Genomic DNA, 57,671 nt, shown 5'->3' with positions numbered 1-57,671 from the left:
AAGTATTCTTAATCATTTGGAACAGTGACTTTGGCTGTACTGCACCATCCACTGTCCACTCAGCATTAAAAATCTTATGACGGCAATGCTCTGAGTTTGCCTGTGCAAACATCATCAGCTCAACGTCAGTTGGGTTGCGTTTCAACTCATTGACATACGCATTCATCAAATAATCAATGTCTTCACTAGATAACGCAAAACCAAACTGGGTATTGGCAGACTCTAGCGCTGATTGACCTTGTCCGATAACATCAATATGATTCAATGATGCTGGCTGCTCATCATCAAACAATTTGTTCAAATCATTCAAATCATAAACCAAGCTCTGCGTCATACGGTCAAACAATAATTGCTCAGCGTCTACTGGTAGTTTTTCGCCTGCTTCACCATCAATTGTTAAGGTATAAACAACCACACGCTCAACACGATTGATTTCAATTTCACAGTTATTAAAGATATCAGTCGCTTTACTTGCCCATGGCGAAATCGTGCCAAAACGTGGACCAACGATGACTTGTAATTGATTGTCCTGCGGGTCAGCGAGCACTGTCGCACTGTCAACAGCGAGTAGGTCTAACGCCTTTTTATGTTCATCACCTTCGAGCTTGCGTGATAGCACATACACTTGCTGGGTACTTATTTGACTGACATTGAGCTCGGTTTTTTGCTGAAACTGACTGATGAGTTGCTGCGTCTGAAAATCGGTAAGAAACGGTTGTCCGGCGATGGTCATCATAAAGGCATAATCCGTAAGATCAAGGCATCTCTGCCATGCTAAGTAAATGGTCTGCGTATTATAACAAGAAGCCCTGTAATAAGCAGGTCTAAACCGAGATAAATTGCCGATAAGTTGCGCGCTGCTACTATCAGATATTTGCAGAATAACGAGCTTGCGCTAAAGTCTAATCGCTACCCTTTCAACTTTGCACTGGATAATCAGACAGCAAAAATACACAGCGTCACACTTTTTACCTAACCCTCATACTCCTTACAAACTCTCACATCGCCTTACTGGGCACCTATATAAATCTATGGGTACAACTCGGTATTCTAGTCTCAGTTGTTAAGGCGACAATCGTTTTTGATATTTCAAATACGCTTTGTCCGAATAAGAATTACTACTATAAGAACTCAACTACCTAAGCATTATCATATCAATACCTAAATATTTTAAAGAAAAGGAAATCAATTATGAGCAGACAAGACCATATCGATAAAGTACAAGCATTGGTAAAAGAAGTGAAATTTGCCATGATGACCACTCGCACTCATGAAGGCCATTTACATGCCTGCCCAATGACAACGAGCGAGACGAGCATTGGTGCAAAAGAGATTTGGTTCATCGGTGATAAGACCACTGAAACCGTCAGCGATATCCAAAAAGACCCACAAGTGAACTTGGCCTATGTAAGCCAAGATGCAAAAGACTATGTCTCAATCAACGGTAAAGCCGAGCTAGTTGAAGACCAAGAGAAGCTCGATGAGCTATGGTCGCCAATTTACAATGCATTCTATGAGCAAGGTAAAGAAGATCCAAACGTCCAGCTAATCAAAGTCGTACCACATGGTGCCGAATATTGGCTAAGCGGCAGCTCAGTGGTCAATATGTTTAAGATGACGACTGCTGCAGTAATGGATGGTAAAAAAGCAACTAATCTAGGCGAAAATAATTCAGTGACGTTATAAGTTATCTAAACTGTAAATAGCGAAAACAAAAACGCCAGTGGCTAATGCGACTGGCGTTTTTTTATGCGTTATCTATTATCTATTTATAGGCATTACTGTGGTGGTTTGGCGTAGCCATTATCTGCTGGATACGCTTGCGGTTGCTTTTGCTTAGCAGGATCATATAGTTTATAGATAGCCGTACCAATCACACCTGTATTGTTGATAGAACCCGAGCTGGTATTGGCAGCATAAGCACTTTCTGGTTTGCTAAATATAAAGGATGCCACTGCGCTTTGGCTCTTGCGAAAACCCTCAATCACCAAATCATCATTTGGACGTAGCACATATCCGCTGTCCTGACGACTAGCAGCACTACCATCGATGACATTTATACCATCCACACTAGCGACAATCTCATACGTGTTGGGACTGTTATTGTTGTACACCAAACGATAGGCCTGCCCTGCTTGACCTTGCACATAATAATTGCCTGAGTCTCGATATAGTGACAACTCACCCGTATCCGTCTCTATCGAAAAATCAACCTTACCTGCCAGCAGCGACATGCTATTAACCGCACGTCCCTTGTAAGACTTATCTGCATAACGCACCTGCATTTGCTCGATAGGCTGACTACTCATGCGACGCAAATCAACCGTTGTCACTTGAGAATCAACGTCATCGCCCCATTTGGTACCCAAACGTTCTGACTCTGTCGCGTCTTGAGTGGCCGACATTTTAGACGACTCTGCTTGGATAGACTTGTCTTGCTGAATCGTTGGGGTAGACGACTCCTGCATACTTGGCCCTGATGAGCAGCCCGTTAGCAATGCCAGTAATAAAATGGCAGCACCTGACTGTTTCTGATGTAACGTCATACCGATCTCCCTATTTAAATGACATATGGCCATACTTTAATCAACTTCCCTGTGTCTGCTCTTTTGTATTTATCTACTATTTCTGAGTATATAGAAACGATGCAAACAATCAATGGCTAAAATAAATCGGCCAAAAACTACTGTTTACAGTCAGGCATAAAAAATACCAGTGGCTCATGCGACTGGTATTTTTTATGCCTGTTAAGGTAGGTTGCACTAGCACGCTATCCGCTTTGCTTTAAATATGGCCAAGCCGCTCTGAGATAAATAATCATCGACCATAATGTCAAAATAACAGCGGCAACCATCAGCACATAGCCAATCATTTCGAGCGATTGCCAATTGAGCAATAGCACCGTGATGGCAACCATCTGAAACGTGGTTTTTAGCTTACCCACATAGGAGACTGCCACGCTGGTACTTTTGCCCAGCTCTGCCATCCACTCACGCAGTGCAGATACTGCGATCTCACGCGAAATGATGACGATAGCGGCTATCGCCATAATAATGTTGGGATGCCACTGTACTAGGATTATCAGCGCTGCCGCCACCATTAGCTTGTCCGCGACTGGGTCCAAAAAACGCCCAAAGGCTGACATGACATTGAGCTTACGAGCAAAATACCCATCGAGCCAGTCGGTAATCGCGGCAATGATAAAGACGCCGGTCAATAGCAAATGGCGTAATAAGCTGTCGCTGAACTCGCTCATCCCTACTCGAGCGATCACATTGTCTGAGATGGCTGGCATGCCAATACCCATAGATGGTGGCCAATAGGCAATCGCGACAAACAATGGGATCATCAAGATACGTGCAATAGTCAGATTATTAGGCAAGTTAAAAATACTCTTGGTATTTTGTGAACTTGGCGGCTCCTGCGTATGCAAATGCGTGCTGTCAGTCATGGCAAACCCAGTTTAATATAGACGTAATAATGGCAGATAGCTTAGCATTTTTCGGGCAAGGCGTCATGCCATCTCTGTAGCAGCTCAGTTATTAATAATATCAACATGGAGCGTCTGTACAAAGTAAAAGATAGTCTTATCTAAGCTATTGAAAATATTCCGCTCTTCATATCCGTAGTGATACTGCCAAACACTGACAGCTCTCTAGAGACATTATCATCGATAATACCAGCAAAAGGTTGGCCTGCGCTTACGTCATTTATAACGTAATGTACTGTAACAACAGCCCCTTATCGGGCAGCAGTTGCGCTATGATAGTGACTAGAAAAAACACTTGTACACTTAAATATGTAAGCAAACATGTACGCCCATTGTACTTATCAAAACCGCCCTAATAGATATTAGTTGTAGAACCTATAATTATAACAAGTTACGCCCACGGCCTCTGTAGTCACCTACACTATCCGTTTTCCTCAGCCCACAGTACCTCCTCTGTGGGCCTTTTTTTGCGTGCTTTTTATGAAGGTGTCTTTTACTTACTCAAAAACTGGTTGCCTAAACTCTGAAGCACCCACATATGTTTTGGACAACCAATATCATAGGGCAGTACTGTAGTTATAAACAATACTGAGGCTATAGACAGCACTGGGGTTATTTCGTTTTCCAAATAGCATCAACTGTCTCTTGCGCCATTTGATAGCAGCTTTCAATATTGCCTTTTGCGCACCAGTCGCCACTGACGATCCATTGCTTGGTTTCATCGACCAAGATGCCTAGCTCTTCCCTGTCCTTATGTACGATAGTAGCTGCATAACGCCAACGATGACAATCTGTCTGGCTAGGTGCGCTGTCCTCGTCCCAGTTTAATGACTGCTTTGCAGCCTGCAATAGTTGTTGTTTGACTAATTCTATATCGTCGTCAACGTGCGCTTGCGACCAGTCATTACGGGCATGAATGGTGACACTGGGTAGCAGGTCATCATGGGCGGGTTTTTGATGTTCAATAAATATTCTATCGATGATAGCACTATCCACATAAGCCACATCCCACTGTGGTATTGCCTGATGATTGAATGTCTCAGGCAATGGTTGTGATTTATCCCAACCAAGCATCAGCGTATAGCAAGCCTGCATTTGCGGCTGCGTAATTTTGTTTTGTTCACTAAATCCACTGTCTGCCATTAGCTCCACTGCCTGACCGTTTGGCGCTGTACAGATCACCCAATCAAACCATCCAAGACTGGTTCCTGCCTCATCGAATAACTCTGTTTTTTGACTGTCCGAATGAAGAGTGTTTTGATGCTGGATGTTTTGATAATGAGAGTATTGAGCGAGCGGTGCCACACGAGTCTTAAACGCGATGGTTGTGTGCTTAAGCGCAGCGGTAAGCTCACGCCCCCAACTGGTCATTTTGGGTGTACTGATATAACGGGCATGGACAGTATCCCACTGCTCCTTGTTTTGGATATCGGGCGCTTGGATATCAAGCAATGGAATATTCGCATCCACTGGCGTGAGCTCAACCACCTTGGCGCACCACGGCTGTAGCAAACCTGTCTGCAACCATGGCGCAATAAACTGTCGAAAGCTGTCCGTCTTGGCTGTAAAGAACTGTGCGCCGAACGACCATTGCCAGTTTTTATTAGTCTCACTGTCGCTGCGATAGCGCGTCGCCAGACGACCGACACTGCGCGACTTTTCAAAGATAGTGACTTGCGGATTATTAAAGGGTATTTGGGTTTGATTCGATGCGCGCTCTAGTAAAGTGGCGGTGAGCAGTCCTGTTAGACCGCCACCGATGATGGCAATCTTGGGAGAAAGTTGGTCAGCTGGGTATAAAGCGTGGTCCGTCATAATCACAATAAGCCTTATTAGGTATGTGGCAAGAAATTTATGAATCGCGAGTGTAGTGTGTTGAATGTTGTTTTATGATGGATATTGAACCGTCAAAACAACTTAATATCAATATCGTCTGCGTAAAAAAAGCCATGCTATTCTCGATAGCATGGCTTTTTGGACTTCTATGAACATAGATTAATAGTTGCCCTTAATCTGAATAGACAACCCATTGATCAGGCAATCAATCAGGTTATCAATCAAACTAATATTAGTCTCCGCGACCTGCTTTGACGGCATCGACCAAATCATTAATCACTGAGCTATCTGCCAATGTGGACAAATCACCCAATCCGACATATTGCCCAGCAGCAAGATTACGTAGGATGCGACGCATGATTTTTCCTGAACGCGTCTTTGGTAGTGCATCCACCAAATAAATGGCATCCAAAGTAGCGATCGGGCCAATCTCAGCACGCACATGGCGTTTTAGCTCGGCCTTTAGATCGTCTGTTTTTTCTTCGCCAGACTTTAGAATAATAAAGGCACAGATGCCTGTACCGCGAATCTCATGCGGCATTCCAACGATTGCAGCCTCAGCGGTGGCGGGATGAGCCACGACAGCGCTCTCAATCTCTGCCGTACCCAAGCGATGTCCTGCGACATTGAGCACGTCATCGACACGACCTGTGATCCAGTAATGTCCATCTTCATCACGTTGGGCACCATCACCTGTGAAGTAACGACCTGGATAATCACTAAAATAGGTTTTCAAGAAACGCTGATGATCATTATAAACGGTACGCATTTGCCCAGGCCAGCTACTGCTTATCACCAGATTACCTTCTGCTGCACCCTCTAGTGTTGCGCCTTCACTGTCCACGATTTCTGGTTTGATACCATATAGTGGCAACATCGCAGCACCCGGCTTGAGATCCACTGTACCTGGAATCGGTGCCATCAAAATACCACCCGTTTCAGTCTGCCACCACGTATCAACGATTGGGCACTTACTGTCACCGACAACATTATGATACCAATCCCATGCTTCTGGATTGATTGGCTCTCCGACCGAACCAAGTAAGCGTAGGCTAGAGCGATCTGATTCTCGCACAAAAGCATCGCCCTCTTTCATCATGGCGCGAATGGCTGTCGGTGCAGTGTATAGAATAGTCACGTCATGCTTATCAATAATATGACCGATACGTGCCCATGTTGGATGCTCAGGTACCCCTTCGAACATTACCGTCGTCGTACCGTTGGCAAGCGGTGCATAGGTCGAGTATGTGTGCCCTGTAATCCAGCCTACATCGGCTGTACACCAGTAGACATCGTCTTCTTTGATATCAAACACATCGCGAAAGGTAGACAAGGCATAAGTAATATAGCCACCCGTGGTATGTACAACGCCTTTTGGCTTACCCGTTGAGCCAGAGGTATATAATAAGAAGAGCGGGTCTTCGGCATTCATCACCTCAGGCTCACAATGCTCCGACTGACCATCGACTAGATTATGATACCAAACATCACGGCGACCACTCATCGGTATCGAGTTACCCGTACGATGGACGACGATGACTTTTTCGACACTGTCAGTACCATCCATGTCCAGCGCTTGATCGACGTTGGCTTTGAGCGGTGTGTGTTTACCGCCGCGCAGGCCTTCATCCGCAGTAATGACCACTTTTGAGCGACTGTCTATCAATCGATTGCCCAAGCTCTCGGCAGAGAATCCGCCAAACACCACTGAATGTACCGCGCCAATACGAGCACATGCCAGCATCGATACCATGGCTTCCGGTATCATCGGCATATATAGCGTTACGCGGTCGCCTTTCCCGACCCCAAGCTTACGCAGCGAATTACCTAGACGGCAGACGGCTTCATGCAGTTCTTTAAACGAGATAATTTTGTGCAATGAGGGATGATCGCCTTCCCAAATAATGGCGGGTTTGTACGGGGTTTTTTCGAGGTGACGATCGAGGCAGTTAACTGAGATATTCAGTTGGCCATCTTCAAACCATTTGATGCGAAAATCGTCTAAGTCATAATTGACGTCGCTGACTTTAGTGGGTTTTTTTATCCAATCGATAAGCTCAGCACGTTTCGCCCAAAAGTTATCGCGGGTTTCGTTAGAGTTGATAGAGTGATGGTAATCTTTAAGATATTGGTCAGCGTTAGTATTGGCAGCAGCCATAAATTCGGCTGTGATTGGAAATGATTTTTGCGTCATAGTATTCGTCCTTTTTAATTATTACAACCTAAGTAGATAGTTGTCTAACACGATCATCTATATAGGTAATAAGAGTCATCTTCCATAATGTGTGACACTCGTTTATAGTTTGACAAATAAGCGTGACGGTTGCAAGGCATCAAACGCCAAACATAACAATTTTACTGCACGTCTGTATACTTAGGCACAGATAGTCCCATCCTGACAAAGCGACTAGTTTGTTCATCCCAGTTAATTTCGATTCTCTACAGCTTATTGCTTATCTTTATATTAGATACGGATTTTAGAATTATAAAAAACGATAGACTATAATCAGTTCAATATAATTTCGATACAAGGAAACCGAGTGCCAGTTATACATTAGTATGCTTAGCGAAGATGACGATGTAGCGGATTTATATAGACTTGACTATATAAGATACAAAGTTCATAAGCGAGACAAGCCATACAACTGTATGGCTTGCTGCTATAAAAATTTCACTAAATAAATAATGCGTACTTATTTGAGCTGTGTGACGGTTTTCCATGCGCCGCTTTGTACTTGCGATAAGTAAACATCGTTAAAGGCAACATGGCTCTCAGGCGTGATGGCGACGGTAGATCCTGTGATTCCATCTACAAAACTAACGGTTTCCATACCCTTATTGAAGGTATCGGCATTTAAATCTTTGCCTGCCGCTTTAAGTCCTTCAACCGTGATTCTTGCTGAAGTATAACCAAGAATAGCACCTGCAGATACGTCCTCCCCTGTGGCTTTTTTATACTTTTCAATAAAGGCTTTGGTCTCAGGCTCATTTGCTCTCAAAGCCAAATCGTTATAGTAAGAAACTGCATATAGGCCTTCACTTGCACCGCCCGGTGCCTCAGCCACTGCGGGATGAAAACCTGTTGCAGGAGCGATGAATTTTACGTCAGTCCAGCCCATAGCGTTCGCTGTCCCTACCGCAGTGATAGCGCCGCGTATCGTAAGAGATAGGCCGATTAACTCACAATTGGCTTCTTTTAATTTGGCGATTGCACCAGCAAAGTCTGTTTCATCAGGACGATGCGAGCTGGCCTGAACCAGCGTGACGTTAGGGTTGCTATCGCTGATATCTTTAGCCGCCTCATTGGTCTCTTCACCATAGTCTGATGGGATATACATGACACATAAATTTTTAATATCATTTTCGGCAATCAGGTATTCCATACCCATTTTCATGGAGTCGTAATAGGTACTACCCATCGTATAACGGCGATTGAAAGCCCCTTCTTCTTGCATTGGTTTTGCAAAAGTGATCGGCATAATATTAGGGACATTGGCGCGATCCATGATAGGGAAACTTGCTAAGTTATGCGGCGTACCAAGCGACATCAGCATACCAAATACTTTATCGCGGCTGACGAGCTTATTAGCAGCCTGTACTGCCTTTGGTACTTGATAAGAATGATCCTCGACGATGTAACGAATCTTTCGTCCATTGACACCGCCTGCCGCATTAACCTCATCAAAATACATATTGGCACCCGCGACCGCAGGATTACCGAATCCTGCAAACGGGCCTGATAGATCATTGGCACCGCCCAGTAGAATCTCCGTATCCGTAACACCTTGTACCGGCATATCACTAGTAGCAGCAGCGGCCTCAGTATCTGTACCAGCTTCGACGGGCGCTTCGGAATTACTACAGCCTGCTAAACCTATCGTACCAACAGATAGTGCCAGTAGCGTCGTCTTGAATGTCCATTTCATTGCCTTTCTCCTTGCGACTCAGTCGCTGTTAGTTTGATGCTTTTGAGATTGATACTTTTGAGATTGATGCTTTCAAGGTTGAGGTAACGTCAAAAATCTGAACGGTGCTAATTGATGACACGCCCTAGATTAAATCAATACATAGAATCGATAAGAGCGTGATGCTTTTTCTCAACCAAACTTCTTTTCAATTTCATGGTGGCGGTCAATTCATCGTCTTCAGGACTGAGCAGCACATCAATGAGCCTGAAGTGCTTGATGGTTTCCACCTGAGCTAACGTCTGATTGGTAGACTGGATAACCTCGTCTATTAAGGCGATGACTTCTGGCGCATGACATAGCGAGCGAAAATCTGAGAACATTACCTGATTGTCTTGTGCAAACTTTTCGACATTTTCCTGATCTATCATAATCAGGCAGGTCAGATATTTGCGTCTATCGCCGATGATGACGGCGTCTGAGATATAAGGCGAGAATTTAAGCTTGCTCTCAATCGCAGCGGGTGTGACGTTTTTGCCGCCTGCGGTGATAATGATGTCCTTGATGCGGCCCGTAATGAAGATATAGCCCTCTTTTATCTCGCCGACATCACCAGTATGTAGCCAGCCATCCCGTAAGTCCTCAGCGGTTTTTTCGGGCTTGTTCCAGTAACCTGCAAACACATTCGCCCCTTTTACGAGTATCTCCCCGTTGTCGGCAATACGGACTTCAGAATCGGGCAATGCCTTACCTACGCTACCGGCCATCTGTGCTTCAGGCGTATTGACCGATATCACGCCTGCGCTTTCAGTCATGCCATAGCCTTCATAGATAGGCACCCCTATCGCATGAAACCAGCGGATAATGTCTAGCGATATGGGCGCAGCCCCAGTGGTGGCACGGCGAATATTACTCATGCCTATCAGGTCACGAATTTTATGTAGCACCAGCTTGTTCCAAAACTCGTAACGCAGTCGTTGACCTGTTGTGGGCGTATTGCCTGCCATCACGATATCAGCGTGGTCATGACCTGCTTTTATGGCCTGATCAAATGCCCAGCCATTGAGTGCACTCGCGTCACTACGCATATTACTGATGGAGGCGTACATTTTTTCCCACAATCTAGGCACAGCGGTAAAGGTATCAGGCGAGACTTCCTTCATATTTTCAAATACCGTCTCTGTGCTCTCAGCAAAGTTGACGATACAGCCTCGATGGATAGGCAGGTCCACTGACGTTAGACGCTCAAGCACATGGCATAAAGGCAAAAAACACAGCTGCTCATCAGTGGGCAGTATAGGGAGGATATCAATGCTTGTTTTTAACTCAAAGAGGACATTGGCATGCGTTAAAATCGCGCCTTTTGGATTGCCTGTCGTGCCAGAAGTATAGATTAAGGTGCGTATATCGTTCGCGGTACCTTGATCGATATAAGCGCCAAAACGCTCTCTGGCGTTTTCAACACTTCGACCGATCGTATATAGATCATCAAGGAAAACAACCTGATCATCCTCTAGGCTACGCAAACCTTTACGCTCAAAGACAATAACTTTTTTAACGTTAGGCGTCTGTTCACGAATCTCTAAAAACTTATGCAATTGCTCATCGTTTTCTACGATCAAAAACTTAGAATGGCTATCATTTAGTATATAGGCAAGCTGCTCGGGACTGTCTGTCGTATAAACACCATTGGGTATCCCGCCGACGGCGCAAATACCCATATCACAATAGAGCCATTCTTTATTGTCTTCGCTTAAGATAGAGACGGTATCGCCTTTGCTCAGACCAAGCTCGATGAGTGCCATGCCGATATCGCAGCCATGATGATAATAGTCAAGCCAACTATAACTCTGCCAAATACCAAAGCTTTTTTCGCGATGCGCAATCCTATCGCCTCGGCTCAAGCAAACCTGTCGCCAGAGTTTGCTCAGCGTATCGCACCCTTCTAGGATTTGGGGCGGATGATCGAAAGGTGCATTGCGTATCTGTTGACCAGTCTCATCATCATGATTGTTGGAGTAATCGTGAGACGATACTGGCGCAGCAGATGTGACTTTCGTGACCGTCGCATCAGTAGTAGAAAGTGAAGTGTGTTTTTCAGTAGGAACATCAATAGAGGTCGTCATGATTATTATCGCCAAGTCTTTTTGCGTTTCCACCGAGTGGCTTCCGCAGTGTTGTCTTTGGTTTGTCCCAAATAGAACTCTTTAATATCATCAGAGTGCATCAGTTTGTCCGCTGAGCCTGCCATGACAATACGCCCTGTCTCTAAAACATAACCGTAATCCGCTGCTGCCAAGGCAACTCTGGCGTTTTGTTCAACCAGTAGAATCGTAACGCCTTGCTCTTTATTAAGCCTGCGAATAATCGCAAATATCTCCTGTACCAATAAGGGAGACAATCCAAGAGACGGCTCATCAAGTAACATGAGAGAGGGTCGTGACATTAGCCCGCGACCGATAGCGAGCATCTGCTGCTGACCACCGGACATCGTGCCCGCTGCTTGTGTACGACGATCTTTTAGAATGGGAAAATACTCATATATCATCTCAACATCACGCTGTATCTCAGACTTGTCACGCCGAGTATAAGCGCCCATCGCCAAATTTTCGGCGACATTCAAAAAGGGAAACACCTCGCGCCCTTCAGGTACATGCGACAGTCCTTTTTTGACCAAGCGATCAGGTTCAGTGCCATCGATACGCTCACCATGGAACCACACTGCGCCCTTGCGAGGATTAATGACACCAGAGATAGTCTTCATTAACGTCGTCTTGCCTGCACCATTAGCGCCCAAAATAGTGACGACTTTACCTTCGGGTACCTCTAGACTTACGCCTCTCAATGCCATAACCGGACCATAAGCAGATTCTAGATTTCGCACCTCAAGCACATTGTTTTTTACTTCAGAGTCGACCAAATTCATTTCAGTAGCCGGCGCGGCAGAGGATAGTGATTTTTTAATAGCTGACATTACACACTCTCCTGTCCAAGATAGGCTTCAATAACCTGTGGATTGGCTTGCACCTCAGCTGCTGTGCCCTGAGCCAAAAATTTCCCTTCAGCGACGGCCAACACTCGATCTGACACCCGATTCACAAGACTCATGTCATGCTCTACCATCAAGATAGTCAAGCCAAGATCCTTTTGCATGTCTTCGATCCACCATGCCATCTCGGACGTCTCCTCCACGCTGAGACCAGAAGCAGGCTCATCGAGCAAAATAAGCTTGGGGTTAGCGGCTAATGCGCGTGCAATCTCAACCACCTTTCTAATACCGTAAGGCAGACCTGCGATCAGCTTATCTCGATAAGGCGCTAACTCTAAAAAATCTATAATTTTTTCAACTTGTAGACGATGCTCGCGCTCACTACGGCGCACTTTTGGTAAAAACAGCAAGTCCTGTATCCACGACGTATTGCGCTGCGAATGTCGACCGATAAGCAGATTCTGTAACACGCTTGAGTGATCAAACAACTCGATGTTTTGAAACGTACGGGCAATACCCAGTTTTGCGATATCGTGAGCGGGTAGCTTGGTAATATCAGTACCATCAAAGGTAATACGACCACTGAGCGGCTCATACAAGCGACTGATTAAGTTAAAAATCGTGGATTTACCAGCACCATTAGGTCCTACGATCGTGAATACCTCGCCCTCGTTTACCTCAAAGCTAATGTTATCAACGGCTTTGACACCACCAAACGCGATAGATAAGGAGTCAACTTTTAATAAGCTCATCGCATACGCTCCGTTTTCAGATAAGTTTTAGAACGGCGAAATAGTCCTTTTCGATATAACGGAAACATCTGAAACCAAGTCCTTATCTTTATCCAAATACCGTATATACCGCGTGGCTCATAGATGATCATGACGACAATGACTAAAGCAAATAGCGCCGTATCAATCCCAGGAACACTGGTGATACTAGAACCCGTACTTTGACCGATGACATCGCCTAAGATAGCAATCACTTGTGGTAATAAAACAACGACGACAGCACCAAAAAACGCACCGTGTATGGAGCCTAAACCACCAATGACAATCTGCAGTAGTATAGTGATAGAGATGATAACGGTGAAGCTTTCATAATTGACCGCTTGCACAAAGTGCCCGTACATCGCGCCGCCAACAGCGGTAATCGCACAAGATATGCTAAAAGCGAGTGTTTTGGCTTGGGGTACATTAACGCCAAGCGCGCGGGCGGAGACTTCACTGTCTCTGATGGCTAAGAACGAGCGTCCAGTGCCGCTTCTGAGCAAATTGATATACCCCAAGGTCACCAGCACCACGAGCGCAAGGCACAAGTAGTAAAATGCCTTTGGCGTGATATAGCGATCGATGGTGTATCCAAAGAGGTTAATAGGAGAAGCAAAGGTACCAGAGATGCCGCCAGTAATAGGCTCAGCCACGATAGCGATGTCTTCGACGATAATACTAAGCGCCAAAGTCGCGATGGCTAAATAGATACCGCTGGTTCTTAAGATCGGTCTGGCAATGATAGCGCCGATGACTCCAGTGATGAGCGCGCAGGCAATCAAGGCAGGGAAAAAATTCCACCCTCGAGCCATCAGTGCCATGTGGCTAAAGGCGCCTATCGCCATAAAGGCAGCATGACCTAAGCTGACCTGTCCGGTGTGCCCTGTCAAGAGCATCAGACCCAGTCCAGAGATAGACCAAATCAATATGGCGCTGAGCTCACTAATGTAATAGTTGCTCAGTAGCCAAGGCGCCATTAATAGTAATAAGAGGAGTACGCCATACTTTATGAGTTGGCGTTTGTCATCGAAGATATTGATATCTTGATCATAACTGTGTTTAAACTGGGCTTTCATGGGCAGTACTCATCCTTGAAAAGGTTTGGAGGCCGCTTTGTCATCCTTGAATCAAAGCTTCTATACTTTTTTCTGTTTTACCTGAGAAAAAATACCGCCTGGACGTACAATTAGTACGATCAACATAACCACATAAGGCGCAATTTGACTTAGGCCTAGCGGTAGATAGCGACCAGCAAAAGGCTCTATTACCCCTACCAGCAACCCGCCTGCCAGCGCACCAGGCAATGAGCCTAATCCGCCAATCACAGCAGCGGCAAAGGCCTTGATACCGAAAAGTAGTCCGACAGAGGGCTCGATCGCGCCTTTGGCCGCAAATAGTATGCCGGCAAGCGCAGCAACCACTCCTGACAATGCCCATACGATACCATTGACGCGCTTAACGGGAATGCCCATATAGTAGGCTGCCATTTGGTTCTGACTACTGGCTTGCATCGCAATACCGAGCCTAGTGTGGGCAAAAAAGAAGTATAAAATGGAGGTTAATGCGATAGTAGATATGATGATAATGATGTCAACATAAGCGATACTCAGCGAGCCTAATGCCAACATTTTGCCTGAGAATGGTGTCTGTAGTGAGACTGGGCTATGTCCCCAGATGAGACCTGCGACAAAGCGCATTAAGAATCCAAGTGAGATGGTCAGGATGACCATCGCAAATTGCGGTTGACCAAAAATACCACGTAGGACAAAGCGATCGAGTAAGTAACCAAATGCGCCCATGATAATAGCAGCAAAGGTGATACCTAATAAGAAGGGAAAGTTTGCCTGATCGGCATTAATGAAAGATATGCCTAAAAAGGCACCGAGCATAAGCATGTCGCCTTGGGCAAAGTTTACCGCCTCTGAGGCTTTGTAGATGAGTACAAAACCTAGCGCTAATAGCCCATATATACAACCATTAGCAATCCCGCTAATGAGCAGTTGTAGGATATCCATAAATTCCCTTTTGTCTTAACATTGTCATCCATGACAATGTTTGAATAAGCGGTTCAGTCGGTTGGCTTTTTAATGCAACTACTTTTGAAGACATTCGTTTTCTTCAAATAAAACGACTAAAATTGTAATCAGTCATCAACGCGGCAATAGTGGCAGCGGGTAATATTCATATTTTTACATTATACTAACTATGAATTATTGTCTACATAAAAAGTAAAGTTATTCAATGATTTATAGCAATTAGGCCAAAGCTATTTATATTACTTACCTAAAAACACTGCCATTATTGCCATGGTATAATTGGGATAGTTTATATCGTTTATCCAAACCTATTCTATAAGTCATCATCATGAGTCAAATGCCAAAACAAGCAAAATCAGTGAAGCCAACCAATCCGTCAGTGGCTGATCCATCGTTAATCAAAAAGTCCAATAATAACCACTTTGATGTCATCATCATCGGTGCTGGCGCTTCAGGATTGTACTGTGCGCTTACAGCTGGTCGCCGCGGTCGCCGCGTACTAGTGCTAGACCACGCCAATAAAGCAGGCAAAAAAATCCTGATGTCAGGTGGTGGCCGCTGTAATTTCACCAATTACTTCGTTGAGCCAGAGCACTTCATCGGTAATAATCTTCATTTTTGCAAATCTGCCCTCAGTCGTTACCCAAGTTGGGAGTTCATCGGTATGGTTGAGGCGCACAAAATTGCTTATCATGAACGTGAACATGGCCAACTGTTCTGTGATGACTCGGCACAAGACATCTTGACTATGCTGCTAGACGAGTGCGCGGCGGTCGGTGTGCAAGTAAAACTGAATGCTCAAATTGAAAGCGTGCAAGCCATTGAAAATGATAAAAATGCGCGTTTTGAATTATTGACCACCAAACAACTCAGTAAAAAAGAAAAGCAAGAAAGAAAAGAAACCGCTAATCAAACCAAGCTTGTGCAAACACGCTATCGCTGTGAGTCGTTGGTAGTTGCAACGGGTGGTTTGTCCATTCCAACCATGGGGGCAAGCGGCTTGGGTTATGAAGTGGCGCAGCAGTTTGGTCATACGCTCGTGTCCACTGATGCCAGCCTCGTGCCATTTACCTTTACGGACAAGACAGGTGAGCTTATCCGTGCATTAGCCGGTATCAGTCTGCCCGTTATTGCCAGTAATGAGCGGATTTCTTTTAAATTGCCTGTGCTATTTACCCATCGCGGACTCTCTGGCCCTGCCATGCTACAGCTGTCAAACTATTGGCAGACGGGAGAAACCATCAGTCTTAATCTGTTGCCTGACATTGATGTCACTGACTTGTTGATTGCTCGCAAAAAATCACATCCACGCCAACTGATACGTACCGTATTGGCAGACAACACCGATAATGCCCTACCCAAAAAACTACTAGCAGCATTACAGACGCACCTGTGGGAAGACATCAAAGATACCGAGCTTGCCAACATCAAAGACGAGCGCCTCACTGAATTGGGCGCGACAATCAATGGCTGGCGACTCAAACCCTCTGGTACTGAAGGCTATCGCACTGCTGAGGTCACACGCGGCGGCGTCACCACTGATGAAGTGTCGTCAAAGACCATGCAAAGCAACTTGCAGGATGGGCTGTATTTCATCGGCGAAGTACTCGATGTCACAGGTTGGCTTGGCGGATATAATTTCCAATGGGCATGGGCCAGTGGTTTTGTGAGTGGCGAGGTTGTCTAATAGCAGCTCGCCAATTGTGAGATAACGCGCAACGTAAGCGTCTTTCACTGTAGACTTACTAAGCAGTATTTGTTTTATTGAAATTTTGGCTACTTAAATTTGTGAGGTATCTCAATGCGTGCCATTCAACATATTCATGGTGATAAAGCACCGCATTGGGTCGGTGATGGTTTTTATGTCAAAACCTTAATCAATCATCTCGAGGATAACCCTGACTTTAACTATAACCATACCGATCCTTTTTTATTGTTTGATTATGGCGAGCCGACGAGGTTTTCGCCCAATGCTGATTATAAATTGCAGCCGCATGGCATCGGACAACATCCGCATAAAGGCTTTGAAACCGTTACGCTGGCTTATGATGGTGAGATCAGTCATGCAGACTCGACAGGCGGTCGCGGTGATATTTTGGAAGGGGATGTACAGTGGATGACCGCAGGACGCGGTATCTTGCATGAAGAGTTTCACTCTGAGGCATTTGGGCAGCGCGGTGGCATTTTCAGTATGGTGCAGCTGTGGGTCAATCTGCCAAGTAAGCACAAGCTGACCGGTCCCAAATATCAATCTATCAAACGAGCTGACATGCCTATCATTGAATTGATAAATGACAGTGGTGTTCAGAAACAAACCATCATCGGTCAAGTCGCTATCATTGCCGGTGATTGGCACGGCATAATAGGTGCAGCAACGACATTTACCCCAATTAATATGTGGGATATCGCGCTACATACCGCAGGCACGACCTCGCTACAAGTTCCAAATACACACAATACGCTGCTACTGGTACAAGAAGGTCAGCTACTGGTCAATGGCACAGCCGTCAGTGCGGGCGACTTGATTCAGTTTACAGCGCCTATCCATATCGATGCAGAATCTGAACCCGCCCCTCATACGACTACTGATAGCATTGAGCTCACCTACTCTAGAGACGCGCAGGGAGTCGTCAAACTGCTACTACTAAGTGGCAAGCCCATTGGAGAACCCGTCGCCGGTTATGGTCCCTTTGTGATGAATACACAGGAAGAGTTACGACAGGCCTTTCGCGACTATCAGATCGGTAATTTTGGTGAGTAAAAACCCAATGTAAATAAACACTCTTAATAAATAAGATGTTCTGATAAACCCTAACGCCCACGCAAAAAGAAGCCACCTAACGTCTATCGTCAGGTGGCTTCTTTTGTACGTCAGTGATTACTCAATCATCAAAGCTGATGACTGAATTACTGTGCCTGCTTTAGAAACGGATAATCGGTATAACCTTCTGAGCTGCCACCATAAAAGCTTTCTGGATGTTGCTCATTCAGTGCAGCATTTTCACGGATACGTTCAGGCAGATCAGGATTGGCGATATAGTCACGACCAAATGCAACGGCATCGATGTAACCCGCTTTTACGTTTTTCTCAGCTTTTTCGGCTGTATAGCCGCCAGCTGCGATAATGGTGTTATCAAACGCAGCACGGACACGCTTACGGAAGTCTTCGCTATAAGGCGTACCACCTGCCCAATCTGGCTCTGACAGATGCAGATACATCAGACCACGTTTGTTGATCTGCTCGATCATCCAAATGTTTTCTTCTTCATTGTAACCGGCTTCTACATTGTTAAATGTACCAAGTGGCGAGATACGGATACCGACATGATCAGCATCCCAAGCATCGACACAGGCATCGATAACGTCTAGCGTCAAACGTGCACGGTTTTCGCGGCTACCGCCGTACTCATCATCACGCTGGTTGGTTTGCTCGACCCAGAATTGATGCAACAGATAACCATGAGCACCGTGAATCTCTACCCCATCAAACCCTACTTCTTTGGCATTTTTGGTTGCTTGGGCAAAGTCAGCGATGACTTGTTTGATTTCATCAAGTGTGGCTGGGCGCGGTGTCGTTGCTTCAACACGGATGGCTTGATTGTTGCTATCGCGCAATGAGGTACGGATACCAACATGAACATCTGACGCAGAAATCGGCGCTTTGCCATCAGGCTGCACGCTCTCATGAGAAACCAGACCGGTATGCCACAGCTGTACAACGATTTTACCGCCTTTGGCATGGACATTATCTACAATGGTTTTCCATGCAGTGCTCTGATCTTGAGTATGGACGCCTGGCGCGCCTGCATAGCCTTTTGCTTGGAACGAGACTTGTGTTGCCTCAGTGATAATAAGACCCGAGCTTGCACGCTGTGAGTAGTATTCACCAGCAAGTGCTGTTGGTACATCACCTGGCTCAACCGAACGCAGACGCGTTAGCGGTGCCATGATGATACGGTTCTTTAGGGTTTGGTTACCCATCTCTACGGTTTCAAATAAATTATCGTGTGCCATAAAAAGCCTTGTTTGTCGTTTTAAACCTGAATGATAGGTTTAATATTTATTGGTCAATAGCGCTTGGTTTTATTGATTTAATTTACTAAGCACATTACTCATAAGCCAGTTCTTTATAGGGGGCAGATATGATTATTCCAAGCAATATTTACAAACAGAAACACCAATATTCACGTAATTAAATCTTTGTGAGGCCTTACTACTAATACTATTTAACAACGCTTAAACACTTTTCGCTCGAGTTCCAGTTTTGGACTGTAGCATCTTTTTGATAGACAGCTCTAACGACAGATATGTCCCGAACAATATCACCACCGAACCGATAATAGCTTGGATATTTAGGGCTTCACCAAGCAGCAGATATCCCAAAATAATGGCAAAAATTGGAATCACCAATGTAATACTGGTGGCACGCGTCGGCCCAATATTTTTGATCAATTGATTCATAAAAATAAGCGCAATTGCGGTCGAAAAGACCCCAATGCAAATCACTGACACCCATGCTTTGATGCTGATTTCTTGACCATAAGGGAACTCATTGTAGGCCACTGGTAGCATGATGATGCTACCAATGATGAGCGATCCTGCTGTGATAGCGACAGGCGAGACATCGTATAAGTAGTTTTTGGTGATATTAGCGCCGACGGCATAGCCAACACAGGCCAATAGCGCATAGCCCATCGGTAACAATCCCTCGACCAAGCCTTTGCCCTGCTCGCCGCCACCGAACAAGCTCTCACTCATCAGTATGATTACTCCAACCACACCGATGACCAACCCAAGCGCTTGTTTTTTCGATAGTCTATCTTTAAAAAACACACGGGCGATAAAACCACTCATCATTGGTACAGAAGCATTTAACACAGCAAGCACACCTGCATTCACTGATTGCGCAGAAAATGAGAACAACACAAAAGGTAGCGCTGCGGAAAACAAACCAACAAGCGCGAGCATTTTCCAGTGCTCCTTGATACCGACTCTGTTTTTCTTATTTAGTAATACAAAGACCAACATGACCAGTCCGGCGAATATCACGCGCAGACTGGCAAAAGCCAATGAGCCAAACTCAGGCACGCCAATGCGATAAAACACAAAAGAGAGTGACCACATAAAAGAGAGCGTCACAAAGATGATGAGGTCACGGTTGGTCATTGGGCAATCCTATTAAGCGTATCGACTAAACCTGCCAACTCGTGTCGGTCATAGGCATCTGGTCAGTCGTAAAATTAGCAATTTATAAAATCTTACGATGATAACTTTTAAATGGTGCGATGGGGAGTATTTTATAAGATTTCTGACCGTTTATTGTTTACCAATACGTATTATACAAAACAATATTTTTACGTTGAGCGCTTCTTATAATAAGGTGCGGTGGCAGTCTAATTCAATAATATCTATGACTAGGCAGGCTCTTATCGGTGATATCTATGTTTTTACTTATAATAATATTTACAACGCCATTAGTTGATTTTTGTTTACTAAATAACTATAGTTTGTGAGTCTGATGGTTTATTGCTGGTGGTGCAAAAGTATACACAGCAAATATCCGCTTATAACGGATTTACTTGTCAACTATTAATTTTGTCATTTATTGAGGGAACATTATGAAAAGGATAGCGTTATTCATCGGTAGTATGTCAGTGGCGACGGCAGGATTTTGCGGGGTTGGGCAATACTCAGATTCGACCGTTTGCTATATTTATAAGCAAGATAAACTGCAGAAAAAGCTAAACTGTCAGTACGATGTGGTTGAGGGGGCGTCAATGAGCTATGCGTTTAGACAGGCTTCTTACACCCTGCCAGGGTTTGGCAAGATGGCAACCTCTAACAGTGCAAACTATAACGATAGTGGTGATGTGACAGGATGGACAACCACAGTCAATGATGAGCCAGCGATTATCAGATACCGCCTGCCAACCAATCGAAGCATCGTCAGTGAGGCCTACGCGCAGTCTGGCAAAGAGATACTAACCTGTTATGTCAGTAAAAAATCAAAATGGGAAATCTGTGCTGAACAGTAGTTTTGAAGGCTAACAATTACTCATGCAAGATATCTGACATTTATAAATGAAATTCAAATCTCTTCTGAACCTAATTTCTTGATAGCCTTATCAATATTTTGTAATTGCTCATTGGTTTTTATTAGAGTTTCTGAGATTTTTCTATCCCAATTCAAGTCAGAAATATCTGTTTGATAAAAGGCTTCAACGGAAAGCTTGGACGAGCTAGACAGTTGGTTAAACCAGAACTTCGCATTAGCTCTTCCATACTGAGCTGTTACTACAATGCTGTTTCCATCAATATATTTTTTTAATCCTCCATATTGCCCCCAAGTAAGAATTATTTTCTGATTAGGAGCTAAAAAAGGTATCCCATTTATAATAGGTCCAGTTGACATCGTGTTTGGCATATTTCGAGGTTCTTCTATACTAAATGCTTTCTCAGGTAAGCTTCTTGATGTTTTAAAACTGATATTCTCTGCTGGGCCTTTACCTATATTCTCAATAATTAGAATTATAATTGAAGGACGTTTGTTATCTGTATCAGCATAAACGATAACTTCTGGATCAGTTGATGAGCGATAGACAGCATAAGTAATAATAGTCGACGCCGTCGCTATCAACGCCATAAACACAGATATCCAATTCACCCATTCTATTTGCATGAATATGACCTCAAAAAAACCAACGTTAATAGAAAAAATTTAACTTCTAACTACTTTATCAGCTTGTTAAGCTTTACACCTTAGTTTTTGAAAATACGCTCAACTTATTCAAAGTATAAAAATTCCCTCCCTATCAGACAGCCATTGAATTCCAGCTCCGTATCGGTAAGAATGTCTATATCTATTTATAACGCTCAATCTATAAAAACTATTCTAAAAAAGGATCAGTAATGAAACTGCGCATCTTAAAATCTGCCGTGACCAATCCTTGGTTTAACCTTGCGACTGAGGACTGGATATTTCAAGCGCTAGGGACAGAACAGAAAGGTACAGAGCAAGCAGCACCAGACACGCATACCCTATTCTTATGGCGTAACTCTGAGACCGTCGTTATTGGGCGCTCACAAAACCCATGGGTAGAATGCAAGACGGATAAGATGGAGGCCGACGATGTGTTTTTGGCGCGGCGACAGAGTGGCGGTGGCGCGGTGTTTCATGATTTGGGCAATACCAATTTTACTTTCCTGTCCCCAAAGCACGCTTATGATCAGACGGCCAACTTTACCATCATCATCAATGCGCTGAAAAAATTGGGCATAGACGCCACCCTATCTGGTCGTAATGACATGCAAGTGGGTGACCGAAAAATATCAGGCAGCGCCTTTAAACATGCTGCCGATCGCAGCTTTCATCACGGCACATTATTGGTCAATGCCAATATGCAAAAACTTGGCGACTACCTAAACCCGCATCCATTAAAACTCAAAGCAAAAGGCATTAAGTCGGTGCGTGCTCGCGTGGCAAATTTGGTAGAGTTCAATGATGCCATCAATCATGAGACGTTATCTGATGCGATTATCGAGGCATTTTGTGAGTACTATGGAGAGACTGCGGCAGTTGAGCAGTTGGATGAAGCTAGCCTTGCCAAGCAGCCGACGCTAAACACCTACTATCAGCAGATGGCGGATTGGGATTGGCGTTTTGGCAAGACACCTGAGTTCACTCATCATATCGAGACGCGCTTTGATTGGGGCATGATGGATGTACATATGGATGTGAAGCAAGCCACAATTGCAGAGGTTGTCATCTTCTCTGATGCGCTAAATGTTGAGCTGATTGACCTGCTCAAAGAGAGACTGACGGGTGTTAAATATAATAAGAGCAAGATTCAAAATAATCTCAATGAATTAGCAAAAGCGCAACCTGAGTTGGCAGCGCAAGTAAATGACTTTGAGAAATGGTTGGTTGGCGAGATGGAAGGTTGATGTCTAAATTAGTCCTTTTGAGTCATTGCTAAGTGAGATATGCATCCAAAAATAAGAGGTATAGTCGGTTCAATATAATTTGGATACAAGGAAGTTGAGTGAAAGTATTACAACTAGTAGGCTAAGCGAGACTGACACCGTATCCAATTTATAGAGGATTGACTATAACTCTATAAGATAGCTATCTTATAGAGTCATCCTATTCATCCCTTTAACAACAAGCTCAATCTGTTTTGGGCAATGTAGTCTGAGCAGGTAAATTATTTAAAATAGTTTTTACTTCAGTGACGTACTGACCCAAATCTGGCTCTAGATGAAAACCCTCTACGGGCGTAGGCAGGCCTTTTTGCTTACCCAATCTAACGATGATCGCGTTCTCTTCTGGTAGCACTAACACTCGCTGTCCCAAGTGACCGAGCATGGCATAAAAAGGAATCGGACTGTCCATATCTGTCCATACCGAATGACCATATACCTGCGCCTGTCCTTCTGTGAACGCGGCTGCATTGGGCGTGACCATCCACTTAATATGCGCTTTACTCAGTAGCTGCTCGCCTTGCCACTCGCCACCATTCAATAGCAATTGTCCAAATTTTGCAAAGTCCAGCGCACTGGCACTTAAGCAGCAATAAACCTTTTCAATATTTTTTGAACCATCAAGCGACCAGTAAGCATCACCCTCCATCCCTAGTGGCTGCCAGAATTTTTCTTCTAAATAGCTAGAGATAGTATAGCCATGTGGCTCTAACGCTCGCGACAGTGCAATACCAAGCATCTGTGTGTCGCCTGATGAGTATTCAAATTGGCCACCGCATGCCTCTTTAAAATCGCGATTGACCATTTGCTTGACCAAGTCATGACCATAGTAGGACTCTGCTGTGGGATTGATAGGAAAGTAATAATCCTCTGTCCAATCGTAGCCTGAGGTCATCGCTGATAAATCTGCAAGCGTGCAGTTCTGTGCATATTGATTGTCGGCATATTCAGGCAGCCAAGTAGTGATTGGCTCATCAATGCTGTCGATATAGCCGTCTTCTACCGCTTTAAGATATAGCATGGTCGTGACGGTTTTTGCCATCGAAAAGCTATTGGTATGCGAGTCGCTGCCATAGTCCTGCCAATAATTTTCGTACAGTAGCTTGCCGTCTTTGATAATGGCAAAAGCAACCGTTTGGTCTGTGTCCAAGGCATTTTGTAAGGTAGGTGTGAGTTCAACTTGCTCTAAGCTGGGGGCTTTGTCCCATTTGATAGGATCTCTGGCACGAATCGTCCGATTATCAAAATCAACATAATCGTCAATATTGGCCGTGGCTTCGCCTTTAAAATAAGTGAGCTGTAGCCCGCGAAAAATGTAGGCATTGCCTGTTACCATTAAGCCGAGGCTGATAACCACTAACAGCCCTATGATAGGCAGTATTATCCATTTAAATAATATTCTTAATACAGCCATTGTAAAATCCTTTTTATATGGCAAAGTTTTATTTTATCTGACATCAACCAATTAGAGCCAGTGTGCGAGCTAAGCGTTTATTTTAAAAGCACATAAATAAAAAAAGACGGCAAACTGACTCTTGACCTGCACAGACCACGACACTATCGACACGTAGCAGATGGCTCTGGCCTTGGTTGTTGGTGACCCAGATATCTTCATTGGTGACCTTGTCATACTGCACGCCAGTGACTTAAATTAGTGGCGCAAGTTGCAGGTTTTAAAGAATGGTTGGTAGCAGAAATACAGGGTTAGATTTTGCGACGTCAAATTTAATCTAGCAAGTATTGCAATGGATGCTGCTTGATAAAAAATTACTGACACAAATGCGCTTTATGTAATTAATGGTATTGATATCATCAATACACTATTTGAGATTTTGCCTATAGTCAATCAATGTTAAAAATGATACAAGGCAGACGAGCGCAAGTACTATAGTCAGTTCAATATAATTTCGATACAAGGAAACCGAGTGCAAGTTATACATTAGTATGCTTAGCGAGGATGACGATGTAGCGGATTTATATAGACTTGACTATACAGTGGTACGCTAAGCGAATCTAACGCCGTAATACCTTAAGAGTGGTTCGACTATATTAATGATGCATGACAAGCACCCTACCATTACTCCATTTTTTATGAAAAAAACATTAAGGCATTTTTATGAAGTACTTACATGCAATGATTAGAACCAAAAAATTAGAAGAAACGTTATCTTTCTATTGTGATCTTATGGGCTTACAACTGCTAAGAAAGAGAGACTCTGAATCTGGCAGATTCAGCTTATATTTTTTAGCAACGCATGAGGGTGCGCCAGAGATTGAGGTAACGCACAACTGGGATGAAAAAGAGTATTCCAATGGCGATAATTTTGGGCACTTTGCCTTTAGAGTCGACAACATATACGCGCAGTGTGACACCTTTATACAGGCAGGGGTCGAGATATTAAGACCACCTAGAGATGGTCATATGGCTTTTGTGAAAGACCCTAACAATATCTCGATTGAACTGCTACAAAGTGGCGAAGACTTAGAGCCTATTGAGCCTTGGATTTCGATGGAAAATATTGGTAGTTGGTAAATGAGTGAGGCTGGCTAGTTGGGCTAGGATGGATGGACTGATTCATTTTTTGTAGAAAGTGATGACACGTATATCGCAGTTATGGCTTCCCTAAAATACAATCAAGCGCTAGAAACGAGGATGATATGAAAAAGTTATGCATCACTACCATCAGTATTTTAGGCGCTTGTCTACTCTCCATTTATGCCAATGCAGCAAGTTTTGATTGCAACAAAGCGGCTAGCTGGGTAGAAAAAACCGTTTGCGACAGTCCTGAGCTTTCTAAGCTTGATGACGTAATGGCAAAGAAATATAGAACTAATCTCAATGATGCAGCTAACGAAGAAGACAGCAAAAGCTATAAAAACAATTTGATTATAGATCAAAACTTATGGCTGAATTTTCAACGGAATACCTGTAAAAGTGAAGAATGTCTGATACGTGAGTATAAAGAATATATCGAAGCGCAAGCCAATTACGGTGTGGCTTGGAATTTTCCAGATGAGTTAAGTCGTTCTGATTTACCGAGTAAAAGTGCTTTTGGTAAGTTTTCTCAAATCTCACTATATAATTCAGATACTCAGCGTTGGGAGGATTCAGGAGAGGCAAAAAACACGGTATCGATTCATAGTGTCGCTAATAAGCCTTATCTTTCCATTATCGAGGGTGTTTTGATTTTTACCAATGCTCATACCTGCGATTTGGGAGAGAGTAAAGCCATATGGTCAGAAAATCATTGGGTCATCAACGATGATCAGCCAGATAAAGCTGTTGAGCTGCGTTTATATCCAGCACTTTATAAAGGTAGGACTCAATTGTTATTAAGAGATGTTGAGGATCAGTTTAGGCGGGGGCGTTGTGGTGCGCGAGGATATTTTGACGGTATTGTATTAGAGCGTGAGGTGCGTTAGTTTTTCTAATTGAAAAATAGAATTTGCTGAACACTTTTAAATAGGTAGCATCATTCACTTGAAGAGTTTTTTTAACACTACCATTATAAAATCCTTTTTTATGGCGTGGTTGGTGCGTACGATTGAGTATCGCGGGTAAGGTTTAATTTAGCATGGATGTGGGGTTTTGGGAGGTAGTCTTTTAGGTAGTGATCTTAGATTGTAGGCTAGGCTTTTAGCCCAGCGAATTGAAGAACTAAACGAACTAAAGCTATATTTTACTATGCTAAATTGAGATATTTTTATGACTATAAATTTATTTATATTTTATAGTTAGAGCTCGGCTAAGAACCCAGCTTACTTAGATATTGAATATAAATTGTTCATTTTTTCACATTTACTTAATACAGACGACTTTAAAATGGGATCACGTTCTATATCTTGGAGAAATTCTTCGATTCCATCATTAAGACAGCTATACAAGACTGATATATCAATCAGTTTAGTTGGATTTGAATAATTTTTTTCTTCACTAATCAGTTCTTTTTCTGAAAATTCTATATTTTGATAGAAAGCTAATCTAAAGTGTTTTTCACTATTGAAGTGCTTATGTTCAGCTGTTCCCATATGTAAAAAAGAACATCTAGTGTTCCATATATCAGTTGACGTACATCTCAATTGAGTCAAGTCACAGTAAGTTTCAAGCCAATTCCTAAAGTCAGACCCGTCTGAATATTCAGTCGATGATATTAACCATCCTAGCTGATCTATGAAAGTGAAGAACAAGAGCAAACCCTGTTTGTCATAGCAAGACTTATTCAAAATCGTAATTGAGTTATTGAATGAATTAATTACTTCTCTAAGTTTGTCCATATATATTAGCATCCCATTACTATATATCTAAGGGTGTAGATATTAATAGTTTCTAAAGTTACGCTGTAGCTTACAAGCTAAAAAAAACGGCAAGATAATCAATCTCGCCGCTTTGATATTTAATTTGAAACCTTAGATCGCGGCTGCAACCTCTGCACCATCACGAATTGCGCGTTTGGCATCTAGCTCTGCTGCTAGCTTAGCGCCACCGATTAGATGATATTGCGCGTCTGGTGCATCACCAACATTTGGCATCAGCTCAACCACAGACTCTTGACCAGCACAAACAACGACACTATCCACACGTAACAGCTGGCTTTGACCTTGTGCATTAGTCACCCAGATGCCTTCGTTAGTGATTTTGTCATACTGCACGCCAGCCACTTGGATGACGCCGTGAGATTTGATATGCGCGCGATGTACCCAGCCTGAGGTTTTGTTTAGACCACTGCCCAGACGGCCTTTGCTACGCTGCATCAGATAGACTTGGCGGATTGGCTTAATCGCATGCGGTCTGACCAGACCGCCATCAGTTTGATAGTCGGTATCATTGGTCACGCCCCACTCCTCACGCCACTCGCTGATTGACTGCGGCTCAGGACGATAGCTTGGGTCTTTTAGTCCATCAGGGCCGATCTCATCAAGCGACTGACCATGATTGGCGGTCAAGTATTCACTGACATCAAAGCCAATACCACCTGCACCAATGACTGCTACTGTGTTACCCACTGCTTTTTCACCAGAGAGCAGCTCAGCATAGCTGATCACTTGTGGTAGATCAGCACCTTCGAGCTTACCTTCTAGGCTTCTAGGTACAACGCCAGTTGCGACGATGACATGATGGAACTTGGCTTTTTCAAGCATGTCCTTATCAACCTTAGTATTCAGTTTGATCTCAACGCCTAAGTGCTCAAGCTCATTGATATAGTAGCGAACGGTCTCAAAGAACTCTTCTTTACCAGGGATGACTTTGGCGTAGTTAAACTGCCCACCCAGCACGTCCTTGGCTTCAAACAAGGTCACCTTATGGCCGCGCAAGGCAGCGACATGAGCAGCTGACATACCAGCGACACCGCCACCGATGACGGCGACTTTTTTCGCTTTCTTCGCTTTTTTGTAGACCAGTTCAGTCTCATAACAAGCTTGTGGGTTGACCAAACAAGTCGAGCGTTTATTTTCAAACGTATGATCTAGGCACGCTTGGTTACAAGCGATACAGGTATTGATGCGATCTGTCTGACCGTTTTTGGCTTTATTGACCCAGTGTGCATCCGCTAAGAATGGACGCGCCATCTGAATCATATCAGCTTGACCATTGGCGACGATCTCTTCTGCTGTTTCTGGCATGTTGATACGGTTAGCCGCCATCATTGGGATATTGATGTGCTTTTTGATCTCAGCGGTGAAATCAACGAAAGCTGCTCGTGGCACACTGGTCACAATAGTCGGCACACGTGCTTCATGCCAGCCGATACCCGTGTTCATGATGGTCACGCCCGCTTCTTCTAGCGCCTTAGCTACGGTGATGACCTCATCCATAACGTTACCATCTTTGACCAAATCAATCACTGACAGGCGGAATAAGATAATAAAGTCTGCGCCAGTCGCCTCGCGTACCGCTTTAACCACGTCAACGGCAAATTTCATACGACCATGAATATCACCACCATAAATGTCTTTACGCTTATTGACGTGACTTGATAAAAACTGGTTGAGTAGATAACCCTCAGAGCCCATGATTTCGACACCATCATAGCCTGCTTGCTTGGCAAGTTTGGCTGAGCGCGCATAGTCTTTGACCGTCTGCTCAATATTCTTGATGCTCATCTTACGCGGTTTGAACGGTGAGATTGGTGACTTAATCGGGCTAGAGGACACAGCAAAAGGATGATAGCCATAACGACCACTGTGCAATATCTGCATGATAATTTTGCTGTCGTGCTTGTGCGCGGCACGAGTGACACGCTGGTGATTGATGACGTCGGCTTTGGTATTCATCGTCCCGCCAGCAGGCAGCAACCAGCCTTCACGATTGGGTGAGATACCACCTGTAATCATCATCGCCACGCCGCCTTTGGCACGCTCTTCAAAATAAGCCGCCAGCTTGCCATAATTATAAAAACGGTCTTCAAGACCCGTGTGCATAGAGCCCATTACCATACGGTTTTTTAGCGTCGTAAAACCTAAGTCTAGTGGCTCAAATAAATGCGGATAATACTCATTGGTACTGGCGGTGTCAATTGTATTGTCAGAGCGGCTGGCGGACATATCATTTTCCTTATGAATGGTTTTTTGGACTATTTCTGAAGAACCGTTGTGCTATGAGATTTAGCGTTACTGGTATCGTAACACACCGCGATTATTGTCAGCTACGCAGACAAGCGACTGATGAGTGAGCACTATATTTATTGCAATAATAAATGGCGCGGTCTATTAGACTAAAGGATGGCGTATTATTAAACCAATATTAAACAAGCACTAAAAATCAGGCCAGTATCATAGGCAGCCTGTTTATAATAAATGACTGCCTATAATAGACGACTACTACTTATTCGTCATAATACGATAAGTATGCTTATAAATATTGTATTACGATGATATATTTTAATCGATAAATATCGACTTACCCAAATAGTTTCTGTGCTAGATTATAGTACCGAATGATGCTGTGAAATCACGGTTCGACATAATAGTGCTACCAAATATTAGAAATACGATAAAGGATTATCACCATGACAGACTTCCACACGGGTCTTGGCAAAAATGCCGCCAACCATCAACCACTTACCCCTATCGATTTTATCATTCGCAGCGCTCAAGTATATCCTAACAAGACTGCTATCATTTATGACGACCTAGCACACAACAACCTCACTCAGACGTGGCAACAGACCTATGATCGCTGCCGACAACTGGCTGATGGTCTGCGTAAACTGAGTGTGGATAAAAACGACACGGTCGCGGTCATGCTACCGAATACGCCAGCGATGGTCGAATGCGCCTTTGGCATTCCGATGTCAGGCGGCGTACTCTGCACCCTGAACACCCGTCTCGATATCAATGCACTGACGTTTTGTTTGCAGCACTCAGAGGCAAAGGTTCTCATCTTGGACAGCGAGTTTGCTGACTATGCCGATATCATTAATGAGACCTTCCCTCACTTAATCGTCATTCACTCAACCGACAATGCCGTCAATGTCGAGCAATTTGGGCAGATGAGTTATGAGGCGTTGGTTGCCAGCTCAGACAGTTTGGATAATTGGGAGATGCCGACAGATGAATGGGATGCCATTGCACTGAATTATACCTCTGGTACGACAGGCAAACCCAAAGGTGTGGTCTACCATCACCGCGGTGCTACGCTCAATGCAATTTCCAATATTTTGGATTGGGATATGCCCAAGCACCCAATGTATCTATGGACGCTGCCGCTGTTTCACTGCAATGGCTGGTGCTTTCCGTGGACCATCGCCGAGCGTGCGGGGGTCAATGTTTGCTTGCGTAATATTGATGCCGATTTAATACTACAGCTGATGGCCAAGCATCAGGTTAGCCATTATTGCTCTGCGCCAGTCGTACACAATATGATTGCCGGCGGCAAACCTGAATATAAGGAAGCCATTAACCATACGGTCAAAGGTTGGGTCGCTGGTGCACCGCCGTCTGAAACCATGCTGGCCGCCATGGAAGCCATGGGCTTTCATATCTCTCACGTATATGGTCTTACCGAAGTGTACGGACCAGTGACAGTCTGCGCGGAGCAGGAAGAATGGAATGAAATCGATGTGGCGACACGCGCTCAAAAGAAATCGCGCCAAGGTGTGACGTCACATTTGATGGCAGGGTTCAATGTATTTAAGCAAGGTACGACTGAACCCGTTGCTGCCGATGGTCAGGAGATGGGCGAATTGGCACTGCGTGGCAATATGGTGATGAAAGGCTATCTAAAAAGCCGCCAAGCGACCGAAGATGCATTCGCTGATGGCTGGTTCCGCACGGGAGATTTGGGCGTCAAATATCCTGATGGCTACATCAAAATTATGGACAGACTCAAGGACATCATCATCTCAGGCGGTGAGAATATCTCTAGTATCGAGGTAGAAAATGTCTTGTACAAACTGCCTGAAATCCTGAGCTGTGCGGTCGTCGCTGCACCCCATGATAAATGGGGCGAAGTGCCTGTTGCCTTTATCGAAATCCATGAAGGCAATACCTTACAGCGCGATACCGTGATGGTGCACTGTAAGAAACACTTAGCGGGCTTCAAAGTGCCCAAATACATTGTCTTTGCAGAAATACCCAAGACCAGTACAGGTAAAGTGCAAAAATTTGAGCTACGCCAAGCAGCAAAGTCATTGGCACACGAAACGCCAAAAGTAACCACCAGTGCGAAATAAAATAGCGACTTGTTAAGTCATATCATCAATTAACACCCATCAAAAAGGTCAGCGATGTATAGCTGACCTTTTTTGGAGCGCTAGCTTATTTATACTATAGTTGGCTCAATGTAATTTGGAGACAAGAAAGCCGAGTAAAAGTACTACACCTAGTAGACTAAACGAGGCAGACACCGGCTACAATTTATAGAGAGCTAACTATATCAACCAAGTTTAGGCTCAAGCCACTGATAGACTAACATTCCTATAATCATCGCTGGAATAAACACATAAGCTTGCCACTGTCCCGTACCGAGCAAGACGATTCCTGGACCTGGGCAAATACCGACCAACCCCCAACCGATACCGAACAACATCGCGCCAATTAGCAGTTTTTTATTAATGACGGTTTTGCTTGGCATCTCTATTAATGTGCCAATCCAGCTTGTCTGCTGACGCTTTGCCAATCGTACACCAAAAAACGCCACTATCAGACCACCACCCATCACTAGTGCAAGGGAGATATCCCATGCGCCAAATATGTCCAAAAACCCTTGTACCTTCACAGGATCGGTCATACCTGACACCAGTAGTCCAAGTCCAAACAGCAATCCTGCCAGCAATCCGATTATATTTTTTAGCATCGTCGTATCTCGCTATTATTATCTTTTATTAACCATCATATGTCGTTCGCGCGTTAGTCCAATTATTAGCATTCATCTGGCAGACTGCCATGAGTTAGCTATAGCAGGCCTAATACATGACGACCGATATAAACGGTCACAATACCAAACAACATAAAGGTGACAGTTGCTGCCAATGACCGTGGAGACAGACGCGAATTACCACAGATACCATGTCCACTCGTGCATCCTGAACCTAAACGCGTCCCAAAGCCGACCAATAACCCTGCACCAATTAACAGTGGCAAAGAGGTACTGATAGCTACCTCAGGTAGCGGTCTTGCCAGCTTATAAAGCAGTGGTGAGATGACCAAGCCCAGTATAAATAGCACCTGCCACATCTCCACACGCTTGGGTTTTAATAGGCTTGAAAAAATACCACTGATGCCTGCTATACGACCAATACCCAGCAGCAAGATAACCGTCGCTACACCTAGCATTAGGCCACCAACTAAGGAGATCGGTGTAAATGCTTGCCAGTCTATTTGTATGCTCATAACGGACTACCCAATTAGGTTTATTAGATACGTGTTTAGATATTAATTTATAAAAACACATTATATTATAAAATATAATAAAAAGGTAAAAAAATACTGAACCTAGCATAATGCTAATGGTCCAGTATTTTTTATAACTGTAAAGACTGCCCTGCAAAGGCTTTAGAAAAGACTGTGAAGAAGGCTTAATAAGCTATCATATTAATATCTTTATCAGCCTTCTTGATGACTATAATTACTGACTCAGCACTTTATCAAGTGCCGCTTCAAAACGCGCTACGGTACCATCGATATCGGTCAATTTATCCAAACCAAATAGACCCAAACGGAAAGTTTTAAAATTATCAGGCTCGCCCACTTTCAAGGGTACGCCAGCAGCGATTTGCACCCCGATTTCAGCGAAGGCACTGCCTTTATGCATGTCATCGCGATCGGTATAAGAGACAACAACGCCAGGCGCTTTAAACCCTTCAGCAGCAACGCTCTCAACACCTTTGGCTTCTAACATTTCACGAATACGTTTGCCAAGCGTCCACTGCGCGTCACGCAACTTATCAAAACCAATTGCTTTGGCTTCATTAACAGCATCGCGGAACTGACGCAAGCTGTCTGTCGGCATCGTTGCATGGTAAGCATGACCGCCGTTCTCGTAGGCACGCATGATATTCAACCATTGCTTTAGGTCGATACTAAAGCTATCAGACTCAGTGCTGTCTACTTTTGTGACAGCCGCATCGCTTAGCATGACCAAACCAGCGCTCGGTGTACTGCTCCAACCTTTTTGCGGTGCGCTAATCAGCACATCGATGCCCAATTTTTTCATGTCTAGCCAGACGCAGCCTGAAGCAATACAGTCAATGACTAACAATCCGCCAACGCTATGCACAGCTTCGCTCAAGGCTTTGATATAGTCCTCTGACAAGATGATGCCCGATGAGGTTTCAACATGCGGTGCAAACACGACAGCTGGCTTTTCTTCTTGAATCTTCGCAACTGCTTCGTCAATGTCCACAGGTGAGAACGGCTTTGCAGCATTGCCTTCTTCACGATGCGCTGTCAAAACGGTAGTCGATTTTGCAATCTTGCCTTTTTCTAAGATCTGCGTCCAACGATAGCTGAACCAACCATTACGAATAATTAGGCAGTCTTCGTCATTTGCCAACTGGCGCGCGACTGCTTCCATACCATAAGTACCAGAACCAGGAACGATCACCACTGCGTCCGCGTTATACACAGATTTTAGGTCACTAGATAGATCGTTCATTACTTGCTGAAAGGCTTTTGACATATGGTTCAACGCGCGATCGGTGTAAACCACTGAATACTCTAATAAGCCGTTTGGATCGATATCTTGACGTAATGCAGGCATTGAACACTCCTAGTGTATGGGTAGATAATAAATGGCTCTTCACATCTCATATCATGATGTCTGAACATGCAGATAATAGGAATACCCATATTGTCAGATATCATTGATGGTTGAAGGACACAGAATATAAGGCTAACGAAAAAGATTTGCGTCTATGTAAAAGAGTGAGAATGCGACCGAATACAAAGGTATCAGTCATGACTCAAGTGAGATAGACGCTATCACTCTTTTATAGTGGATTGACTACAATACGTTAACCAAGCCATTTGTGAGAGCTTGATATTAGCACTGATGCTGAGTGTTGACAACGACACGCGCAGGCAACGATATGGCTTGCGCTATTAGGCATTTATTGATAAGAAGCTTTTTGATGATAAGGAGTTTATCAATAGGAAAATACTAGTAGGTATGAGTGGTTAACGCTACTTGAAGCGTTGATTGATACGTTGATTAACAGACATCAACTGACCGCTACGGCGAGACAGTCAATGCCCTCGGTGAGCGTCTTGCAATCCTGATACCACAAAATCGAGCAGATCACTATCTCCCTCACGAGCCGCTTTGCGCATCAGCTTCGACGGCGCATGGGTCAATGTTTGGGTCAGACGCCTTGATAGCTCGGTAATGATATCTTCTGGGCTGGTATTGTCCTGTTGCAGCTGAGCAATAGATTCCTGCAGCAGTTTCTCGACTTGACCCTGAGTACAAGCACGATACTGCTGGATATCTTTGCCCACTTGGCGCACCTGAAAACGGCGATCAATCTCAACAATCAATTGACTGACCAACAATTCAGCATCGACTGCTGCTTGGCGACGTTGTTCGATATTGCCTGCAATCACGTGCTGCAAATCATCGATAGAGTACAGATAGATATCATCAATACGGCTGATGGTCGAGTCGATATCACGCGGTACCGCCAAATCTATCATTAGCATCGGCTGATAACGGCGACGCTTCAATGCCTGTATGGTCATAGGTTTATCAATCAATAGATCCATACTGCCACTACAACTGCTGACAATATCTGCTTCTGATAATAATTGCGGCAATGCCTGCAACGGGTGTACTTCTATGCGCCGGTCAGGATGATGCAGTTCAGCCGCTAACGCTTCCGCGCGCTCAGGATTACGATTGCAAATAATAACGCGCCCCACCCCAAGACCTGCAATATGGGTGGCGACCAAACGATTCATCTCGCCTGCCGCGACGACCAGTAACGTACGACTGGGCAGATCATCAAATATCTGTGTGACCAGTTTGGCTGCGGCAAAGCTGAGTGATACTGCCTGCGCCCCCACTTGCGTCTCGTTACGCACTCGCTTGGCAGCGGCAAACACCTGGTCGACGATCCAGCCAAGCTGATTACTCAATACTTTTTGCTCTTGGGCCAGATGTACTGAACGCTTGATCTGACCAAGGATTTGTGGCTCGCCCAATATCATGGAGTCCAGTCCCGCGGCTACTCTAAGCCAATGCGTTAATGCATGAGTGTCGCGGTGTACATAGAGATAAGGGTCAATATCAGCAAGCGGCAGTTTTTTAAAATCAGCAAGCCAAGTCTTAATCTTAGTGATATGATTGCTCATAGCAGCAGCAGAAACGTTGGTGCTGCTGACAAAGTTAGACAACGACTGCTCAGCAGATTCGGCGGCTTGGCTATCTACTGACTGACTGCCCGATGATGACGAGCCCGATATCTGTGATGCCGAGCTTTGATGGGTTGGATTCTGCGGTACCAGCGCATAAATCTCGGTACGATTGCAAGTGGAGACAATCACACTACCATCTGTAAAGGTCTCTATCTGCTCAAGTGCGACATTCACATCGTCACCCACAAGTGCCAAGCGCTCTCGCAGAGCGACTGGTGCAGTTTTGTGATTGACCCCAATGACCACTAATCTCATTATCGATAGACCATAAACATGATGCTCATCTGCCTCTGACGCTATCTTATTATTTTTAAAAGACAGTCTTTGATGACAGCGTTAAAAGGAAAACCCTAAAAACCGCCTATTATATCATTATTGCTAGCTTTAATTAACACTCACCCAGCTATGATGACTATTTGTCTGTATCTGGGCATTACTGTAACAAATCAACTACTCATGTGATTGATAAAACCAATGGTTGAATTTGAGCAAGTCCTCAGTCAGAGCACATTAAATCATTCGCTTACTGAACCATAACTTGTTATATTTCCATAATATTCTGTTCAATATGCTTATCTGTTTTTGATCGTCTTTTAATTGCTATCACTATAAATGTTGAGACATTCCCTGCCAATCGTTACAGGCTTTTAAAACAACGCTAGTCACTAGATGGCTAGTATTAACTAAATAGCTGCCACTATCTGAGTAACACGGACACTATTGTATAGATTGTCTGTCTACTCTTATAATGTCTGTCATGGGTAATCGTGGTTACCATTTTATTTGAAATGATTAAGATAAAATTGCTTTTTATAGAGGCAAATCAGGGGCGAATACGGTTGTCTATGGTTTTTTTCGGATCATTATTTCGAGCAAGTCCTCCATATAGCGAGCAACACAGCCTCCGTGCTCTGTTGCAGGTCGTTATCGAGCGTCTATGCCAACGATATAAGCTGGCGCTATCATTGGCAGTTTGCCTGTGCCTGACGGTACCTGCCTATGCCAGTCATCCTGATACCTCAGTAGAAGCACAAATCCCAAAGATACCCGTATCTAATAGCGTTATTAGACGAACTGATAGCGGTAATGATATTGTTACATCCGACGGCGGCGACAGCCAAGCCAAAGATTATGTGACCAACATCGATGGTTTAGCACCCACCAGTTTATGGCAGCCAGAGCTCAATGAACCTAGTTTATATGCGCTATTGGATGCAGAGTTTTCTGCTGATCGCAATGACAAGCAACGTGCGATTGCGATCTATAAGCAGCAATCTTTTAAAGAGGATGCCACTGCAGTATTTGAGAGAGCCCTTAGCCTCTCGCTGCGTAGTGAAAGAGTTGAGGATTCATTACAATTTGCCAAGTCATGGCAAGATCAAAACCCTGATCACGTGCCTGCTTGGTTTTATGTCGCGCATTTGGCATTACGGGCGCACGATTACATTCTAGCTGGCGAAACATTAAACCGTATCTTGCGTTACGATCCGCGTGCCGATTTGAGTGAGATTTTGATTGGTATTTATCCCAATGATGACGAGGATAAGCGCGAATTACTCGCCGCCTTGCAACCTCTAGATAGTGAGCAAAATGCGTCATTATCTGTACTAAAAGCCGGCTTACTCTATCAATTCAATGAGCCTGAGATTGCTATTGTCCATATCAATCGTGCGCTAGATCGTCAGCCCGATTACGTACCCTTTATCACTTTAAAAGCCGATATATTACGTAAAATCGTCACAGCAGAGACGGTTCTCAAATATATCAGTCAAGCACGTTTGCGCAACACTGATAGCAAAAGACTGTATTTATACGAGATTCGCTACCTACTCGACTTAAAACAAAGTAAGCAAGCTTGGGAGTTATTACTCGAGGCGCATGACGGCTTCAGTGATGACGCCGAGATTACCTTGCTTGCGGCATTGGTAAGCCTAGATATCGAAGAATATGCGAGCGCTGACAGCCTGCTAAATATGCTCGCCAAGAGTCCGACTTACCTGAACCAAGCTTATTACTATCTTGGTATCAGTGCAGAGCGTCAGCAGCGTTTTGAGCAAGCCAAATACTATTTCAATGGTGTCATGCAAGAGGATTTGGTATTAGAGGCTCGTAGAAAGGTGGTCGCTTTTGAATTGCTCAATGACAATGTCGATGCGGCCATTGCGACGTTAGAAAAACTGCGTAAAGACTTTGCAGTGTTTGCCCCCGATACCTTTGTGATGCAAGCCGATATTCTATGGCAGCAAAACGACTCCGCAGAAGCGCTGCGCTTGCTCACGCGAGCTGCTCGTAAATACCCTGACAATGAAATGCTGATGTTTGCACGTGCTCAGCTCTTGAATGACAAAGACGACTATATCGTCAAACGCACCTTGCTCAATCATTTGCAGGCACTAGATCCTAGCAATTTGTCCTACCAGCTTAGCTATGCAGAGTTATTACTGGCCAATGAGCGCAGCTATGAACAAGGGCTGACACTCGCGACATCGATTATTAAAATTCGCTACGATGACCCGCGCTACGACAACGAACTGCATTTGCAAGCCCTTAATATATTGGCGGGTAACGCACTGGCCAAAGAAAACTATCAGCAAGTCATTGACTATCTGCAGACGCCTTATGATGTCCTACCAACGCTGCGCTCAGGTACGCTCTTACTGCGTGCTTATCAAGGGCTGGGCAATAATGACGAAGTCGAAGCTTTACTGACAGATTTGCAGCAGCGTTTCTCATTTGGCCAGCACAATATCAATGACCGCATACAACTCTATTGATAGTAAATCCTTCCTGCTCAGCCTTTTGATCCGTGTTTACAATACCCTTATAAGACACTAACAGCCGGGCATAACCGAGCAACAAATAACGCTTAAGCTAAACGCTTTGATAATTCGCTCCTTTTTCTATTTGCGAGAAAACCTTATGTCAGCATCAATTATTGCCTATAAACCAAATAAACTGGCGCTATTTAGTGCCATGGCTGCAGCGATGGTCATCACATCGGGCTGTCAGTCACTAAAGACAGCCAACGCGACTAGCCAGCCTACGACCACCATACAAGCTCAAAACGCTGAGCAGCCCAAAAAGCTAGAGAGCTTCAATATCACCGGTAAGATTGGCGTCACGACAGCGGCTAATGACTCAACTGGTGCTCAAGGCGGTAGTGCGTTTTATGCATGGGGTCAGCAAAACGACCGTTTTGCGATCGAGTTGATTGGCGCACTAGGTATCGGCAAAACCAACATTGAATACAATGGTCAGACAGCGACTCTCGTCAGCGAAAAGACCGGTACCTTGACTGCTGATGATCCTGAGACTTTACTTAAAAAAGCGACTGGCTGGCAAGCCCCTATCTCACAAATGCCGTATTGGGTATCTGGACGTCCCGCACCTTCAGACAGTGCACCAAAGCTAGATAGTCAAAACCGTTTGGTCAGCTCGGTCAATGGCGACTGGAGTGCCAGTTTCACTTATAAAGGTGATGAAAAATTACCAAATAAAATCAGTGCTGTGCAACCACAAGGCAACAAAGTTGTAATGACCATTAATCATTAACGATAAGATTTTGATTGCACTCCTTTTCTTGTTAAGACAGCCGTCTATGACTGAAATTTATGGTTAACAGCTATGACTGAAAGTTTCGCCGTTCAATCTGCCTCTACCATTACTCGCTTATCCCCTGCAAAGATTAATCTGTTTTTGCACATCACGGGTAAGCGCGATGATGGCTATCATAATTTGCAAACTGTGTTTCGCTTGCTTGATTGGGGCGATTATTTGCATTTTTCGGTGACCGATGATGCAGTGATTTATACGGATAATGATAAATTAGATGCTAACAAGCTTTGTCATCAGCTACTGACATTGGCTGGTGCAGAGGCTATTACTGATATCATAGAAGACAATCTCATCTTTAAAGCGGCACGCGCATTGCTCTCCGCTGCCATACAGTCCAATCATGTGCCCAAGCAGTTGGCACAAGTAGCTATCACTGTAGACAAGCATTTACCAATGGGTGCAGGGTTGGGCGGTGGTTCCTCTAATGCAGCGACGACGATGCTTGCGCTCAATGAGATTTGGCTGCTTAATTTATCCTGTGATGCGCTCATAAAAATCGGTGCGACAGTGGGTGCGGATGTGCCCATATTTATATTTGGCCAAGATGCGATTGCGATGGGTATTGGTGAGGAGCTGACCGCGATTGATTTACCAGAACAGCAGTATTTAATCTTAACGCCTAACGCCCATGTCAATACTGCAAAGCTGTTTGCACATCCGAAATTACAGCGAGATATCTCAGCATTATCAGTTGAAACCATTAAAAGCCAATATGCTGATTATATGCAAGCTCTTACGGCGCCATATCACAATGCCTTTACACCTGTCGTGACGAGCCTCGCACCTGTTGTTAAAGAGGCATTGGATTACTTGCAAGGGTTAGAGAGGCAAGCACTTGGCACAGCACGCATGACTGGCTCTGGTAGCGCTGTGTTTTTGCCTTTAGATGCAAGTATTGCCAGTGATAAAAAGCTATTGGCAAAGTGGGTTACAGATGCGCCTTGTGCGGCATATATAGCTGGGAGTTTATAACTGCGCAAGTTTTTATAGATAGGTGAAAAGGTAAGCGCCGCAAATACTATCAAGCCTAAAGCATTTAAGAGCAAAATATGATCACTCTCGGAAATACAGAAACGATTGCTTTTAAAATACACGAAATGGAAAAGCAATTCATAGTGATGGATATTATTGTGAACTCAGTAAACATCAGTTATCAAGATAATAGTTATTATGCGTTTCCACTTGTTAAAAATATTAAGAAAGAAATAGAACTGATTACTAATGGCGAATTTCACCTAAATAAAAGTTTGATCAATACACCACTAAACAAGCTACACAACATTTTTTATGAAACTGAAACTGGAGTTTACGATAGCAGTAGTGAGAGAGATAACTTTTTGTTCTACGACTTATCTACTAACAAATCTCTATTTTACGTTTACCAAGAAGATGAATGTCTGATGTTTTTTGGGAAATTTTTTGATGGTAATAATACTATCACCTCAAAAATAAAGAAAAGTGAGTTCTTAGCTACATTGCTCAAGCTGTTGCATACAGTTGAGCCTTACGCTACTCCTTGGAACATATAAGACTATTTTGGAAATCTCGTGCCAGACACACTAGTCTCAAGCTCACTCATATAGCCCTACAAGAGAATATAAGTAAGGCATCAATTCTTATCACCAACTTTCACCATATACCTATCGAAATCACATCGTCCTTGATGAATTAAGAATAAATAGCAGAAAAAGGCGCAAATGACTTGCAAAATCTGAAAATTTATCTATAATAGGTCGCCTCAATAGGGGTATAGCCAAGTTGGTAAGGCATCAGGTTTTGATCCTGACATCCGTTGGTTCGAGTCCAGCTACCCCTGCCATTTTTAAGCTAAAAGCGTTTGATGTGCATATAACATAAGCAGTATTATACATACCCGCTTATCGTATTGACATTGACAACGTTATCCCAGTTTCGGTATAGTTCGCAATGAGCACCGCTAGGGAAACGTTATATTGTAAATGGTTTATCCATTTATAAAATAGCGAACAGGTTGTGACGTTATACTAACAATGACTTTTATCAAAAGTTTCCGTTAATATAGACGTACACTATCTAGACATTACAGGGGTATAGCCAAGTTGGTAAGGCATCAGGTTTTGATCCTGACATCCGTTGGTTCGAGTCCAGCTACCCCTGCCATTTTTTACTGTAATAGTAGTCATCAATCTTTTTCACCACTCTTTTCTGAATTTGAGCAGTTTGACACTGCTTAGCGGTCGCTGCTTGAGTCAATCAATAGGACTTCTGTCATGCCTTATTTGGCGATTTTTACGGGCAATGCCCACCCAGAATTAGCAAAAACCGTAGCCGATCATCTCCATATACCTCTTGGTAAAGCTGACATCACGCGTTTTTCTGATGGCGAAATTGCCGTGGAAATCAAAGAGCACGTGCGTGGTAAAGATGTATTTATCATGCAGCCTACTTGTGCACCGACCAATGACAACTTGATGGAAATCATGATGATGGCAGACGCTTTGCGTCGCTCTAGTGCTGGTCGTATCACAGCTGTCATGCCTTATTTCGGTTATGCGCGTCAAGATCGTCGTCCTCGTTCAGCTCGTGTGCCTATCTCGGCCAAAGTTGTCGCTGATATGCTAAACATCGTAAGTATCGATCGTGTCATGACCGTTGATTTGCACTCAGATCAGATTCAGGGTTTCTTTGATATCCCTGTAGACAACATCTACGGCACGCCTGTGCTATTAAATGACCTACAAAAACAAGATTATGACAACATCATGGTTGTCTCACCTGATGTAGGCGGCGTGGTTCGTGCACGTGCAATGGCCAAGCAATTGGGCGATACCGACATGGCGATTATTGATAAACGCCGTGCACGCGCCAATGAATCACAAGTGATGCACATCATCGGTGATGTTCGTGACCGTGATTGCGTCATCGTTGATGATATGGTTGATACCGCAGGTACGCTATGTAAAGCTGCTGAAGCATTAAAAGCAAATGGTGCACGCCGCGTGTTAGCTTACATTACTCACCCTGTCCTATCTGGTAATGCACTCAAAAACATCAATGAATCTGCATTAGATGAATTGGTTGTGACCGATACCATCCCACTATCTGCTGAAGCCAAAGCCTGTAGTAAGATTCGTCAGGTCAGTATCGCGCCAATGCTTGCTGAAAGCTTACGCCGTATCAATAACGAAGAATCTATCAGCGCCATGTTCGACGCTTAGATTTTATCGAGTATTTGTCACACTTGCTTTTGGCAATGCTCGTTATAAAATACTGCTTAAGTTTAAGAAAAAGCGTCAAGTATCCTTACTTGGCGCTTTTTTTGCGTCATGGTTTTTCTTGATAGTGTTGCACAGTCATTTTGCGTAGGTCTTTATTATTGCTACAGAATCACGTATAATGCGCGCCTGTGCCAACCGTTTGTTTGATTCAATCAGGTTGGCATCATTCGAAGTGCTGATCATGCCCAAAATAATGCATACAGTGATTATAATTATCATAAAAGCATTATTGTAAGCAAACGGCTAAAGTCGTGCCTTGTATCTGTTATGAACTATAACGAATGTGAGCAATGACATTTTTTAGCCATCATCACGTCTTAGTGGATTGGTCGCAAATCCACTTTTTTATGACCAGACACTTCTCCATTCTTTTTATTAGGATTACATCCATGAGCATTAACCATTTTGAGCTAAACGCAGTTGATCGTTCTGCTGAACAACAAGGTAAAGGTGCGAGCCGCCGCCTACGTAAGCAGAAACTAGTTCCTGCTATCATCTATGGTGGTAATGAAGAGCCAACGTCTATCTCTATCAAGATTAACGAATTGGTAAAATCGCTTGAATTTGAAGCGTTCTTCTCACACATTTTGACCATCAATGTTGACGGCGTAGAGCATCAAGCTGTTATCAAAGATTTGCAACGCCATCCTGCTAAAGGTTTCCCAATGCATGCTGATTTCCAGCGCGTTGTGAAGGGTCAGAAAATCACTATGAACGTTCCTGTTCATTTTGCTGGTAAAGAAGAAGCGCCAGGCACTGCAAAAGCTGGTGTTTTGTCAACGCTAGTATCTGACATCGAAATCTCTTGCATTCCATCACTACTACCTGAGTATCTAGAAATAGACGTATCTGGTATGGAAATCGGTGATTTGCTTCGTTTATCAGACATCAAACTTCCTGAAGGCGTTGTTATCAACGAACTTGAGTTAGAAGATGGCCATGACCGTACTATCGCTAACATGATGCCACCAACAGTTGAAGAAGTTGATGCAGATGCTGAAGTTGATGCAGCTGATGTACCAGCAACTGAGCAAAATGCTGACGCTGAAGAGAAAAAAGACGACGAGTAATATAATATATCTGTATGGCTAATGCCGTACAGTCATATATTCGTTTAGTCAACAAGACAGCAGGTGATGAATATCTCCTGCTGTTTTTGTAAGTAAAGTTTGAAAACAAACGATTTATCGATGTTTTTAGACCCTACCCGTCATTTATCAAATTCAAGCAAGGTATTTTTATGGCCATAAAGCTTATTGTCGGTCTTGGTAACCCTGGTCAGCAGTATATGTTTACGCGTCATAATGCAGGATTTTGGTTCGTCCATCATTTGGCTCAGCAGTTCAACATTACGCTCGCGCCTGACAAAAAATTTCATGGCGTCACTGGACGCGGACAAATTCACGGACACGATGTTCGTCTATTAATGCCTCTGACGTTTATGAATAAATCTGGTGAATCTGTGGTACCAATGGTAAATTTCTATGGTATCCAAAATGATGAGCTATTGATCGCCCATGATGAGCTCGACATTGCAGCGGGCAGTATCAAACTCAAAACTGCTGGTGGTCACGGTGGTCACAACGGCTTACGTGATATCACACCGCACATTGGCAGCGACTTTCATCGCCTGCGTGTGGGCATCGGTCATCCTGGACACAAATCCAAAGTCAGCGGACATGTGCTGTCTAAAGCATCGCCTGATGAGCAAATTGCTATCGATAGTGCACTGACAGCCGCCTTTGAGGCGCTGCCACTATTGTTAGATGGTGATGTCGAAAAAGCCCGCTCACAAATCAATAGCTTTAAATTACCTGAATAATATACTGGCTCTATTATAATAGCCTTTTATTTTGGCAACTTTGTCCCCATTAACCTTTTGATTTCGTTAATTAATATCAGTTACGCCAAGGAACCAACCTATGCTACTTAATATGCTTAAATGCAAATTACATCGTGCTCGCGTTACTCATGCCGAGCTTCATTACGAAGGCTCATGTGGCATCGACGGTGACCTGTTAGATCTTGCAGGTCTACGTGAAAATGAGTCTATCGACATCTACAACGTGACCAATGGCAAACGTTTTCGCACTTATGCTATCCGTGCAGAAGCAGGCTCTGGTATTATCTCACTAAATGGCGCGGCAGCTCATATGGCAGATTTGGGTGACATCGTCATTATCTGTGCCTATGCTCATTTTGACGAAGTAGAAGCCTCAACCTATCAGCCAAAACTGGTCTATTGTAACGAAGACAACACGGTAAAAGACACGGCCAATATCATTCCAGTACAAGTGGCTTAAGAACATTGCTTAAGAAAACCACTTAAAAGCTTGTTACATAAAGTATGAGTAAATACGTCATCATACCATTGCCGTTGTTATCAAAATCCCATTAAAATACTTGTACTTATATCGAAGCTGAATCCAGATTGTGATTCAGCTTTTTTTTATGCCATTTTTATACGATGTAAGATTATTCAAAACCCAATAGCTATTTTTTATCCCTAACGAAGGAGTTATCTACATGTGGTTGGCAGTCATTGCAATTTTGATTGGTCTAGCAATTTTGGTGTGGAGCGCTGATGTCTTTATCGATGGTGCAACAGCATTGGCAAAAAAGTTCCGAGTACCCAGCTTTTTAATTGGTGTGCTTATTTTAGGTATTGGTACCTCAGCACCAGAGATGGTGGTGTCGGTATTAGCCGCGTTAGATGGCAGTCCTGAGCTGGCACTAGGCAACGCGTATGGCTCAAACATTATTAATATCGCCTTGGTACTGGGCGCAACAGTTCTTATCAGTCCTATCATCATCCGTAAGGGCATCGTAAAGCGCGATCTGCCACTGCTGCTGCTAGTTACCGCCACAGCTGCTTGGCAACTGCGTGACGGCTTACTCAGCCAAGCTGACGGTATTGTACTACTGCTGCTATTGGTTGCCGTATTGGGAATACAGATCGTCATGAGTATCCGCGAAGGCTATCATGAGCATGAAGATGATGTGGTTATAGAAAATGCAGATCCAGATGATGTAGAGCTGAGCATAGCGCGTGGTCTTGGAAGCTTATTGCTCGGTATGTTAATGCTGGTACTCAGTTCGCGTGCTATCGTTTGGGGCGCCGTTGAGTTAGCAACGCTCTGGGGGCTCAGCGAGCTTATCATTGGTCTCACGATTGTCGCGGTTGGTACATCACTGCCTGAGCTGGTATCGAGCTTGTCAGCTGCACGTAAAGGCGAGCATGATATGGCGCTAGGCAATATTATCGGATCTAATATTTTTAATACCTTAGCAGTGGTCGGACTAGCGACCGTCATTGCCCCTATCACTGTTAGTCCTGTTATTTTGTCACGTGATGTCTTGGCAATGGGATTGATAACGGTGTTACTCGTGGCCCTCTGTGTTTTTGCGTTTATGACCAAGCGTCAATTTGCTCGTACTTCAGGCACCACGCTGATACTTTTTTTTGTGGGCTACACCGGATGGCTGATTCAGACTGCTAATATGTAACGAACAAAGGGTATCAAAAGACAATATGTCCAAAGACTATGGCGATGGCAATGGCAATGGCAATGCGATTTACTTTCCTTGCTTGCGGTTCCTAATCACCCGCCATAGTCCTTCATTCTCTGTTTTTGGCATTTTTAATGTGATGGTATTCGATAACATATCCTGTACTGCGAGGCCACGAGGGTTAAAGAGGCAAAACGCATAATTAAAAACGAAGCCCAAAAAAGCACTGGTTAATAAAACAGCACGCGAGCCATCAACGACACTACCAATGACACCAAATACAACTGGCATGATGCTGGCAGCCAAAATCCGTTTGAATGACTGTCCCCACGTCAGCAAATGACCATCATTATTGACCGTCTTTAATCTCCAAGTCTGCATACCCAATGTCTGCCCGCCACGGCGCCAAAATATCCCGTAGAATCCCACCAACGTCAGTATAAAAGACGGCGTCATAATAACGTTTTGATACCAGGTTGGCAGCGACTGGGCTTGAGAAGAGTCTGTACCAGTATTCATGGTCAGCAATGTGCCAATCACAGTCAGAATAGTCCCTACCAAAAATAACAACGCTAAAATCAACATACCATCATAAAGAATCGCTGCCATACGGGTACCAGCTTTGGCAATCGTCGGCTCTTCAACGTCAGAGGAATGATTCGCTGAGACTGTTTTCTTAGTAGCAGATTTGGATGGGCGTTTAGGTAAACTTTTTGACATGGTACAAGCTCATAGCCAGCAATGAATAGTGGCTCTATTGTACCGTAAATGATAGCTTTATCGTACATTATCCTAAACGATGGCTCAATCGTATCAGCGCCAATCTTGACGGCCATTCACAAATGAGAATCACAACTCTTGACGGCCATTCACAAATGAGAATCACAACAGACAGTCATAAAATAAAAGTAGACAAGACTATCAGGTAAAGAGAGACTGCACAGAGCAAGGTAAGACAGACGAAAGTCTTTAGTAGAGTCCAAGCTCATAAATTGCAGACATAAAAAAACCGCCAATTGTCATAAGACAGGCGATTGATTTAATGTTTTCTTTAGACTGGCTAAAGAGTGATGATGCAAATGGTGCGCTTGGAGAGATTCGAACTCCCGACCCCTTAGTTCGTAGCCAAGTGCTCTATCCAACTGAGCTACAAGCGCGTACTTTGCACATCATTTACTGAATTGTTAAAAACAATTACAGCAAATTAGGTTGGTCATTATATAGATAATTTCGCTTGTGTCAATATCTTTTTTTATTAAAATCAAAATATTTTTTGCTTTAATAAAACAGAGGATAATTAACGCTTTTATATCGCGTCACTACTCTACTAAAAACCGAATAAATGGAGGTGAAGGAGGGATTCGAACCCTCGATACGCGCAAACGTATGGTTCCTTAGCAGGGAACTGGTTTCAGCCACTCACCCACTTCACCAAACGACGTAAGACTTTTTAAGTTCTAAAAAATAGTATTATTGCTGATAATACGTCTTATCCCGTGGGCGAGTATTATAGCAAAGCCGAAACGAATTGCAAGCATTGTCTACAGATTTAATGCGATTTTTATCATATTTATTTTTTTATAGAGTCGTATGCCCTTTTGAACGACCAAAATATCAATAAAAGCCAATAAAAATAGCGTTTAAGCCTGTTTAGACATCCTGAGTAAATATCCATTCATGAATAAGCTATCTACAGACGATATCGCACCTACTATGGCTTTTTCAGCAACGGGTGTCTATAGTATTTGTCACCGAGTTAACATACTTAAAAATCAAAGTGTTTAAAAAAGGAATGATTATGCGACCTGTCGTACTGTGCTTTTCAGGATTAGACCCTTCAGGCGGTGCTGGACTACAAGCAGACATCGAAGCCATCGGACAATCAGGTGCTCATGCTGCCATTGCTTGTACGGCAGTCACCATACAGAGCTCACAGCAAGTATTTGGTTTTGAGGCGTGTGCGGCAAGCCTCGTGAAAGATCAAGCCACCGCAGTGCTAGATGACTTACCTATTAATGCCATCAAATCAGGCATGCTGGGCACCACTGATAATATTGCGATGCTGACACGCTTATTTGCTGAGCAGATCATTGCAAAAGGGACGCCTTTTGTCTTAGACCCTGTATTGGTAGCTAATAGTGGTGGCAGCTTGGGTGATGAAAAAACGCTCGTCAGTGCATTTAGGCAACTACTACCCTACGCCACCCTGATTACGCCAAATACCCATGAGCTTCGAGCGTTAAGCGGTGAGCAAGACCTGCATATTGCTGCAAAAAAACTGTGCTCACAAGGTGTTAATGCTGTACTAGTAAAAACCTCGCATGACTTTGATAACGGCGATATCGAGCAGTACCTATATATACAAGGCGAGATGGTGCACCAAAGCACTCTACCGCGCCTAGATGGCGAGTTCCATGGTTCAGGGTGCTCGCTTGCCAGCTTTATCGCTGGTCGCTTGGCAATGGGCGATACGCTCATCAATGCGGTAAAAGCTGCCGATAGCTGGATTCTTCAAACCTTGCGCGCGGCTGATGCACCGCATCCTGACAATGCTAAAGCGCAATTGATACCAAATCGATTTATAAATGTTTAACGTAAGATATAAATGATAGATATAAAAAAGGCGCTCCATATTTATATAGAGCGCCTTTTTTATGACAGTTTTTAAATTTAATTAGGTTTAACCTAACATTGGCAGCACACTCGCGGCCAAACCACCGATGAATATCTCAAGCAAATAAAAGGCTAAGAAAGCGACCATAGGTGATAAGTCGAGCATACCTAGATTTGGCGTGATACGACGAAATGGCGCGAGAATTGGCTCTGCTAAATTAATAATAATACCGATGATAGGATGCTCAGATCTGGTAAACACCACAATCCAGCTAACGATGATAGAACCAATCACCAAGTAGCGACACATACGCAAAAAATCTAACAGTAAACTGGTCGTACCTGTAAAGAACAGTGGTACAGGGGCAATGCCTTTATGCGTCAATGCTGCTTTTCCAGAGATATCAATCAGACGAATCAGAAACATCAGGATAATAGCCGCAATACTGATACGACCTTGTGCTACGGTCGGAAAGATACGTCCAAACACATCGACGATATGAGTCGCTTTATAAGCAGGTGCAATCATGGGATTGCTCGCGTCCATCCCTGCAAACTGCAACATAAAACGAATAAACACCAGCATCATAGCGAATGTGGTGACCAAATCAAAAATTTGAAATAACATGTTGTTCATGAAGTGCTACTCAATGTGACGTTATTAACAGGTTATAGGATGACGAATGTCACTATCAGTTGCTGATGACCAGATGCTGATGACTATACGATAGGTGACGTTATAACACAGCTCACGGATTTTGTAACATGAGCTGTCTTATAGTGAACTATTTGCTCATCTCTTCACTCAATGCTTGGCTGCGATCATAGCAAGCTTGCATGGCTTCACCGATCTGGCGGCCGATCTCATTGGCTTGCATCGACTCAACTGCCGCTTGTGTTGTACCATTTGGTGAGGTGACTTTTCGGCGCAGCTCAGCGGGTGCATCATCACTATTCATTGCCATCTTTGCAGCACCAATCATGGTTTGCAGTGCAAGTGCTGAGGCCTGCTCTTTGTCCAGCCCTAAAGCCACTGCACTATCGACCATCGATTCAATAAAGTAAAACATATACGCGGGCGCTGACCCTGATACAGCAGTGACTGCATGCATATGCGCTTCGTCATCGACCCACATGACCAAACCTGACGCTTCCATCACCGCAGTTGCTAATGCTTTCTGCTCTGCTGAGATGTTATCTGTACCGTAGAGACCCGTCGCACCCATCTGAATCATAGAAGGCGTGTTTGGCATTGCACGGACGATATTGCCATAACCGCCCATCATGTTTGATAAAAGATCCGTCGACAAGCCTGCCGCCACTGAAATCACTAGCTGGTTGTCTAACGCGTCGGCAAAGCTGCTTACCACTACTTTCATCATTTGTGGTTTTACTGCCAACACCACGATGTCTGCACCGATCACAGCAGATTTTGGATCAGCCATTGGGTCAACGGTATTTAGGCCTTTAGCGGCCAATTGCTCACGTACATCACTGCTAGGATCAGCGACGGTAATGAGACTCGGTTTGATGCCGCAGCCAACAAGACCACTGATGAGCGCTTGCGCCATGTTTCCGCCACCAATAAAACTGATTTTCTTATTATCTAATACCGACATACTTGTCTCCTAGTCACAAAATTCAAAGGTATTCAACTTAACGTATTGATATATAAAACGACACTCAGTTTATCATACTGCTACTATCCTCGTTTGATAAATTCGAGATGCCAATCCAAGAGACCGCTTATAGTATCGAACCAAAAATTCAATGAGGATAAACAACGCTATTAATCTGTTTGGCAAGCTGATCCGTATCAATCGTTATACTTACCTGCTCAGCATTTACATTTTCAGTGTTTAAATGACTGATACCTAATACCCAACGACTAAATGGCGATAGTAACAAGATAGGTATGTCACTCATTACATTCTCTTCAGCATCATCGCTATCTAAAAAAGCGATACTAACCACGACTAAGCTCTCTCGTAGCCATAGTGGGATCCCAAGCGTTTGATACAGCTTCTTGCCTGCTTGCGGACGCGAAGCCATCGCCGTTTTTAGACGCTGCTTACGATCTAACGGCGCTACTTTTAACACGAACCGAGATGGTATGTCACTTGTATCGTCTTTTAGCGGCTCTATAAATGGTATCAGTGCATCTGGCATAACTTGCAGCTGCCAAATATAACTATCACTGCTACGCACAGTGAGTGATGCCAGATTATGATCAGTTGAATGGTTAGATAAAGTTATTCTAGCTAGTGTTAGCTTATGCTCGATCAGTGGTATCTCTAGCCAAGATAGCCACTCACTACTCAAACGGTACAACTGCTGACGATAGCGGCGAATGATATAGGACGCCTTACGGCCTTGCCAAAATAGTTCTGTTTGATGATTTTGGTCATCACGTTGGCTTAGCGTTAGCACATCATCGACAAGCTGCTTAGCAGGTGGTAACGGCTCATCTTGACCCAGCCAATGGTGCAATAATTGCCGTTGGCGGTAAATAGGTAGTTCTTGTAGTGCATCGATATTCAATACACGCTGTGCGGATGAAAATTGCAGGTCTGCATTAGCTGTCTGCTGCATATCCTGCATAGCTTGAGCGCTGACTGTTTCCTGTGCATCATTCAACAGCTGCGCACTGCGAGCGATATTATCAATCACATTGGGGTTATACATAGCCAGTATTGGCATGATATCGCGACGCAGTCCGCTACGTACGTTATCGCCGCTGTTATTAGTAGGATCATCTATATAAGGCAGCTCTAAACGCTTGGCATAGGCGCTGATAGTGGCTCGCCTGACAGTGAGCCAAGGTCGCCACAGGATATTGCGGTGCGCGTCCTGCGTTTGCACTCGCCATGGCTGCATACCAGAGAGACCATTGACTCCAGCGCCTTGGATTAGTCGCATCAACACCGTTTCAGCTTGGTCATCAGCATGATGTGCTAATAGCAATACATCGTCTTGGTTGATATGAGCTCGCATAACATTATAGCGTGCCTGCCGTGCGGCCTGCTCATCATGTCCGTTCACTTGTGCCTGTAAAATACGACAAGGTATCTGCTGAGCTTGCGCCCAATTGGCAACATGCTTGGCCCAGTGCTGACTATCCGATTGTAACCCATGATCGACATGTAATAGCTGCGGCAAACATGGCAATTTACCTTGTCGGTAGAGATGCACACACAGCGCCGCAAGTGCCAACGAATCACGCCCACCACTACAGGCCAACCAAAGACGGCGACCATGCAGCTGATCACTATACTCAGACATGCTGCTCAATAACGCTGTCGCTAGCGTCTCATCAACTGGCAAATCAGCAATTGGTTTAATGGGATGCGAGATGATTGCACTGCTGGTCATATTCAGCCTTATTTTTAGTTACGTTAAGTGCTTTATATACTAACAGCCATAAAAAAACGTGCCATTGAATGACACGTTTTTATTTTAGCATTAAGACTCAGACTCTAATATGAAAAGCCCATTATTAATGAATAGAGACTTAACAATAATAGCGCTACAACAACTAATTAAGCAGGCAACATCACTTCTGAATTGAAAGACTTTAGCTTTTCATAACGTAGCTCACAACGCTCTTGAGGATCTAAATATTTAATCTCATTAAGCTGTTCAGTAATCAATGCTTTTAGCGCATTCATCACCGGCTGTGGCTGAATATGTGCGCCTTCACCTTCTTCGATAACGGCATCAATCAAACCCATTTGATACAGGTTGATGGCGTTTAACTTTAGCGCTTCACTAGCGTCTTGTGCTTTTTCAGCGGTTTTCCATAGGATAGAAGCACAGCCTTCAGGAGAGATCACTGAGTAAATGCTGTTTTGTAGCATATTTACTTTATCACCGACACCAATCGCCAATGCGCCACCTGAGCCGCCTTCACCAATGATAGTCACAATCACAGGAACTTTAAGGCTAGAAAATACAGCGATACTCTCTGCAATCGCTTGCGCCTGTCCGCGCTCTTCTGCACCAATACCAGGATAAGCACCTTGGGTATCGACAAAGGTCATTACAGGAATATTAAAGCGCTCAGCCATTTTGACCAAACGAATCACTTTGCGATAGCCTTCAGGATTGGCCATACCAAAGTTATGAGCAATACGCTCACGGGTGCTACGACCACGATGCTGACCAATTACCATTACAGGCTGACCGTCAAAACGCGCGAGACCACCAAGTATTGCTTTGTCATCGGCAAAAGCACGGTCGCCATGCAACTCGTCAAATTCGGTAAAAAGCTGATTAACATAGTCCATAAATAATGGACGCTTGGCGTGCCTTGCAAGCTGCACACTATCCCAGACAGTGCTCATAGACGCTTCCCTTTAATAATTATACTTAATGTATTTATGTTTAAGAATAATATCGTTATCTGTATTCAGATAATGAAAGTACAGTTGTAAACTCAATAGGAGCTATAGTAGCACATCTTATATAGCATGACATTATCGACAACGCCGCTTTTGTTACGTTAACCTTTAACTCGGTAATTACAATGGTAACTGTTCAATCTCTTGCGTCTCAGCGCTCATTGCTGCTGCCTCTTGCATATCAACGTCTTGAGTCTCAATCCCTTGAGCTTCAACCTCTGGCGTCTCAACCACGCTAAGCTGTATGCCCCACTTAGCGAATTGGTCAATCTCGGTACGCAAATCTGCCAGCAAGAACGCGTAATGCTCACTGCTATCAGCCAAGGTAATCTGCCAGCTGTTTTCAGCCACTACCTTTAACTCTAGCTCTGGTAGCTCATAATCACTGCGGCTATGATGCGCCAGTACGGCGAGGCGCAACAGTAAGCATAGATAAACCAGCTGATCACCACCGATCTGACACGTTTGCTCTAGCATATCGGCTTTGAGCTTGCGGCGATGATTGAGCATCAGCTGCGCCATGCGCTTTTGATCCACTTGCGAAAACCCTGGAATGTCAGAATACTCCAGCAAATACGCGCTGTGCTTGTGATAGCTGCTGTGACTGATTGCCAGCCCTATCTCATGCAAAAAAGCTGCTCGTCTGAGCAAATCACAGTCATCGTTGGTCAGCGCAAGCTTCTCTTTTACTTGTTCAAATAAATGGCGGCTGGTCTTGACCACTTGTTTGGCCTGTTTCTTGTCCCCTGAATAACGTTTGATGAGTGCCAACACACTGCGGTCACGCACATCTTCACTAGCAAAACGACCGAGCATGTCATACATGACGCCTTCACGTAACGCACCATCTGAGTAGATAATGGTCTCAACGCCCAACACTTTCATCACTGCACGTAGAACGGCTACGCCTGCAGGGAACACAGCTTTACGATGCTCTTTGACGCCTTCTAATTCAATATCATCAATATTGCCAATCTTAATCAGCAACTTCTCTAGTTTTTTGACGCCTTTATAAGTAATGCGTTCTTGCTCATCAGCCCAGCCTTTTGACACTAAGACATTACGTACCGCTTTGATCGTGCCACTTGAGCCAACCACACTGCTCCAGCCTGTCTTTTGGTAACGACCATTGATAGCTAAGACTTCTTTGCGGGCGCCTGAAATGGCACTGTTGAAGGCTTCTTTGGTGATTAGCCCATCAGCAAAAAACTTTTGGGTAAAAGACACACAGCCCATCTGTAAGCTCTCTGTCAATAACGGGTCAAACTCTTGACCAATAATGAACTCTGTTGAACCACCACCAATATCCATAACCAAGCGTTTATCACTACTCTCATTGGTATGTGAGACGCCCAAATAAATCAATCGCGCCTCTTCACGACCAGCGATAATCTCAATAGGCTTTGGCAAAATTTTATTGGCACGGGAAATAAAGTCATTGGCATTTTTGGCTTGACGCAACGCATTGGTCGCAACCACACGAATACGCTCTGGAGGCACTGAGTCCAAGCGCGCCACGAACCGACTCAAACAGTCCAGACCACGCTGCTCGGCTGCTGCGTTTAGAATGTTATTCTCATCTAATCCAGCGGCGAGCTGTACCTTTTCAGACATAGAGACTACTTTTCGCACTTCCCCGTGATCAAGACGAGCAATGGCCAAATGGAAACTGTTGGAACCAATATCGATGGCTGCCATCATTTCATCATCGCTGAGAGGCGGATTTGTAAGATAGTCAATAGGCATAGGACAAGTCATCACCGTGTTAGAGAGAGTGGATAGTTTACCAAAATCACGTGCTATATAGTTATAAAATCACATGTACAGAGAAAAGTAGCAACCACAGAAATCAGGGCAATTTTGTCATTAAAGCATTTATACTAAACACTCGCAAGCGATGCAAACCTGTAGCGGGGACATCAAGAAATAACCTATGATCCAAAAGGTGTCGGCTCAGCATCTAGCGCTTGTGTTACTCATATCGGTTTGCTACATTGAAAGCTATCAATATCATGATAAAAAACCGTTATTTACAGATGTTCTACCTGTACAACTGACTTCAAAAGTCACCAGTTAATCGATTAACAATCATCTGTAAGTAATAGTTATCAAACCCACCAGCAAGGAAGCTAGTCACATGAATCAGACCACCACAAAAGATGCCACCCAAAATACTGAGACCCCTATCAGCAGCGCTAAAAAGGACATGGTAAAAACCGAAAAAGTATTGGAACAGCCATTTTATGATTTCTATTTGAATGAGCATCAAAACATGGCTTGCCGACGCCTGCACTTTGCAGGCAGCAGTTTTGGATTATTGGGACTCGCAAAGTCTGTCAAAACCCGTTCTCCCAAACCGTTACTCAAAGGTATTGCCGCAGGATATGCTTGTGCGTGGGTGGGTCATTTTTTCTTTGAAAAAAACAAACCGGCCTCTTTTAAATTTCCATTAAAAAGCTTTGCCAGCGACTTCCGAATGTATGGCGATGTGGTACGCGGCAACTTAAGCTTGAGAGATCGTAAGTTTGATAAAGCACGATAAAAAACATGTGAAATCGCAAGTTTATAAACGATAGCTTTATAACTAATAAAGGCATGTTAGAACCTCACAAGCTTATGAAGGTTTAACATGCCCGAATTAAAAATCCAATCTAGCGTAGCTCTTTACGTAATATTTTACCGACTGCCGTTTTCGGCAACTCATCGATAAACACATAAGACTGCGGACGCTTATAGCCAGTCAAACGCTCAATAGCAAAAGCCACTAGCTCATCAGCCGTTAAACTTGAGTCTTTTTTAACCACAAAGGCTTTAGGTACTTCACCGCTGTGTTTGTCTTTGACACCAATGACGGCCACTTCTAGCACTTTTGGATGCTCAGTTAATGCGGCCTCTACTTCATTAGGATAAACGTTAAATCCTGAGACCAGTATCATGTCTTTTTTACGATCGACGAGTGTCAAAAAACCATCATGATCCATGACGCCAATATCGCCAGATTTAAAATAACCATCCTCAGTAAAGGTATCTGTATTGTCTTTCTGCCAATAACCTTGCATCACTTGTGGTCCTTTGATGCCGACTTCCCCAGGTATTCCGATCGCACATGAAGCACCATTTTCGCCAATGATTTTGATATTCATCATTGCTAACGGCAGACCAACGCTACCATTAAAATTCGTAATCCCTGGTGGATTGAACGAGATTACCGGTGCGGTCTCAGACATCCCGTAACCCTCATGAATCATCATGCCAGTCACTTGTTGCCATTGATCAGAGACCGCTTTGATGATGGCAGTGCCACCACCGATAGACAAGGCCAATCGACTAAAATCAAGGCCGGCAAATTTTGGATGATTGAGCATACCAATAAACAAGGTATTCACAGAAGGAATGACATGCGGACGATGCTGCTCAATAGTATTGACTAGCCCATCGATGTCACGTGGATTGGTAACCAATATATCCTCCCACCCACCATACATACCGAGCAAACCGCAAACGGTAAATGAGAAAATATGATAAAGCGGTAAAGGATTCAGTATCTTGATCTGCTCATTACGACCTGCTTCAACCGCCCTACCAAACATCGCATAACACTGACAGATATTAGCCATGACATTATAGTGTGTCAGCATGGCACCTTTTGGCTTACCAGTCGTGCCGCCCGTATATTGTAATAATGCCAAATCCTCACGCTCGATAGTCACAGGCTGATATTGCTCAGCGTGGTATGTATTTATAATATGCGCAAAGCTTATACTCTGCTCTGAGATATCGTTTGTAGCATTATCGGTTGTGGTTTGATTGGGTTGGCTGGATTGACGAGTAGTATCAGCTGAGGCTTCAAGTTGGGTAAGTAAGGCAATATCGTTATCAGTAGGTTCAGCATTCGGATTGACAGAACAATGTACCACCAGTGATAGCTGCGATTTCACTGCATCGTCTAATTGATCGAAAGCGGCTGTCATTCCATCAAGGACAACCAGCACGCTAACTTGAGCATCCGTCAGTTGGTGTGCCAATTCATAATGGGTGTACATCGGATTGACATTTACCAGTACGGTGCCTGAGCGCAAACAGCCAAGCAGCACGACTGCATACTGCAATATGTTGGGTAGTTGTACCGCGACACGATCGCCCTTGTTGATTCCTTTTGCTTGTAAAAAAGCAGCAAAGCGGCGACTGGCAATATCCAATTGTGCGAAGGTAAGCGTGGCAGGCCCCATACTAAAAGCCACAGAATCACTATGCTGATCTATCTTGGGTTGCAATAAATCTAGCAGGTTGGGCTTGCCCTCTAACACATCTAGATTATTTCTTAGTCCGTGTTTCTCATACGAGGCTTGCCATAACGGTGGCGTATTACTGCTAGGCATATCATTGGTGCTGGTAGTCATGAGTTAGCGTCCTTGCTG

At 44.1% G+C, this 57,671-nt stretch carries 46 protein-coding genes, 4 tRNA genes and 1 pseudogene (1 of these 51 only partly in view); 21 read left to right on the top strand and 30 right to left on the bottom strand.

Annotated elements, in window-relative coordinates; translation table 11 throughout:
- A protein-coding gene (gene purL, locus IP485_RS04905; protein ID WP_198326270.1) for a phosphoribosylformylglycinamidine synthase crosses the window boundary here: on the bottom strand, positions 1-736 show its beginning. Its footprint begins 3,275 nt before the window's first position; the window shows 736 of its 4,011 coding nt (coding positions 1-736); it begins with the start codon at positions 734-736; its stop codon lies off the left edge, out of view.
- 455 nt (positions 737-1,191) lie between these two features.
- On the opposite strand from purL, the gene IP485_RS04900 reads away from it, so the two are divergent.
- A complete protein-coding gene (locus IP485_RS04900; RefSeq protein ID WP_010195997.1) occupies positions 1,192-1,686 on the top strand; it encodes a pyridoxamine 5'-phosphate oxidase family protein in 495 nt (164 codons plus the stop codon).
- 92 nt (positions 1,687-1,778) lie between these two features.
- Here the strand turns inward: IP485_RS04900 and IP485_RS04895 are convergent, their stop codons facing one another.
- The 10 genes from IP485_RS04895 to IP485_RS04850 form a co-directional block, all read right to left on the bottom strand.
- A complete protein-coding gene (locus IP485_RS04895; protein ID WP_198326269.1) occupies positions 1,779-2,546 on the bottom strand; it encodes a hypothetical protein in 768 nt (255 codons plus the stop codon).
- 224 nt (positions 2,547-2,770) lie between these two features.
- Positions 2,771-3,451 carry a CDP-diacylglycerol--glycerol-3-phosphate 3-phosphatidyltransferase gene (gene pgsA / locus IP485_RS04890; RefSeq protein ID WP_198326268.1) on the bottom strand — a complete coding sequence of 227 codons (681 nt, stop codon included), beginning with the start codon at positions 3,449-3,451 and terminating at the stop codon, positions 2,771-2,773.
- A gap of 651 nt (positions 3,452-4,102) precedes the next feature.
- Positions 4,103-5,305, bottom strand: coding sequence for an NAD(P)/FAD-dependent oxidoreductase (locus IP485_RS04885; protein WP_198326267.1), 1,203 nt, complete (start codon positions 5,303-5,305; stop codon positions 4,103-4,105).
- 253 nt (positions 5,306-5,558) lie between these two features.
- The gene (gene acs / locus IP485_RS04880) at positions 5,559-7,520 is read right to left on the bottom strand and encodes an acetate--CoA ligase (RefSeq protein ID WP_198326266.1); all 1,962 of its coding nucleotides are present in this window, start codon (positions 7,518-7,520) and stop codon (positions 5,559-5,561) included.
- 499 nt (positions 7,521-8,019) lie between these two features.
- Positions 8,020-9,252, bottom strand: a complete 1,233-nt coding sequence (locus IP485_RS04875) for an ABC transporter substrate-binding protein (RefSeq protein WP_198326265.1) — start codon at positions 9,250-9,252, stop codon at positions 8,020-8,022.
- Positions 9,253-9,386: 134 nt separating this feature from the next.
- Positions 9,387-11,357, bottom strand: coding sequence for an AMP-dependent synthetase/ligase (locus IP485_RS04870; protein ID WP_198326264.1), 1,971 nt, complete (start codon positions 11,355-11,357; stop codon positions 9,387-9,389).
- Between the two features lie 5 nt (positions 11,358-11,362).
- Positions 11,363-12,157, bottom strand: coding sequence for an ABC transporter ATP-binding protein (locus IP485_RS04865; RefSeq protein ID WP_037032897.1), 795 nt, complete (start codon positions 12,155-12,157; stop codon positions 11,363-11,365).
- 47 nt (positions 12,158-12,204) lie between these two features.
- A complete protein-coding gene (locus IP485_RS04860; protein WP_010196014.1) occupies positions 12,205-12,972 on the bottom strand; it encodes an ABC transporter ATP-binding protein in 768 nt (255 codons plus the stop codon).
- Positions 12,969-14,066, bottom strand: a complete 1,098-nt coding sequence (locus IP485_RS04855) for a branched-chain amino acid ABC transporter permease (protein ID WP_194363515.1) — start codon at positions 14,064-14,066, stop codon at positions 12,969-12,971. The genes IP485_RS04860 and IP485_RS04855 overlap by 4 nt, the downstream gene beginning before the upstream one ends.
- A 60-nt stretch (positions 14,067-14,126) precedes the next feature.
- Complete coding sequence (locus IP485_RS04850) at positions 14,127-15,005, bottom strand: branched-chain amino acid ABC transporter permease (protein WP_194363514.1); 879 nt, start codon at positions 15,003-15,005, stop codon at positions 14,127-14,129.
- A 349-nt stretch (positions 15,006-15,354) separates the two neighbouring features.
- On the opposite strand from IP485_RS04850, the gene IP485_RS04845 reads away from it, so the two are divergent.
- Positions 15,355-16,713, top strand: coding sequence for an NAD(P)/FAD-dependent oxidoreductase (locus IP485_RS04845; RefSeq protein WP_227686417.1), 1,359 nt, complete (start codon positions 15,355-15,357; stop codon positions 16,711-16,713).
- 114 nt (positions 16,714-16,827) lie between these two features.
- A complete protein-coding gene (locus IP485_RS04840; RefSeq protein WP_198326263.1) occupies positions 16,828-17,787 on the top strand; it encodes a pirin family protein in 960 nt (319 codons plus the stop codon).
- 146 nt (positions 17,788-17,933) lie between these two features.
- On the opposite strand, the gene IP485_RS04835 is transcribed toward IP485_RS04840, so the two are convergent.
- Both IP485_RS04835 and IP485_RS04830 read right to left on the bottom strand, forming a co-directional pair.
- Positions 17,934-19,040 carry an alkene reductase gene (locus IP485_RS04835; protein WP_198326262.1) on the bottom strand — a complete coding sequence of 369 codons (1,107 nt, stop codon included), beginning with the start codon at positions 19,038-19,040 and terminating at the stop codon, positions 17,934-17,936.
- Positions 19,041-19,262: 222 nt separating this feature from the next.
- On the bottom strand, positions 19,263-20,192 hold the full coding sequence (locus IP485_RS04830; RefSeq protein WP_198326261.1) for a DMT family transporter: 930 nt from the start codon (positions 20,190-20,192) through the stop codon (positions 19,263-19,265).
- A gap of 452 nt (positions 20,193-20,644) precedes the next feature.
- On the opposite strand from IP485_RS04830, the gene IP485_RS04825 reads away from it, so the two are divergent.
- Positions 20,645-21,061, top strand: a complete 417-nt coding sequence (locus IP485_RS04825; protein WP_198326260.1) for a hypothetical protein — start codon at positions 20,645-20,647, stop codon at positions 21,059-21,061.
- A gap of 53 nt (positions 21,062-21,114) precedes the next feature.
- Here IP485_RS04825 and IP485_RS04820 read toward each other — a convergent pair whose 3' ends face one another.
- Positions 21,115-21,705, bottom strand: a complete 591-nt coding sequence (locus tag IP485_RS04820; RefSeq protein WP_198326259.1) for a hypothetical protein — start codon at positions 21,703-21,705, stop codon at positions 21,115-21,117.
- A 230-nt stretch (positions 21,706-21,935) separates the two neighbouring features.
- On the opposite strand from IP485_RS04820, the gene IP485_RS04815 reads away from it, so the two are divergent.
- Positions 21,936-22,970: a lipoate--protein ligase gene (locus tag IP485_RS04815; protein WP_198326258.1), complete on the top strand. Its 1,035-nt coding sequence runs from the start codon at positions 21,936-21,938 to the stop codon at positions 22,968-22,970.
- A 223-nt stretch (positions 22,971-23,193) separates the two neighbouring features.
- On the opposite strand, the gene IP485_RS04810 is transcribed toward IP485_RS04815, so the two are convergent.
- Both IP485_RS04810 and IP485_RS04805 read right to left on the bottom strand, forming a co-directional pair.
- Positions 23,194-24,420: a serine hydrolase domain-containing protein gene (locus IP485_RS04810; protein ID WP_198326257.1), complete on the bottom strand. Its 1,227-nt coding sequence runs from the start codon at positions 24,418-24,420 to the stop codon at positions 23,194-23,196.
- A 103-nt stretch (positions 24,421-24,523) separates the two neighbouring features.
- A pseudogene (locus IP485_RS04805) lies at positions 24,524-24,652 on the bottom strand (hypothetical protein); the annotation flags it as partial.
- A gap of 470 nt (positions 24,653-25,122) precedes the next feature.
- Between IP485_RS04805 and IP485_RS04800 the strand changes: the two are divergent.
- A complete protein-coding gene (locus tag IP485_RS04800) occupies positions 25,123-25,539 on the top strand; it encodes a VOC family protein (RefSeq protein WP_198326255.1) in 417 nt (138 codons plus the stop codon).
- 125 nt (positions 25,540-25,664) lie between these two features.
- Positions 25,665-26,429 carry a lysozyme inhibitor LprI family protein gene (locus tag IP485_RS04795; RefSeq protein WP_198326254.1) on the top strand — a complete coding sequence of 255 codons (765 nt, stop codon included), beginning with the start codon at positions 25,665-25,667 and terminating at the stop codon, positions 26,427-26,429.
- 984 nt (positions 26,430-27,413) lie between these two features.
- On the opposite strand, the gene IP485_RS04790 is transcribed toward IP485_RS04795, so the two are convergent.
- The gene (locus IP485_RS04790) at positions 27,414-29,549 is read right to left on the bottom strand and encodes an NADPH-dependent 2,4-dienoyl-CoA reductase (protein ID WP_198326253.1); all 2,136 of its coding nucleotides are present in this window, start codon (positions 29,547-29,549) and stop codon (positions 27,414-27,416) included.
- 464 nt (positions 29,550-30,013) lie between these two features.
- Here IP485_RS04790 and IP485_RS04785 point away from each other — a divergent pair, with 464 nt between their 5' ends.
- Positions 30,014-31,678, top strand: a complete 1,665-nt coding sequence (locus IP485_RS04785; protein ID WP_198326252.1) for an AMP-binding protein — start codon at positions 30,014-30,016, stop codon at positions 31,676-31,678.
- A gap of 203 nt (positions 31,679-31,881) precedes the next feature.
- On the opposite strand, the gene IP485_RS04780 is transcribed toward IP485_RS04785, so the two are convergent.
- From IP485_RS04780 to hemA, 4 genes are all read right to left on the bottom strand, one after another.
- On the bottom strand, positions 31,882-32,301 hold the full coding sequence (locus tag IP485_RS04780; protein ID WP_198326251.1) for a DUF6691 family protein: 420 nt from the start codon (positions 32,299-32,301) through the stop codon (positions 31,882-31,884).
- Between the two features lie 98 nt (positions 32,302-32,399).
- Entirely contained in the window at positions 32,400-32,837 is a 438-nt protein-coding gene (locus IP485_RS04775) for a YeeE/YedE family protein (RefSeq protein ID WP_198326250.1), read from the bottom strand.
- A gap of 235 nt (positions 32,838-33,072) precedes the next feature.
- On the bottom strand, positions 33,073-34,206 hold the full coding sequence (locus IP485_RS04770) for an aminotransferase class V-fold PLP-dependent enzyme (RefSeq protein ID WP_198326249.1): 1,134 nt from the start codon (positions 34,204-34,206) through the stop codon (positions 33,073-33,075).
- 485 nt (positions 34,207-34,691) lie between these two features.
- On the bottom strand, positions 34,692-36,113 hold the full coding sequence (hemA, locus tag IP485_RS04765) for a glutamyl-tRNA reductase (RefSeq protein WP_198326248.1): 1,422 nt from the start codon (positions 36,111-36,113) through the stop codon (positions 34,692-34,694).
- A 590-nt stretch (positions 36,114-36,703) separates the two neighbouring features.
- Here hemA and IP485_RS04760 point away from each other — a divergent pair.
- The 11 genes from IP485_RS04760 (at position 36,704) to IP485_RS04710 (ending at position 46,237) form a co-directional block, all read left to right on the top strand.
- The gene (locus tag IP485_RS04760) at positions 36,704-38,632 is read left to right on the top strand and encodes a tetratricopeptide repeat protein (RefSeq protein ID WP_198326247.1); all 1,929 of its coding nucleotides are present in this window, start codon (positions 36,704-36,706) and stop codon (positions 38,630-38,632) included.
- 145 nt (positions 38,633-38,777) lie between these two features.
- Positions 38,778-39,410 carry a lipoprotein insertase outer membrane protein LolB gene (gene lolB, locus IP485_RS04755; protein WP_198326246.1) on the top strand — a complete coding sequence of 211 codons (633 nt, stop codon included), beginning with the start codon at positions 38,778-38,780 and terminating at the stop codon, positions 39,408-39,410.
- A 72-nt stretch (positions 39,411-39,482) separates the two neighbouring features.
- Positions 39,483-40,445, top strand: coding sequence for a 4-(cytidine 5'-diphospho)-2-C-methyl-D-erythritol kinase (ispE, locus tag IP485_RS04750; protein WP_198326245.1), 963 nt, complete (start codon positions 39,483-39,485; stop codon positions 40,443-40,445).
- Between the two features lie 77 nt (positions 40,446-40,522).
- Positions 40,523-41,002 carry a hypothetical protein gene (locus IP485_RS04745; RefSeq protein ID WP_198326244.1) on the top strand — a complete coding sequence of 160 codons (480 nt, stop codon included), beginning with the start codon at positions 40,523-40,525 and terminating at the stop codon, positions 41,000-41,002.
- A 214-nt stretch (positions 41,003-41,216) separates the two neighbouring features.
- Positions 41,217-41,292, top strand: a tRNA-Gln gene (locus IP485_RS04740).
- Positions 41,293-41,536: 244 nt separating this feature from the next.
- A tRNA-Gln gene (locus tag IP485_RS04735) sits at positions 41,537-41,612 on the top strand.
- A gap of 110 nt (positions 41,613-41,722) precedes the next feature.
- Entirely contained in the window at positions 41,723-42,670 is a 948-nt protein-coding gene (locus IP485_RS04730) for a ribose-phosphate pyrophosphokinase (protein ID WP_194363496.1), read from the top strand.
- Positions 42,671-43,119: 449 nt separating this feature from the next.
- Positions 43,120-43,800, top strand: coding sequence for a 50S ribosomal protein L25/general stress protein Ctc (locus tag IP485_RS04725; protein ID WP_198326243.1), 681 nt, complete (start codon positions 43,120-43,122; stop codon positions 43,798-43,800).
- Positions 43,801-43,970: 170 nt separating this feature from the next.
- Positions 43,971-44,552, top strand: a complete 582-nt coding sequence (gene pth / locus IP485_RS04720) for an aminoacyl-tRNA hydrolase (protein WP_194363494.1) — start codon at positions 43,971-43,973, stop codon at positions 44,550-44,552.
- A gap of 100 nt (positions 44,553-44,652) precedes the next feature.
- A complete protein-coding gene (gene panD, locus IP485_RS04715) occupies positions 44,653-45,033 on the top strand; it encodes an aspartate 1-decarboxylase (RefSeq protein WP_010196068.1) in 381 nt (126 codons plus the stop codon).
- Positions 45,034-45,256: 223 nt separating this feature from the next.
- A complete protein-coding gene (locus tag IP485_RS04710; RefSeq protein WP_198326242.1) occupies positions 45,257-46,237 on the top strand; it encodes a calcium/sodium antiporter in 981 nt (326 codons plus the stop codon).
- A gap of 69 nt (positions 46,238-46,306) precedes the next feature.
- On the opposite strand, the gene IP485_RS04705 is transcribed toward IP485_RS04710, so the two are convergent.
- The 3 genes from IP485_RS04705 to IP485_RS04695 form a co-directional block, all read right to left on the bottom strand.
- A complete protein-coding gene (locus IP485_RS04705; protein ID WP_198326241.1) occupies positions 46,307-46,960 on the bottom strand; it encodes an RDD family protein in 654 nt (217 codons plus the stop codon).
- Positions 46,961-47,320: 360 nt separating this feature from the next.
- Positions 47,321-47,397 (bottom strand) — tRNA-Arg (locus IP485_RS04700).
- A 186-nt stretch (positions 47,398-47,583) separates the two neighbouring features.
- Positions 47,584-47,673: transfer RNA gene (locus IP485_RS04695), tRNA-Ser, on the bottom strand.
- Between the two features lie 365 nt (positions 47,674-48,038).
- Between IP485_RS04695 and IP485_RS04690 the strand changes: the two genes are divergently transcribed.
- On the top strand, positions 48,039-48,833 hold the full coding sequence (locus IP485_RS04690; protein ID WP_198326240.1) for a hydroxymethylpyrimidine/phosphomethylpyrimidine kinase: 795 nt from the start codon (positions 48,039-48,041) through the stop codon (positions 48,831-48,833).
- Positions 48,834-48,920: 87 nt separating this feature from the next.
- Here IP485_RS04690 and IP485_RS04685 read toward each other — a convergent pair whose 3' ends face one another.
- The 5 genes from IP485_RS04685 to ppx all read right to left on the bottom strand — a co-directional run bounded on the left by IP485_RS04685 (position 48,921) and on the right by ppx (position 54,999).
- Positions 48,921-49,481: a YggT family protein gene (locus IP485_RS04685; protein WP_227686416.1), complete on the bottom strand. Its 561-nt coding sequence runs from the start codon at positions 49,479-49,481 to the stop codon at positions 48,921-48,923.
- Positions 49,482-49,638: 157 nt separating this feature from the next.
- Positions 49,639-50,472, bottom strand: a complete 834-nt coding sequence (gene proC, locus IP485_RS04680) for a pyrroline-5-carboxylate reductase (protein WP_198326238.1) — start codon at positions 50,470-50,472, stop codon at positions 49,639-49,641.
- Between the two features lie 148 nt (positions 50,473-50,620).
- Positions 50,621-52,225: a tRNA lysidine(34) synthetase TilS gene (gene tilS, locus IP485_RS04675; protein ID WP_198326237.1), complete on the bottom strand. Its 1,605-nt coding sequence runs from the start codon at positions 52,223-52,225 to the stop codon at positions 50,621-50,623.
- 167 nt (positions 52,226-52,392) lie between these two features.
- Positions 52,393-53,196 carry an acetyl-CoA carboxylase carboxyltransferase subunit alpha gene (locus IP485_RS04670; RefSeq protein ID WP_198326236.1) on the bottom strand — a complete coding sequence of 268 codons (804 nt, stop codon included), beginning with the start codon at positions 53,194-53,196 and terminating at the stop codon, positions 52,393-52,395.
- Between the two features lie 177 nt (positions 53,197-53,373).
- Positions 53,374-54,999: an exopolyphosphatase gene (gene ppx / locus IP485_RS04665; RefSeq protein WP_198326235.1), complete on the bottom strand. Its 1,626-nt coding sequence runs from the start codon at positions 54,997-54,999 to the stop codon at positions 53,374-53,376.
- A gap of 460 nt (positions 55,000-55,459) precedes the next feature.
- Between ppx and IP485_RS04660 the strand changes: the two genes are divergently transcribed.
- Positions 55,460-55,795, top strand: a complete 336-nt coding sequence (locus IP485_RS04660; protein WP_227686438.1) for a DUF962 domain-containing protein — start codon at positions 55,460-55,462, stop codon at positions 55,793-55,795.
- Positions 55,796-55,904: 109 nt separating this feature from the next.
- Here IP485_RS04660 and IP485_RS04655 read toward each other — a convergent pair whose 3' ends face one another.
- On the bottom strand, positions 55,905-57,653 hold the full coding sequence (locus IP485_RS04655; RefSeq protein ID WP_198326233.1) for an AMP-binding protein: 1,749 nt from the start codon (positions 57,651-57,653) through the stop codon (positions 55,905-55,907).
- Between the last annotated feature and the right edge of the window lie 18 nt (positions 57,654-57,671).

Origin of the sequence: Psychrobacter sp. NG27, from assembly GCF_016106655.1 — a bacterium.
GTDB lineage: Bacteria > Pseudomonadota > Gammaproteobacteria > Pseudomonadales > Moraxellaceae > Psychrobacter.
Note: the sequence above shows the minus strand (reverse complement) of the source record. Positions and strands in the feature narration are given on the sequence as shown.

Excerpts from the sequence above, each read along its gene's own strand:
- IP485_RS04900 (WP_010195997.1), top strand. The coding sequence starts at position 1,192 with ATGAGCAGACAAGACCATATCGATAAAGTACAAGCATTGGTAAAAGAA.
- IP485_RS04895 (WP_198326269.1), bottom strand. The coding sequence starts at position 2,546 with ATGACGTTACATCAGAAACAGTCAGGTGCTGCCATTTTATTACTGGCA.
- pgsA (WP_198326268.1), bottom strand. The coding sequence starts at position 3,451 with ATGACTGACAGCACGCATTTGCATACGCAGGAGCCGCCAAGTTCACAA.
- IP485_RS04885 (WP_198326267.1), bottom strand. The coding sequence starts at position 5,305 with ATGACGGACCACGCTTTATACCCAGCTGACCAACTTTCTCCCAAGATT.
- acs (WP_198326266.1), bottom strand. The coding sequence starts at position 7,520 with ATGACGCAAAAATCATTTCCAATCACAGCCGAATTTATGGCTGCTGCC.
- IP485_RS04875 (WP_198326265.1), bottom strand. The coding sequence starts at position 9,252 with ATGAAATGGACATTCAAGACGACGCTACTGGCACTATCTGTTGGTACG.
- IP485_RS04870 (WP_198326264.1), bottom strand. The coding sequence starts at position 11,357 with ATGACGACCTCTATTGATGTTCCTACTGAAAAACACACTTCACTTTCT.
- IP485_RS04865 (WP_037032897.1), bottom strand. The coding sequence starts at position 12,157 with ATGAATTTGGTCGACTCTGAAGTAAAAAACAATGTGCTTGAGGTGCGA.
- IP485_RS04860 (WP_010196014.1), bottom strand. The coding sequence starts at position 12,972 with ATGAGCTTATTAAAAGTTGACTCCTTATCTATCGCGTTTGGTGGTGTC.
- IP485_RS04855 (WP_194363515.1), bottom strand. The coding sequence starts at position 14,066 with ATGAAAGCCCAGTTTAAACACAGTTATGATCAAGATATCAATATCTTC.
- IP485_RS04850 (WP_194363514.1), bottom strand. The coding sequence starts at position 15,005 with ATGGATATCCTACAACTGCTCATTAGCGGGATTGCTAATGGTTGTATA.
- IP485_RS04845 (WP_227686417.1), top strand. The coding sequence starts at position 15,355 with ATGAGTCAAATGCCAAAACAAGCAAAATCAGTGAAGCCAACCAATCCG.
- IP485_RS04840 (WP_198326263.1), top strand. The coding sequence starts at position 16,828 with ATGCGTGCCATTCAACATATTCATGGTGATAAAGCACCGCATTGGGTC.
- IP485_RS04835 (WP_198326262.1), bottom strand. The coding sequence starts at position 19,040 with ATGGCACACGATAATTTATTTGAAACCGTAGAGATGGGTAACCAAACC.
- IP485_RS04830 (WP_198326261.1), bottom strand. The coding sequence starts at position 20,192 with ATGACCAACCGTGACCTCATCATCTTTGTGACGCTCTCTTTTATGTGG.
- IP485_RS04825 (WP_198326260.1), top strand. The coding sequence starts at position 20,645 with ATGAAAAGGATAGCGTTATTCATCGGTAGTATGTCAGTGGCGACGGCA.
- IP485_RS04820 (WP_198326259.1), bottom strand. The coding sequence starts at position 21,705 with ATGCAAATAGAATGGGTGAATTGGATATCTGTGTTTATGGCGTTGATA.
- IP485_RS04815 (WP_198326258.1), top strand. The coding sequence starts at position 21,936 with ATGAAACTGCGCATCTTAAAATCTGCCGTGACCAATCCTTGGTTTAAC.
- IP485_RS04810 (WP_198326257.1), bottom strand. The coding sequence starts at position 24,420 with ATGGCTGTATTAAGAATATTATTTAAATGGATAATACTGCCTATCATA.
- IP485_RS04800 (WP_198326255.1), top strand. The coding sequence starts at position 25,123 with ATGAAGTACTTACATGCAATGATTAGAACCAAAAAATTAGAAGAAACG.
- IP485_RS04795 (WP_198326254.1), top strand. The coding sequence starts at position 25,665 with ATGAAAAAGTTATGCATCACTACCATCAGTATTTTAGGCGCTTGTCTA.
- IP485_RS04790 (WP_198326253.1), bottom strand. The coding sequence starts at position 29,549 with ATGTCCGCCAGCCGCTCTGACAATACAATTGACACCGCCAGTACCAAT.
- IP485_RS04785 (WP_198326252.1), top strand. The coding sequence starts at position 30,014 with ATGACAGACTTCCACACGGGTCTTGGCAAAAATGCCGCCAACCATCAA.
- IP485_RS04780 (WP_198326251.1), bottom strand. The coding sequence starts at position 32,301 with ATGCTAAAAAATATAATCGGATTGCTGGCAGGATTGCTGTTTGGACTT.
- IP485_RS04775 (WP_198326250.1), bottom strand. The coding sequence starts at position 32,837 with ATGAGCATACAAATAGACTGGCAAGCATTTACACCGATCTCCTTAGTT.
- IP485_RS04770 (WP_198326249.1), bottom strand. The coding sequence starts at position 34,206 with ATGCCTGCATTACGTCAAGATATCGATCCAAACGGCTTATTAGAGTAT.
- hemA (WP_198326248.1), bottom strand. The coding sequence starts at position 36,113 with ATGAGATTAGTGGTCATTGGGGTCAATCACAAAACTGCACCAGTCGCT.
- IP485_RS04760 (WP_198326247.1), top strand. The coding sequence starts at position 36,704 with ATGGTTTTTTTCGGATCATTATTTCGAGCAAGTCCTCCATATAGCGAG.
- lolB (WP_198326246.1), top strand. The coding sequence starts at position 38,778 with ATGTCAGCATCAATTATTGCCTATAAACCAAATAAACTGGCGCTATTT.
- ispE (WP_198326245.1), top strand. The coding sequence starts at position 39,483 with ATGACTGAAAGTTTCGCCGTTCAATCTGCCTCTACCATTACTCGCTTA.
- IP485_RS04745 (WP_198326244.1), top strand. The coding sequence starts at position 40,523 with ATGATCACTCTCGGAAATACAGAAACGATTGCTTTTAAAATACACGAA.
- IP485_RS04730 (WP_194363496.1), top strand. The coding sequence starts at position 41,723 with ATGCCTTATTTGGCGATTTTTACGGGCAATGCCCACCCAGAATTAGCA.
- IP485_RS04725 (WP_198326243.1), top strand. The coding sequence starts at position 43,120 with ATGAGCATTAACCATTTTGAGCTAAACGCAGTTGATCGTTCTGCTGAA.
- pth (WP_194363494.1), top strand. The coding sequence starts at position 43,971 with ATGGCCATAAAGCTTATTGTCGGTCTTGGTAACCCTGGTCAGCAGTAT.
- panD (WP_010196068.1), top strand. The coding sequence starts at position 44,653 with ATGCTACTTAATATGCTTAAATGCAAATTACATCGTGCTCGCGTTACT.
- IP485_RS04710 (WP_198326242.1), top strand. The coding sequence starts at position 45,257 with ATGTGGTTGGCAGTCATTGCAATTTTGATTGGTCTAGCAATTTTGGTG.
- IP485_RS04705 (WP_198326241.1), bottom strand. The coding sequence starts at position 46,960 with ATGTCAAAAAGTTTACCTAAACGCCCATCCAAATCTGCTACTAAGAAA.
- IP485_RS04690 (WP_198326240.1), top strand. The coding sequence starts at position 48,039 with ATGCGACCTGTCGTACTGTGCTTTTCAGGATTAGACCCTTCAGGCGGT.
- IP485_RS04685 (WP_227686416.1), bottom strand. The coding sequence starts at position 49,481 with ATGTTATTTCAAATTTTTGATTTGGTCACCACATTCGCTATGATGCTG.
- proC (WP_198326238.1), bottom strand. The coding sequence starts at position 50,472 with ATGTCGGTATTAGATAATAAGAAAATCAGTTTTATTGGTGGCGGAAAC.
- tilS (WP_198326237.1), bottom strand. The coding sequence starts at position 52,225 with ATGACCAGCAGTGCAATCATCTCGCATCCCATTAAACCAATTGCTGAT.
- IP485_RS04670 (WP_198326236.1), bottom strand. The coding sequence starts at position 53,196 with ATGAGCACTGTCTGGGATAGTGTGCAGCTTGCAAGGCACGCCAAGCGT.
- ppx (WP_198326235.1), bottom strand. The coding sequence starts at position 54,999 with ATGCCTATTGACTATCTTACAAATCCGCCTCTCAGCGATGATGAAATG.
- IP485_RS04660 (WP_227686438.1), top strand. The coding sequence starts at position 55,460 with ATGGTAAAAACCGAAAAAGTATTGGAACAGCCATTTTATGATTTCTAT.
- IP485_RS04655 (WP_198326233.1), bottom strand. The coding sequence starts at position 57,653 with ATGACTACCAGCACCAATGATATGCCTAGCAGTAATACGCCACCGTTA.